The 55416-nt window shown below is 71.5% G+C and carries 55 protein-coding genes (1 of these 55 only partly in view); 18 read left to right on the top strand and 37 right to left on the bottom strand.

Annotation, left to right across the window (positions count from 1 at the left end; all coding sequences use genetic code 11):
- The 7 genes from IE247_RS30645 to IE247_RS30615 all read right to left on the bottom strand — a co-directional run.
- Positions 1-1625, bottom strand: partial view of a proton-conducting transporter transmembrane domain-containing protein gene (locus tag IE247_RS30645; protein WP_190126591.1) — the 5' portion only. Its footprint begins 226 nt before the window's first position; only the first 1625 of its 1851 coding nucleotides appear in the window; it begins with the start codon at positions 1623-1625; the stop codon falls past the left edge of the window.
- Entirely contained in the window at positions 1622-1927 is a 306-nt protein-coding gene (locus tag IE247_RS30640) for an NADH-quinone oxidoreductase subunit NuoK (protein WP_190126590.1), read from the bottom strand. The genes IE247_RS30645 and IE247_RS30640 overlap by 4 nt, the downstream gene beginning before the upstream one ends.
- A complete protein-coding gene (locus IE247_RS30635) occupies positions 1924-2430 on the bottom strand; it encodes an NADH-quinone oxidoreductase subunit J (RefSeq protein WP_190126630.1) in 507 nt (168 codons plus the stop codon). The genes IE247_RS30640 and IE247_RS30635 overlap by 4 nt, the downstream gene beginning before the upstream one ends.
- Positions 2431-2480: 50 nt before the next feature.
- Positions 2481-3368, bottom strand: a complete 888-nt coding sequence (locus tag IE247_RS30630) for an NADH-quinone oxidoreductase subunit H (protein WP_190126589.1) — start codon at positions 3366-3368, stop codon at positions 2481-2483.
- Positions 3361-4557: a hypothetical protein gene (locus IE247_RS30625; RefSeq protein WP_190126588.1), complete on the bottom strand. Its 1197-nt coding sequence runs from the start codon at positions 4555-4557 to the stop codon at positions 3361-3363. The genes IE247_RS30630 and IE247_RS30625 overlap by 8 nt, the downstream gene beginning before the upstream one ends.
- Complete coding sequence (locus tag IE247_RS30620) at positions 4548-4904, bottom strand: NADH-quinone oxidoreductase subunit A (RefSeq protein ID WP_190126587.1); 357 nt, start codon at positions 4902-4904, stop codon at positions 4548-4550. Before IE247_RS30620 ends, IE247_RS30625 begins: the two co-directional genes overlap by 10 nt.
- A gap of 219 nt (positions 4905-5123) precedes the next feature.
- Positions 5124-5378, bottom strand: a complete 255-nt coding sequence (locus IE247_RS30615) for a hypothetical protein (protein ID WP_190126586.1) — start codon at positions 5376-5378, stop codon at positions 5124-5126.
- Between the two features lie 337 nt (positions 5379-5715).
- Here IE247_RS30615 and IE247_RS30610 point away from each other — a divergent pair, with 337 nt between their 5' ends.
- The 3 genes from IE247_RS30610 to IE247_RS30600 are packed head-to-tail and all read left to right on the top strand — an operon-like array spanning position 5716 to position 8460.
- A complete protein-coding gene (locus IE247_RS30610; protein WP_373305628.1) occupies positions 5716-6069 on the top strand; it encodes a hypothetical protein in 354 nt (117 codons plus the stop codon).
- Entirely contained in the window at positions 6066-7190 is a 1125-nt protein-coding gene (locus IE247_RS30605) for a polyprenyl synthetase family protein (protein WP_190126585.1), read from the top strand. Before IE247_RS30610 ends, IE247_RS30605 begins: the two co-directional genes overlap by 4 nt.
- Before the next feature lie 40 nt (positions 7191-7230).
- Positions 7231-8460 (top strand): oxygenase MpaB family protein, encoded by a 1230-nt coding sequence (locus tag IE247_RS30600; protein ID WP_190126584.1) that lies wholly within the window; start codon positions 7231-7233, stop codon positions 8458-8460.
- Here IE247_RS30600 and IE247_RS30595 read toward each other — a convergent pair.
- The 4 genes from IE247_RS30595 to IE247_RS30580 form a co-directional block, all read right to left on the bottom strand.
- Entirely contained in the window at positions 8446-8958 is a 513-nt protein-coding gene (locus IE247_RS30595; protein ID WP_190126583.1) for a P-loop nucleotide/nucleoside kinase family protein, read from the bottom strand. The genes IE247_RS30600 and IE247_RS30595 overlap by 15 nt on opposite strands.
- A gap of 72 nt (positions 8959-9030) precedes the next feature.
- On the bottom strand, positions 9031-9465 hold the full coding sequence (locus tag IE247_RS30590) for a carboxymuconolactone decarboxylase family protein (protein ID WP_229869455.1): 435 nt from the start codon (positions 9463-9465) through the stop codon (positions 9031-9033).
- 77 nt (positions 9466-9542) lie between these two features.
- A complete protein-coding gene (sigJ, locus tag IE247_RS30585; protein ID WP_190126581.1) occupies positions 9543-10508 on the bottom strand; it encodes an RNA polymerase sigma factor SigJ in 966 nt (321 codons plus the stop codon).
- 67 nt (positions 10509-10575) lie between these two features.
- Complete coding sequence (locus IE247_RS30580) at positions 10576-12120, bottom strand: MFS transporter (RefSeq protein WP_229869454.1); 1545 nt, start codon at positions 12118-12120, stop codon at positions 10576-10578.
- Between the two features lie 89 nt (positions 12121-12209).
- Between IE247_RS30580 and IE247_RS30575 the strand changes: the two genes are divergently transcribed.
- Positions 12210-12632 carry a winged helix-turn-helix transcriptional regulator gene (locus IE247_RS30575; RefSeq protein WP_190126580.1) on the top strand — a complete coding sequence of 141 codons (423 nt, stop codon included), beginning with the start codon at positions 12210-12212 and terminating at the stop codon, positions 12630-12632.
- Here the strand turns inward: IE247_RS30575 and IE247_RS30570 are convergent.
- The 6 genes from IE247_RS30570 to IE247_RS30545 all read right to left on the bottom strand — a co-directional run bounded on the left by IE247_RS30570 (position 12605) and on the right by IE247_RS30545 (position 17701).
- Positions 12605-13216, bottom strand: a complete 612-nt coding sequence (locus IE247_RS30570; protein ID WP_190126579.1) for a malonic semialdehyde reductase — start codon at positions 13214-13216, stop codon at positions 12605-12607. The two genes, IE247_RS30575 and IE247_RS30570, sit on opposite strands and share 28 nt — an antisense overlap.
- Before the next feature lie 86 nt (positions 13217-13302).
- Complete coding sequence (locus IE247_RS30565) at positions 13303-14616, bottom strand: NtaA/DmoA family FMN-dependent monooxygenase (protein WP_229869453.1); 1314 nt, start codon at positions 14614-14616, stop codon at positions 13303-13305.
- On the bottom strand, positions 14613-15467 hold the full coding sequence (locus IE247_RS30560) for a creatininase family protein (RefSeq protein WP_190126578.1): 855 nt from the start codon (positions 15465-15467) through the stop codon (positions 14613-14615). Before IE247_RS30560 ends, IE247_RS30565 begins: the two co-directional genes overlap by 4 nt.
- Positions 15464-16327: a beta/alpha barrel domain-containing protein gene (locus IE247_RS30555; RefSeq protein WP_190126577.1), complete on the bottom strand. Its 864-nt coding sequence runs from the start codon at positions 16325-16327 to the stop codon at positions 15464-15466. Before IE247_RS30555 ends, IE247_RS30560 begins: the two co-directional genes overlap by 4 nt.
- A gap of 54 nt (positions 16328-16381) precedes the next feature.
- Complete coding sequence (locus IE247_RS30550; RefSeq protein ID WP_190126576.1) at positions 16382-16927, bottom strand: nucleoside 2-deoxyribosyltransferase; 546 nt, start codon at positions 16925-16927, stop codon at positions 16382-16384.
- Positions 16928-17188: 261 nt separating this feature from the next.
- Positions 17189-17701 (bottom strand): flavin reductase family protein, encoded by a 513-nt coding sequence (locus IE247_RS30545; protein ID WP_190126575.1) that lies wholly within the window; start codon positions 17699-17701, stop codon positions 17189-17191.
- A gap of 760 nt (positions 17702-18461) precedes the next feature.
- On the opposite strand from IE247_RS30545, the gene pyrG reads away from it, so the two are divergent.
- On the top strand, positions 18462-20168 hold the full coding sequence (pyrG, locus tag IE247_RS30540; protein WP_190126574.1) for a CTP synthase: 1707 nt from the start codon (positions 18462-18464) through the stop codon (positions 20166-20168).
- Between the two features lie 31 nt (positions 20169-20199).
- Here pyrG and IE247_RS30535 read toward each other — a convergent pair whose 3' ends face one another.
- The 4 genes from IE247_RS30535 to IE247_RS30520 form a co-directional block, all read right to left on the bottom strand.
- Entirely contained in the window at positions 20200-20808 is a 609-nt protein-coding gene (locus IE247_RS30535) for a GNAT family N-acetyltransferase (RefSeq protein ID WP_190126573.1), read from the bottom strand.
- Positions 20801-21421, bottom strand: a complete 621-nt coding sequence (locus tag IE247_RS30530) for a hypothetical protein (RefSeq protein WP_190126572.1) — start codon at positions 21419-21421, stop codon at positions 20801-20803. Before IE247_RS30530 ends, IE247_RS30535 begins: the two co-directional genes overlap by 8 nt.
- On the bottom strand, positions 21411-22052 hold the full coding sequence (locus IE247_RS30525) for a TetR/AcrR family transcriptional regulator (protein WP_190126571.1): 642 nt from the start codon (positions 22050-22052) through the stop codon (positions 21411-21413). The genes IE247_RS30530 and IE247_RS30525 overlap by 11 nt, the downstream gene beginning before the upstream one ends.
- Before the next feature lie 91 nt (positions 22053-22143).
- Complete coding sequence (locus IE247_RS30520; protein WP_190126570.1) at positions 22144-22413, bottom strand: hypothetical protein; 270 nt, start codon at positions 22411-22413, stop codon at positions 22144-22146.
- Positions 22414-22573: 160 nt separating this feature from the next.
- Between IE247_RS30520 and IE247_RS30515 the strand changes: the two genes are divergently transcribed.
- A complete protein-coding gene (locus IE247_RS30515; protein ID WP_190126569.1) occupies positions 22574-23257 on the top strand; it encodes a hypothetical protein in 684 nt (227 codons plus the stop codon).
- 60 nt (positions 23258-23317) lie between these two features.
- On the opposite strand, the gene IE247_RS30510 is transcribed toward IE247_RS30515, so the two are convergent.
- From IE247_RS30510 to IE247_RS34845, 3 genes are all read right to left on the bottom strand, one after another.
- Positions 23318-23806: a beta-class carbonic anhydrase gene (locus tag IE247_RS30510; protein ID WP_190126568.1), complete on the bottom strand. Its 489-nt coding sequence runs from the start codon at positions 23804-23806 to the stop codon at positions 23318-23320.
- Between the two features lie 210 nt (positions 23807-24016).
- Positions 24017-25156 (bottom strand): hypothetical protein, encoded by a 1140-nt coding sequence (locus IE247_RS30505; RefSeq protein ID WP_229869452.1) that lies wholly within the window; start codon positions 25154-25156, stop codon positions 24017-24019.
- Between the two features lie 85 nt (positions 25157-25241).
- A complete protein-coding gene (locus IE247_RS34845) occupies positions 25242-26219 on the bottom strand; it encodes a GbsR/MarR family transcriptional regulator (protein WP_190126567.1) in 978 nt (325 codons plus the stop codon).
- A gap of 219 nt (positions 26220-26438) precedes the next feature.
- On the opposite strand from IE247_RS34845, the gene IE247_RS30495 reads away from it, so the two are divergent.
- The 7 genes from IE247_RS30495 (at position 26439) to IE247_RS30465 (ending at position 32560) form a co-directional block, all read left to right on the top strand.
- Positions 26439-27353 (top strand): ABC transporter ATP-binding protein, encoded by a 915-nt coding sequence (locus IE247_RS30495; RefSeq protein ID WP_190126566.1) that lies wholly within the window; start codon positions 26439-26441, stop codon positions 27351-27353.
- The gene (locus IE247_RS30490) at positions 27350-28222 is read left to right on the top strand and encodes an ABC transporter permease (protein WP_229869451.1); all 873 of its coding nucleotides are present in this window, start codon (positions 27350-27352) and stop codon (positions 28220-28222) included. The genes IE247_RS30495 and IE247_RS30490 overlap by 4 nt, the downstream gene beginning before the upstream one ends.
- A gap of 152 nt (positions 28223-28374) precedes the next feature.
- The gene (locus tag IE247_RS30485) at positions 28375-29550 is read left to right on the top strand and encodes a DUF418 domain-containing protein (RefSeq protein WP_190126565.1); all 1176 of its coding nucleotides are present in this window, start codon (positions 28375-28377) and stop codon (positions 29548-29550) included.
- 112 nt (positions 29551-29662) lie between these two features.
- The gene (locus IE247_RS30480) at positions 29663-30859 is read left to right on the top strand and encodes a cytochrome P450 (RefSeq protein WP_190126564.1); all 1197 of its coding nucleotides are present in this window, start codon (positions 29663-29665) and stop codon (positions 30857-30859) included.
- Positions 30860-30925: 66 nt separating this feature from the next.
- Positions 30926-31135, top strand: coding sequence for a ferredoxin (locus tag IE247_RS30475; RefSeq protein ID WP_190126563.1), 210 nt, complete (start codon positions 30926-30928; stop codon positions 31133-31135).
- Positions 31136-31258: 123 nt separating this feature from the next.
- A complete protein-coding gene (locus IE247_RS30470) occupies positions 31259-31735 on the top strand; it encodes a MarR family winged helix-turn-helix transcriptional regulator (RefSeq protein WP_229869450.1) in 477 nt (158 codons plus the stop codon).
- Between the two features lie 162 nt (positions 31736-31897).
- On the top strand, positions 31898-32560 hold the full coding sequence (locus IE247_RS30465; protein ID WP_190126562.1) for an isochorismatase family protein: 663 nt from the start codon (positions 31898-31900) through the stop codon (positions 32558-32560).
- A gap of 119 nt (positions 32561-32679) precedes the next feature.
- On the opposite strand, the gene IE247_RS30460 is transcribed toward IE247_RS30465, so the two are convergent.
- The 5 genes from IE247_RS30460 to IE247_RS30440 all read right to left on the bottom strand — a co-directional run bounded on the left by IE247_RS30460 (position 32680) and on the right by IE247_RS30440 (position 36469).
- Positions 32680-33132, bottom strand: a complete 453-nt coding sequence (locus IE247_RS30460) for an ASCH domain-containing protein (RefSeq protein ID WP_190126561.1) — start codon at positions 33130-33132, stop codon at positions 32680-32682.
- Positions 33133-33176: 44 nt separating this feature from the next.
- Positions 33177-34175, bottom strand: coding sequence for a DUF1109 domain-containing protein (locus IE247_RS30455; RefSeq protein WP_190126560.1), 999 nt, complete (start codon positions 34173-34175; stop codon positions 33177-33179).
- The gene (locus tag IE247_RS30450) at positions 34168-34449 is read right to left on the bottom strand and encodes a hypothetical protein (RefSeq protein WP_190126559.1); all 282 of its coding nucleotides are present in this window, start codon (positions 34447-34449) and stop codon (positions 34168-34170) included. The genes IE247_RS30455 and IE247_RS30450 overlap by 8 nt, the downstream gene beginning before the upstream one ends.
- Positions 34450-34663: 214 nt before the next feature.
- Positions 34664-35434: an SAM-dependent methyltransferase gene (locus tag IE247_RS30445; RefSeq protein ID WP_190126623.1), complete on the bottom strand. Its 771-nt coding sequence runs from the start codon at positions 35432-35434 to the stop codon at positions 34664-34666.
- Between the two features lie 99 nt (positions 35435-35533).
- The gene (locus IE247_RS30440; RefSeq protein WP_190126558.1) at positions 35534-36469 is read right to left on the bottom strand and encodes an NAD(P)-dependent oxidoreductase; all 936 of its coding nucleotides are present in this window, start codon (positions 36467-36469) and stop codon (positions 35534-35536) included.
- Positions 36470-36611: 142 nt separating this feature from the next.
- Here IE247_RS30440 and IE247_RS30435 point away from each other — a divergent pair, with 142 nt between their 5' ends.
- Positions 36612-37631 carry a GlxA family transcriptional regulator gene (locus IE247_RS30435; protein ID WP_190126557.1) on the top strand — a complete coding sequence of 340 codons (1020 nt, stop codon included), beginning with the start codon at positions 36612-36614 and terminating at the stop codon, positions 37629-37631.
- A 49-nt stretch (positions 37632-37680) separates the two neighbouring features.
- Here IE247_RS30435 and IE247_RS30430 read toward each other — a convergent pair whose 3' ends face one another.
- Genes IE247_RS30430 through IE247_RS30420 form a run of 3 tightly spaced genes read right to left on the bottom strand, consistent with a single transcriptional unit; the run spans position 37681 to position 40988 of the window.
- Positions 37681-40089: an ATP-binding cassette domain-containing protein gene (locus IE247_RS30430; RefSeq protein WP_190126556.1), complete on the bottom strand. Its 2409-nt coding sequence runs from the start codon at positions 40087-40089 to the stop codon at positions 37681-37683.
- A gap of 52 nt (positions 40090-40141) precedes the next feature.
- Positions 40142-40558 (bottom strand): VOC family protein, encoded by a 417-nt coding sequence (locus IE247_RS30425; protein WP_190126555.1) that lies wholly within the window; start codon positions 40556-40558, stop codon positions 40142-40144.
- 10 nt (positions 40559-40568) lie between these two features.
- Positions 40569-40988 carry a helix-turn-helix domain-containing protein gene (locus tag IE247_RS30420; RefSeq protein WP_190126554.1) on the bottom strand — a complete coding sequence of 140 codons (420 nt, stop codon included), beginning with the start codon at positions 40986-40988 and terminating at the stop codon, positions 40569-40571.
- A gap of 132 nt (positions 40989-41120) precedes the next feature.
- On the opposite strand from IE247_RS30420, the gene IE247_RS30415 reads away from it, so the two are divergent.
- Positions 41121-41618 (top strand): hypothetical protein, encoded by a 498-nt coding sequence (locus IE247_RS30415; protein WP_190126553.1) that lies wholly within the window; start codon positions 41121-41123, stop codon positions 41616-41618.
- Positions 41619-41640: 22 nt separating this feature from the next.
- Here the strand turns inward: IE247_RS30415 and IE247_RS30410 are convergent, their stop codons facing one another.
- On the bottom strand, positions 41641-42810 hold the full coding sequence (locus IE247_RS30410; protein ID WP_190126552.1) for an acyl-CoA dehydrogenase family protein: 1170 nt from the start codon (positions 42808-42810) through the stop codon (positions 41641-41643).
- 157 nt (positions 42811-42967) lie between these two features.
- On the opposite strand from IE247_RS30410, the gene IE247_RS30405 reads away from it, so the two are divergent.
- On the top strand, positions 42968-43750 hold the full coding sequence (locus IE247_RS30405) for a GntR family transcriptional regulator (RefSeq protein WP_190126551.1): 783 nt from the start codon (positions 42968-42970) through the stop codon (positions 43748-43750).
- 26 nt (positions 43751-43776) lie between these two features.
- On the opposite strand, the gene IE247_RS30400 is transcribed toward IE247_RS30405, so the two are convergent.
- Entirely contained in the window at positions 43777-45297 is a 1521-nt protein-coding gene (locus tag IE247_RS30400; RefSeq protein WP_190126550.1) for a C1 family peptidase, read from the bottom strand.
- 591 nt (positions 45298-45888) lie between these two features.
- Here IE247_RS30400 and IE247_RS30395 point away from each other — a divergent pair.
- Positions 45889-48225: a chitinase C-terminal domain-containing protein gene (locus IE247_RS30395; RefSeq protein ID WP_190126549.1), complete on the top strand. Its 2337-nt coding sequence runs from the start codon at positions 45889-45891 to the stop codon at positions 48223-48225.
- Positions 48226-48365: 140 nt separating this feature from the next.
- Here the strand turns inward: IE247_RS30395 and IE247_RS30390 are convergent, their stop codons facing one another.
- The 3 genes from IE247_RS30390 to IE247_RS30380 form a co-directional block, all read right to left on the bottom strand.
- Positions 48366-50849 carry a penicillin acylase family protein gene (locus IE247_RS30390; protein WP_190126548.1) on the bottom strand — a complete coding sequence of 828 codons (2484 nt, stop codon included), beginning with the start codon at positions 50847-50849 and terminating at the stop codon, positions 48366-48368.
- A 261-nt stretch (positions 50850-51110) separates the two neighbouring features.
- Positions 51111-52058 carry a GNAT family N-acetyltransferase gene (locus IE247_RS30385; protein WP_190126547.1) on the bottom strand — a complete coding sequence of 316 codons (948 nt, stop codon included), beginning with the start codon at positions 52056-52058 and terminating at the stop codon, positions 51111-51113.
- Positions 52059-52158: 100 nt separating this feature from the next.
- Positions 52159-53328, bottom strand: coding sequence for an alpha/beta hydrolase family protein (locus IE247_RS30380; RefSeq protein ID WP_190126546.1), 1170 nt, complete (start codon positions 53326-53328; stop codon positions 52159-52161).
- Between the two features lie 297 nt (positions 53329-53625).
- On the opposite strand from IE247_RS30380, the gene IE247_RS30375 reads away from it, so the two are divergent.
- Entirely contained in the window at positions 53626-55302 is a 1677-nt protein-coding gene (locus tag IE247_RS30375; protein ID WP_229869449.1) for an ATP-binding cassette domain-containing protein, read from the top strand.
- Positions 55303-55416 lie beyond the last annotated feature (114 nt).

The raw sequence follows: 55416 nt of genomic DNA, 5'->3' as shown, positions 1-55416 counted from the left end.
AGGACCCGGTCGTCGAACGCGGCGGCGGCGCGGGCCGCCGCCAGGGTCGGGGAGACGAGGAGGGTGTGGGCGGCGTGTTCGAGGCCCAGCCACTGGCGGGCCAGCCGTTCGGCCCGGGGCGGCAGGGGTGGCGGGCGGTCGCCCCGGGTCCAGGCCGCCGCGGCGGCGAGCAGGGCGAGAGTGCCGGAGAGGGTGAACTCCCATGCGTGCGGTACGGGTTGGGCTTCGGCGCCGAGATATCGGGTGAGCGCGTCGCGGGCGGGCGGGAAGGCCATGGGTGTCAGCGCGACGCACGCGGCGGCGAGGAGGGCGAGCGGGATCACGGCTCTGCCCGGAATCCGCCGGCCTGCCGTCCCGGCACGCGGCTCGGGGCGGCCCCACACGAACCGGAGGATCTTGACGCTGTAGACCGCGGAGAGCACGGCGGCGGCGAGCCCGGTCGCGTACAGCCACGGGCTGCCCTCCAGCGCCCCGGCGAGCAGTACGTCCTTCGCCGCCCACAGGGAGAGCGGTGGCAGCCCGGCCAGTGACAGGGCGCCCACCGTGCACAGCGCGCCGAGGACCCGGTCGGTACGGGCGGCTCCGCGCAGTGCGGGGAGCCGCTGGGTTCCCCAGGCGGTGAGCCAGGCGCCCGCCACGAGGAACAGCAGGCTCTTCGCGGCGGCGTGCGCCGTCAGTTGCAGGACTCCGCCGGTGGCCGCTCCCGTGCCGGCGGCGAGCACCATGAACCCGATCTGGGCGCAGGTCGAGGCGGCGAGCAGCTGTTTGAAGTCGCTCTGTGCCACCGCGACCAGCCCGAGGGCGAGGGCGGTCGCCGCGCCCGCCCACGCGGTGGCTTCCGCGCCCCAGCCGGAGGCGTCCAGCAGTGGTCCGGTCCGCAGCAGGAGATACGCGCCCGCGACCACCATCGCCGCCGAGTGCAGCAGTGCCGACACCGGGCTCGGTCCCCGCATGGCCCGTGACAGCCAGAAGCTGAAGGGGAGCTGCGCGGATTTGCCGAGCGCCGCGACCAGGACGCCCGCCGTGACGAGCGACAGCCACGGTTCGTCGGCCCGCGCGAGCCCGTCGAGGGCGAGCGGTCCGGGTCCCGCCGCGAGGGCGGCGCCCGCGGCGAGGTAGAGGCCGAGGTCGGCGGCGCGGGTCGTCAGAAAGGCGGTGCCGGCGGCGGCGGTGCGTTCCGGTTCTCGCCACCGGTATCCGATGAGCGCCCAGGAGGCGGCTCCCATGACCTCCCAGCCCATGAGGAGCGTCGGCAGGGTGGTGGCGGTGACGGTGACGAGCATGCTTCCTTCGAAGAGGAGCATCAGGCCGAAGAATCGGGCCCGTGCCTCTTCCTCGCCGGGCCGCGCCGCGCTGTACAGAAGGACGGCGAGGGTGACGGCGGCGACGGTCACGACGAGGACCCCGGAGAGGCCGTCCACCGCGAGCCGGAGAGGAAGTCCTTCCAGCAGGGGTGCCTCTACGGCGGGATGGCGCAGTGCGGCGGCGACGGCCAGTCCCAGGACCAGTGCCGAGACCGCTGTCGCGAGCGGTGGCGCCCCTCGGTCCGCCCGCCGTCCCGCCGGGGCGAGCAGCGTCCCGGCGGCGAGGGGCAGGCCGATCAGCGACCACAGTGCGGGGCTCATTCCCGCAGCTCCGCCGCCATGTCGGTCGTGTCGACCTCGCGGGACCGGAACAGGGCCGTCACGACGGCGAATCCGATCGCCATCTCCACCGCCATGGCCGTGATGGCGACCACGATCAGGACCTGCCCGTCGGCGGCGGCCGGGGCGATGTGGTGCCAGGCAGCGCCGGCGGCGAGGATCACCCCGCCCAGCATCAGCTCCAGGCCCATCATCAGCATGACGATCGACTGCTGGGTCAGCGCGCCGTACAGTCCGACGCAGAACAGCGCGGCGGCGGTGATCAGGAACAGTTCCAGGTTCATCGGCCCACGCCGCCGCGGACCGGGTCGTCGGGCCGGGCCGCCCGGAGGTCGTCGCCGTACCGGTCGTACCGGCCGCGCCGGGTGGCGAGCACGACGGTCGCGACGATCGTCGCGAACAGTGCCATGCCCAGGGTCATCATGGTGAGCATCTGCGGTCCCATCAGGGACATGCCGAGGTCCATGGTCGGGTCGGCCGGGGCTCGGCCGACCCGGCGCGGCCAGGGTACGAGGAGGATGCCGACGACGAGCGACGTGAACGAACCGGCGCAGATCAGGGCCGCTCCCCGCCGGTTGTGGAGCATCGTCATGGGCATGAGCCCGGCCGGGTTCATCATGAACATGATCATGAAGACGGCCATGATGGCCATCTCGATCGTCATCATCAGCACGGTGACGACGCCGAGGTAGTCGAGCCCGAGCACGATCAGCTCCCCGCCCACGCACAGCAGAGCGGTGAGCAGCGAGAAGGTCGCGCGCGCCATCGAGTCGAAGCGGAAGACCATGATGCCGCTCGCCACCGCGAGGACGGCCAGTGCCCAGAACGCCGCTGTGCTCACTTTTTGAGCACCACCACGGCCACGACCAGCGCCTGTGCCACCGCCAGAGGCGTCAGAACCACCCAGGACAGCTCCATGTACCGCTCCGTTCGTACGGTCGGCACCCGGCGGCGCACCCACAGCAGGAGGCCGAGCACCGCGGCCGTCTTGATCAGCGTCCACGCCCAGCCGGGCAGGAGCGGGCCGTGTCCGCCGCCCAGGAACAGCGGTACGGAGAAGGCGGCGGCGACCACGAGCAGGAGCCGTCGCCCGCCGAGGAACACCAGCCGGTCCACCCCGGACAGTTCGGCCGCCGCGCCGCCCGCCGTATCCCTCCCGACCGGCTGGTCGAACGGGCCCCAGAAGGCCATGGCGAGGGCGCTCAGCAGATAGATCCCGAACGCCGCCGGCATCCACACCGCGAACCAGAGCCCGGCCTGCGCGTCCGCCACCGCGCCCACCCGCAACGACTGGGCGCCGAGCGCCGCCGTCGTGATCGCGAGCATGTGCGGCAGTTCGTACGCCAGCCCCTGCGCGAGGAAGCGGTACCCGCCGATCAGCGACAGGGTCGAGTTCGGCCCCCAGCCCGCCAGCCACACGGCCGCCCAGGCCAGTGCCTCCATGGCGTTGAACCACACGATCCCGTCGGGCAGATCGGACACCGGCCGGAAGCCGAGGGGAAGGACGGCGGCGGCGAGCACCGCGGCGACCGGGAGCAGCGTCGTCGCCAGCCGTACGAGAGGGACGTCGGCCGCCCTGGTGATCCGCCGCTGCTGCACCAGCAGCCGCAGCACCTCGCGGCCCGGCCCGGTGGACCTCGCGTCGGCGGTCGCCAGGGCCGTCGCGACCAGCGCCAGCGCGAGGGGCAGGACGAGTGCCGCCCACGGCGGAGCAGGTTCAGCCATGGGTGCGGCCGTCCGGTGCGCGCCGTGCGGCCAGTTCGTCGAGATCGGGGTCGAGGCTCGCGACGACGAGTCGGGCGCAGGCGAACTCGGCGCCCGCGAGGAGGGCGGGGAGGGCGGCGAGCAGCGTCCGGGACGCCGGGGCCTCCGTGTCGTCGACGCGGCCCCGGGGTCCGATCAGGGGGTGGTCGGCGAGCGGGGTGCGGTCGCCGATCGCGTCGAGGGCGTACTCGATACCGTCGAGCCAGCCGATGAGTCTGCTGTGGGCGTCTCCCGCGACCGGTCCTCCGGGCAGTTCGCCAACGCCCGCCGTCAGCCAGCGCAGGGTCCGCGATTTCCGTACGCGCCGGACCAGAGGGTGTACGAGGGGCCGCAGCTCCTCGCCGTGCGCGTCACCGAGGGTCCGGTCGCGCGCCCGGCGCGCCCTGGTCGCCGCGTCGCTCCAGCCGGCCACGCCGAGGAATCTGCCGAGGCTGTCGAGATGGGCCGCGCACCGCCGCCGGGCGGCCTCGCCGGACGTCCCCGGCTCACCGGCCAGGGCTTTGAGCCACGGTTCGCTCCAGAAGGCGGGCCGGGAGGCGGCGGGTGTGGGCATCGGGTCGACCTCGGCCCGGCGCACCACGTCTCCCTGGAGTTCCAGGCGCAGCACGAGTCCGGCAGGCCAGTCCGGCAGCGCGGGTCCGAGCGGCACATGCAGCCGGTCGAGTCTCAGACCGTCCCGGTCCTCGGCTCTTTCCGCCAGGGGGAGACCGGCCACGGTCCCCGGGGGGCGGCCGTGGTGGGCGTGGTCCATGCCGCCGTGGGAGCCCTGGGAGTCGTGGGGGCCGTGATCGGGCGCGGCGGCCGTCGCCGTCTCGTGACGCTCGGCGGGGTGTGCGGCCGGCGTGAGGAGTGTGCGGTGCCCGTGGTCCAGCGTGTGCGCGGCGTGCTCGGCGTCCGTGACGGTCACTCGCGCCTTCGGGGCGGGTACTGCCGTCCATACGCGTTCCGCCCAGTCGTCGTCCCGCAGGGGAAGGGGGACGCCCGCGAAGACGAGCAGGTCCGCCGAGGCGGGCCCGGCGGCCGACGGCCAGCCCCTGCGTCCGAGTTCGGCCTCGACGGCCAGCCGCTCACGCGTCGCGCCGGGACTGGTGGCGAGCAGAACGGCGGGGCGGGCCAGCGCCGCCCTGGTGAGGCGTGCCCTCAGGTCCATCGGAACGCCCCCTCGCGCCAGGCGTAACCGACGCCGGCGAGCAGAACGCCGAGGAAGAGGAACATCTCGACGACCGCGGGGACGCCGACCTCCGGGACGACTCTCGCCCACGGGTACATGAAGAGCATTTCCATGTCGAACGCGAGGAAGACCATCGTGACCGGATACCAGCGCGCATGGAACCGGGAGACCGGGTGTTCCCTCGGCTCCAGCCCGCCGCTGAACGGCCCTGTGCTCAGGGGCTCCCGGACGGTGCGGGCGGCGGCCCCGAGGAGGTGGAGCAGGAGGACGCCCGCCACGACGGACGCGAGGAGGAGGGCGACCGGCTCCCAGGCCGCGGCTTCCACACAGTCCCCTTCCCGGCAGTGCCCTTTCCGGCGGGCCGGGCGCTCCCGGTCGGCATCGGCAGGCAGTCTCTCAGCGGTCGCACCGTAAGAGGGGTGCAACACGGGATGGAAGGTGACTTTCTTCGCCGTACTGGCCGCCGGACGCCCCGCCTCAAGAAGGTATGAAAAAACGCTGAAGCAGATTATCTTTAAAAGAGAAATTAAATCAGCAAATTCAGACTACTTATTCATCTCCCGAATCTCACGGCTCGGCGCTTCAATGTGAATTTTGAAATAATCGCCATCGATATACAAGGGCGCATCATTCTGCACCTTGACGCCACCAACAACACCGACAATCAAAATCAGCGCGATGAAAATCCATCTGAATTCTCTCAGCATTCCGCGCATCCCGTGGGCGGCGGAGGCCACATCGCGCGCCGCACCACCGCGCCGCCTGCCTCCAGCTCGCCGAGAAGCGCCTCTGACCTGCATGTTTCTACCGTTGCGCACCCTTCTCGCCCTACTTCTCACAGTCAACACATCTCCCATCTCTCAGTTGTTTTGGGTAAACGAGAGCCCGGTTCGAGGCCCCTCGGCTCGTTCCGGGCTGAATCGCATAAAAAATGGGCGCCTGCGGCACCCGTTCATCTCTCAATCGATATAAATATCATACACCACCAACCATGATCAACTCAATAGGGAGCGCTGGGGCCGTCACCCGCCTGCCTTTACCAGGAAGCCGGATCTCCTCACCGTACTTCGGTGTCCACGGTACCCGACCGGATGAATCCAGGTATGACGGTGACCGCGCCCGGGAAGTTCCGTTGTCATGCAGTCGACCGAGGGGCGGGGCATGGCGGAGGAACACACCGCGGGAGAGGTCGGGGGGCGGCGGGCCGATGAGGCGGTGCTGCTCGCCGCGGGGGTGGCGGATCTGGTGCTGGAGCAGGCGGAGGGCGCGCTGCGGAGGGTGCGGGGGCTGCTGGGGCGCTCCGATCTGTCGGAGCTGGCGGCGGACGCTCGGCGGGATCTGGTCGCGCGGGGGCGCAACAGCGGCCTGGACACCTCGGCGTTCGCGCTGTCGGAGGCGCATCTGGAGCTGCTGGCGCGGCGGGCGCAGGCCCGCGTCCGCCGGGAGGGCGCGCGGACGGGTGACGCCGAGCCGGGTCGCGATGCGGGATGACGGCGGTCACCGTGGGGCAGGGTCGCCCGTACCGGGAAGCCGATGGCGGGTACGGGTCACTCGCCGTGCTCAAGGAGCGGGTCGATCACGAGCTGGGGGTGTTCGCGCGGACCGAGACAGCGCTGCTGGAGGCGGTGGATCCGGAGCTGAAGCCCGTGGCGGAGCAGTTGCGGGCGGCGATCGCGGTGGGGAAGCGGTTGCGGGCGGCGTTCTGCTACTGGGGCTGGCTGGCGGCCGGGCGTGAGGACAGCGACGACATGGTGCGGGCGGCCGCCTCGATGGAACTCGTCCACGCGGCCGCCGTCGTCCATGACGACGTCATAGACCAGAGCGGTCTGCGGCACGGCAGACCCACCGCGCACCGGGCGCTGATCCCGCGCGGCCGCCGGGGCGGGGAGGACGCCGAGTCGACCGGGCGGGCGCTGGCCATCCTCCTGGGTGATCTGCTGATCTCCTGGGCGGGGCAGTTGTTCAGCGGCTGCGGGCTGCCGGGGGCGTACCTCAACCGTGCCCGTCCGCTGTGGGCGAGGCTCGCCCGCGAACTGGTCGCCGGGGAGTGCCTGGAGGTGCTGCGCACCGGCGCGAGCGGGCGCGATCCGGTGGGCGCGGACAGCTCTCTGAAGATCATCCGCTATAAGACGGCCAAGTACACCGTCGAGCATCCTCTGCACATCGGGGCGCTGCTGGGCGGTGCGCCACCCGCTCTGCTGGAGGTCTTCAGCGCGTACGGCGTGCCGCTCGGGGAGGCGTTCCAGCTGCGGGACGACCTGCTCGGGGTGTTCGGCGCGCCGGATGTCACCGGCAAGTCGAATCTCGACGACATCGCCGGGGCCAGGCCGACGGTGCTGCTCGCGCTGGCCCGGCAGCGGGCCGGTGCGGCGGAGCGGTGTGAGCTGCGGGCCCTGCTGGAGTGTCCGGAGCCGGGGCGGGAGCAGCTCGACCGGTTCCGGGAGATCGCCGAGCGCACGGGGGCGCGCCGCCGGGTGGAGGAGCTGATCGCCGTGCGCGGGGACGCGGCCGCGGCGGCCGTGGAGGCGGGGCTGCTCGGCGGGCTGCTGTCGGCGGACGCCGCCGACGCGCTGCACGCGCTCGCGCGTACCGCGCTGGCCCGCGCGCTCTGATCCGCCGCCGTACTGAACGCCATTCCGAGAGGGGCACCGTATGCACAGCAGTGGAGCCGATGCGAGTCCGGCCGGGTCCGGGCCTCGTTCACCGGCGTACACCGAGTCGTCTCTCGACGCCTTGCGCGAGGCCGGGGACGAGTTGGCGGACGCCACGGTCGCGGAGTTGTTCGCGCGGGGCGAGATGGGCGAGTTCAACACTCTGATGCGCTGGTTCTCCACCGCCGGCCAGGAGTTGCCCAAGGGGCTGCCCGAGGTGGCCCGCGCGTATCTGGAGGCGACGGCGATGCCGCCCTCCTGGGTGGACTGGGGGGAGATGGAGAAGGCGCGGCTCTTCTTCATCGACAACAATGTGCATATCTCGACGGCTCTGTCCTTCGCCTCGATGCCGGCCTGCTATGTGGTGCCGCATGTGGCGAAGCTGCTCAGTGCGACCCATTCGCTGGAGTACCCCTCCCGGCGGATGGCGGAGACCGGCCAGTTCACCCTGTATCTCATGCGGCCCGACGCCTTCGAGGCGGGCAGCCGTTTCATCCCGGCCGCGCAGAAGGTCCGTCTGCTGCACGCGTCGATCCGGTACCACCTGCGGCAGGAGGGGCGCTGGGACGTCGGACGCCTGGGCACGCCGATCTGTCAGGAGGACATGATCGGCGGCCAGATGATGTTCTCCATCCAGGTGCTGGACGCCCTGCACCGGCTCGGCGTCCACATCTCCAACGAGGGGGCGGACGCCTACTTCTACGCCTGGCGGGTGGTCGGGGCGATGCTCGGCATCGATCTGGCGGCCATGCCGAGGGATCTGGACGAGGCCCGTCTCTTCTCCGACCTCTATATGAGCCGTCACATGGGGCCGTCGGAGGAGGGGGTGCGGCTGACCCGGCAGCTGATCGATCTGTACGAGGAGGTCGTCCCCGGGACGGTCCTGGACCCGGTCGTCTCGGCCATGATCCGCCATCTCGTCGGCGACACCGCCGCCGACTGGCTGGACGTTCCCCGCTCGTCGCTCTGGGACTCCGCGATCCGCGCCGCCCCCGCGCTCCTCGGCGTACTGGAGAGCATCGAGGACCGCTCCCCCCTCGCTGCCTGGGCGCTCGATCGCGTCGGGCACTTCACCAGCGTCCTCGAACTCAGTTCGCTGACCCGGGGGCGTGTGATGCAGTACGCCGTTCCCGAGCGGCTCAAGAAGGAGTACGGCATCACCTCGGCCGGGCCCCGGCTGAACCGCTGGATCCCGCCGACGCTCACCCCCGATCCCTCAGCGGCTCCCTGAAGGGCCCCGGCCGGCGGGCGGATCGAACAGTTCGTGTTCGGACTCGGCGGGGGCCTCGAACTCCGCCTCGTACGCGGACAGCAGCTCGGGGGTGATGACCGCCTCCCCCGGGCGGCTGTTCCGCAGGGCTGTGCGGCGGCGCAGTTCCTCCATGGGGACGGCGAGATGGCGCAGTTCCACGGCCGCGCCGAGTTCACGGGCGCGGAGGCGCTTCTCGTCCCGCTCCGCGCGGTCCCAGAACCCGTTCTCCAGAATCACCACCGCGCCCGCGGCGAGAAGGTCCTGGGCATGGGCCCAGAGGCGGCGCTCGACCCGGTCCCGGGCCGGGGCGTCGAAGAGGTCGAAGCCCAGGCCGGTGAGCCATTCGTCGGGGCAGAGGCGTACGGCGGGCAGGGTCTCGGCGAGCTGCCGGGCCAGGGTGGTCTTGCCCGACCCGGGCAGACCGCACAGCAGGATCAGCCTGGGGCCGGGGGCGCGCAGGTGTCTCTCTTCTCTCATGGGGTCCATGGTGCGGTCCCGTCCGGCCCGGCCGCCGCGCGGGGCGGCCGGGCCGGGCGGGTGCGTAAGGGTTCAGCCCCGGCGGGCGGCGGGCCTCATCTCCAGGGGCACTCCGAGCCGGTTGAGGGCGTTGATCAGGGCGACCTGGAGCACCAGGTGCCCGCGCTCGGCCTCGTCGGGGAAGTGCTCGCACACCTCGTGCCACAGCCGGTCGTCGACCGGGGTGAGGCGGGTGACGGTGTGGGTGTAGGCGAGGGCGGCGCGCTCCCTGCCGTCGAACAGCTCCGATTCCTCCCACACCGGAAGCTGGTCCAGCCTGTTCTGGCTCTCGCCCAGCTCGCGCGCCTCGCGCGAGTGCTTGTCCACGCAGTACACGCATCCGTTGAGCTGCGAGGCGCGGATCTTCACCAGCTCGCGCACCGTCGCGTCGAGCGGTCCCCCGCGGATCGCGCCGTCGGTCTGGATGAGCGCCTTGTACGGGTCGGGGGCCGCGGTGCTGAGATCCATGCGTGCCATCGGTACTCCTCGTTCGATCAGGTGGTGCGGAGCCGCGGGTCCTCGGTCTTTGTGCGGCTCCTCGGTTCTCACCAGGTGGACGAGACAGCCCACCCCGGTGTGACAGCCGCGCGCTGTCGGACATGGGTGAGTTTCGAGGGGGTGAGCTGCCGCCAGTACGCGACGATCAGGCCGTCCCGGACCAGCATGGTGTCGACGGAGTGCGTGACGCCGTCGGCACGGCGGCGCAGCAGCGCGGGTTCGCCGCCGACCTCCACCGGGACGAGGGTCGTCTCCGACCTCCGTTTGCGGGCCACGCGGAGGAGGACCTCGGCGACGCGGCGGCCGCCCGTGATCGGTTTGCGGGCCGCGAAGACCTCGCCGCCGCCGTCGGTGAGCAGGACCGCGTCCGGGTGGAGGAGGCGCACCAGCGCCTTGAGGTCGCCGGCCTCGTACGCCGCGCGGAAGGCCAGCAGGACCCGCTCGCGCTCGGCGCGCGAGGCCCCGGGGCTCTCGTCGTCTGCCGCGCCGGCCGCGCCTGCTCTGGCGATCGCGCGCCGGGCGCGGGAGGCGAGCTGGCGGGTGGCGGCGGGAGAGCGGTCCAGCACGGTGGCGATCACCGCCGTCTCCAGCCGGAACACGTCCCGCAGGACGAAGGCGACCCGCTCCGGCGGGCTCAGCTCCTCCATCACCAGCATCATGGCCGCGCCGACGGACTCGTCGACGAGTACCGGTTCCGAGGCGTCGGGGCCGGTCAGCAGCGGTTCGGGCAGCCAGGGCCCCACGTACTCCTCGCGGCGCACGCGGGCCGATCTGAGGATGTCGTACGCGCGGCGCGCCGCGACGGTCACCAGCCAGGCGCGGTGGTCGGCGATGTCCTCCGACCGGGTGCGCGTGGTGCGCAGCCAGACGTCCTGGACCACGTCCTCGGCGTCCGCGACGCTGCCCAGCAGCCGGTACGCCACGCCGAAGACGGCGGGCCGGTGCTTCTGCCACTCGCTGCCGGACATGCCGGTCCGGGGGTTCGCGCCGGTAATCCTCTGTTCGTCGGTCATCACGGCAGTCTCCCCGACGCGGGCGGTCCGTCCCGCGGGGGGACGCGGGACGGACCGGGAGGTATGGTCAGCCGTCGGCGGGGCGCGGGCGCAGCAGTACGGCGGCGATGACCGCGGTGCCGGTCAGTCCGATCGCTGCGAACACGGCGACCGTGGTGAAGCCCTGGTCGTAGGCGACCCTGGCCGCGTCGACGACCTGGGCGACGGCCTGCGGTTCGAGCTTCTCGGCGAGTTCCTCGGCCGAGGAGAAGGATTCCTTGACCACATCGCGGTCCGACTCGCTCAGGCCCGGGGTGTCCGGCATCGCGAGCCGGTAACTCGCGGTCAGCGTGGTGCCGAGGACGGCGACGCCGAGACCGGCTCCCAGCTCGAAGGAGGTCTCCTGGATGGCGGCGGCCTCGCCCGAGCGGTCCGGGTCGGCGGCGGACATGATGGAGTCCGCGCCCAGCGTCATCACGATGCCTGCCCCGTACCCGGCGACCACGAGGGGCGCGATGAGCAGGGGGTACGCTCCGGTGTCGCCGACCAGCGCCATGAACAGCATGGCGAGGGCGAAGACGCCGAGGGCCGCGGTGAGCACCCAGCGGTTGCCCCAGCGGGCCGAGAGCCAGGGCGCGGTGGTCGCGCCGACGGCGTTGGCGGCGGCGAGCGGCATCAGTGCGAGGCCGGCGGCGACCGGGGAGAATCCGCCGACGTTCTGGAGCCACTGGGTGAGGAAGAACAGCAGCGCGACATAGCTGCCGAAGCATCCGATGACGCACAGTGTGGCGGCGGCGAAGCGGCGGTCGGAGAAGAGTCCGAAGTCCAGGAGGGGTTCGGTGAGCCTGCGCTGTCGGCGGACGAAGACATAGAGCAGGGCCGCGCCGCCGACCGCCGTGAGGACGATCACCGTGTCGACGCCGGCGTGCTCGCCTCCCTGCTTGAGGGCGTACACCACACCGGCCAGACCGGTGACGGAGAGGGCCACGCTGGCGAGGTCCCACTGCCGGGGCCGGGGGTTGCGGGACTCGGGGATGACATAGGCGCCGACGACGAGGATTATCAGGGCGATCGGCACATTGACCAGGAAGGCGGCCCCCCATCCCCACTGCTCGGTGAGGAGTCCGCCCACCAGCGGGCCGAGGGTCGCGCCCACGCTGTGGGCGGCCGTCCAGACGCCGATGGCGAGGGCGCGCTCGCGGTCGTCGGTGAAGACGACCCGGATGATCGCGACGGTGGACGCCATGATCATCGCCGCGCCGACGCCGAGGAGCACCCGCGAGGCGATCAGCTGTGAGGTGGTGGAGGAGAGGCCGGCGGCGGCGGAGGCCAGTCCGAACAGCGCGAAGCCGCTCAGCACCATCCGCTTGCGTCCGATCCGGTCCCCCAGCGTCCCGAAGGTCACCAGGAGCGCGGCGAGGGTGAGCGAGTAGATGTCGACGATCCACAGCAGTTCGCTGCTGCTCGGGTGCAGCTCGGTGCTCATGCTCGGCACCGCCGCGTGGAGCACGGTCAGGTCGATCCCGCACAGCAGGAGGCTGGTGGAGACCACGGCCAGCACCAGCCAGCGCTGTTTCGCGGTCCTCTCGGCAGGCGGTGGGGAGGAGCGTAACGATGCTGTGCTGTTGGTCATGGCAGCACTATCGTGCGCTGGCTATCGCCTTGGCAAGTACGGTCATTCATGTGCCATAGTGCCAATCTGTATACCGAGGGGAGGCGTTGATGCGGAGCACTGTCGACGACACGCCGGACTACTGTGCGATCGAGATCGCGATGGAGGTGCTCGGCGGCCGCTGGAAGCTGGCGATCCTCAAGCAGCTGCTGTGCGGCACACAGCGGTTCAGCGAGCTGAAGCGCGGCATGCCGCGCATCACCGCGCGGATGCTCACCCGCCAGCTGCGCGAGATGGAGGCCGACGGGCTGGTCGAGCGCACGGTCTACCGCGAGGTGCCGCCACGGGTGGAGTACGCGCTGACCGAGACCGGCCGGGGCCTCGACTCCATAGCGGGCATGCTGGACTCCTGGGGCCGCTGGTATCTGGACGCCCACGGGAGGCCGCCGAGCGCGCTGCGGCCGCCTGTCGGGCAGGGCTCCGACCAGCCGGCGGAGAAGACCGGTCATCTGGTGGAGAAGACCGTCTCATAACCCAGCCTCGGCCCGCGCGAGGGCGCGCCGCCCTCGGCCGGGAGACCGATGTTGACGACCGCGAGCACGGTGTGGCCGCCGCCGGGGAAGAATTCCTTCGTCACGCCCTCGGCGTCGTACCCGGTCATCGGTCCGGCGGCGAGTCCGGCCGCCCGGACCCCGATGAGGAAGTACGCCGCTTGCAGCGCTCCGTTGAACACGGCGGAGCGCTCCCGTACGGCGGGATCCCCGTAGAAGCGTGTCGCGGCCTCGGGGAAGGCCGGGAACTGCTCGGGGAGTTCGGTGTGGAAGTCGTGGTCGGCGCCCAGGACCGCGATGAGCGGGGCGGTCTCGGACTGGGCGCGGTTGCCCCGCGACAGATGGCCGAGCAGCCGCTCCCGCGCCTCGTCCGAGCGTACGAGAACGACGCGCAGCGGCTGCTGGTTGAAGGCCGTCGGACCGTACTTGACCAGGTCGTGGACGGCCTGGATCGTCTCTTCGGGGACGGGGTCCTGGGCGAAGGCCTTGGTCGTGTACGCCTCTTTGAAGAGCAGGTTCTGGGCGGCGGCGTCCAGGGCGAGCCCGGTGGCGGGGGCGTGCGTCATCTCTGTTCCTCCGTGGTGGACGGGGTGGGGGCGGGAGGCGGTCGCCGGCTCTCCGCGGCGGCGAGGGGCCTCCCGCCCGCGAGCGGTCAGAACTCCCTGAGGTTCTCCCGCAGGGTCGCGCCGGGCGTGTACACCGAGCGGGTCAGGCCACGGCGCTGGAGAGCGGGTACGAGACCGTCCGCGACCTCCGTGATGTAGCGCCGGTTGAGCCGGAGCAGCGGCGTGGTGATCATGAAGCCGTCGCCGCCGACCTCCTCCATGATCTCGCCCATCCGTTCGGCGACCTGGTCCGGAGTGCCGATCAGCTCGACCGAGGAGACCAGGCCGCCCGCTCCGTCCACCGCCAGCTGACGCAGGGTCTTGCCGCTGCCCCACTGCTGGAACTTGTCCAGCGATCCCTGCTCGCCGTTGGTGGTGAGCTTGTGCGGCAGCGGCTCGTCCAGCTCGAACCGCATGAAGTCGATCTCCGTCAGGGAGGAGATCTGGGCCAGGATGTTCTGGGTGAACCTCGGTGACGCGACCATCCGGGCCTGCTTGGCCTCGGCCTCCTCCAGGGTCTCCCCCAGGGTGGGCGTGACGCAGAAGAGCACCTTGATCTCGTCGGGGTCCCGGCCGGCCTCGGCCGCGTACCGGCGGACGTTCTCGCGGAACTCCCGCATGCTCTCGACCCCGCTGCCGATCGCGATGATCGAGTCGGCGTTGCGGGCGGCGAACCGCTGGCCGCGCGGTGACGCGCCCGCCTGGACGAACGCGGGGCGGTGCTGCGGCGAGGGCACGGTGTTCAGCGGGCCGCGCACCGAGAAGTGCTTGCCCTTGAAGTGGACCGGGCGGACCTTGGTGTGGTCGGCGTAGACGCCCTTCTCCCGGTCGATGACGACCGCGTCCTTGTCCCAGGAGTCGAAGAGCTGCTTGACCACGTCCACGTACTCGTCGGCCATCTCGTACCGCACATCGCGCGGCGGCAGCACGTCCATGCCGAAGTTCTGCGCGGCCAGGTCCTCGGCGCTGGTGACGATGTTCCAGCCGAACCGCCCGCCCAGCATGCTGTCCATGGTGGAGGAGAGCCTCGCGGTCATGAAGGGCGGATAGGCCATCGTGGACAGGGTGGCGACGATGCCGAGATGCTGTGTCGCCAGCCCCATCGCGACCGCCAGCGGCACCGGGTCGTGCTTGGGCGCGACCATGGCCTGCTTGAGCACGGCCTCGGCGGAGCCGCCGTAGCTCTCCGGCACCATCAGCTTGTCCTCGATGATGACGTAGTCGAAGCAGGCGCGTTCCAGTGCCTGGGCGACCTCGGTGTGGAACTTCCCGTCCCACGGCGTGCCCCCCGAACCGAAGGGGCCCTGCCAGTCGTCCGGGGTGAAGTTGAAGATGAAAGCGAGGTGGAACGGGCGGCTCATGATGTCTCTGACCCCTCGGTCCTGGCGGTGGTGGACGGTACGGCGCCGGGGGCTTCTGCCCGATGGTCCGGCCGGTCGCGGGTGAGCAGCCCCTCGCCGCCCCGGACCAGGGCGGCGGCCTCGGCGACCACATGGCGGAAGAGTTTCTCGCCGAGAGCCGCGCTGGAGCCGCTCGTGGAGGACAGCACGCCCTCGTTGGTGGTCCGGGCGACGTCGATCGGGTGCAGATAGACGCCGTTGCGCGGCGGTCTGTCATGGCCCGGCCTGGCCTCCCGTACCAGATCGGGCCGGAGGTACAGCATCAGACTGGTCTCGGTGACCCCCGCGTGCTCGGCGTGCCAGCCGGGGAATTCGGGCAGTTCGGCCCGCAGCCAGGATTCCTGGACCAGGCTCCACCAGCTGAAGGCGAGCACCTCCTTGCCCTCGAACCCGCCCTGCTGACGCACCTGGTCCAGCGCTTCAAAGATGAACGGCTCGTTCTCGAAGTGGCCGTTGACCACCAGCAGCCGCGAGAAGGGCAGACCGGTGAGCGAGAGGAGGGCCTCGCGCAGGAACCGGACGAGGGTGTCGCCGTTGACGTGCAGTGTGCCGGGGAAGGACAGCCCTCCGCCGCTCTGGGGCAGCGAGCGGGCCGCCACCGGCTGCACGGGGAGGACGAAGCCGTCCAGCTCCCCGGCGATCGCGCGGGCGAACTCCTCGGCGAGCACGGAGTCGACGGAGAGCGGCAGATGCGGCCCGTGCTGTTCGGTGGCTCCGACCGGCCACAGGACGGTCTGACCGCCCAGAGCGCCGGGCGTCTCGGCGCTGGTCAGGTCCGCGTAGAAGCGGGGGCCTTGGCGCGGGCCGGTCATACCGGCGCCTCCTGCGGCACCGCGGTGATCGCCGCGGCCTCGGTGACGATCCGGTCCAAGGTGGTGTACATGTCGGTGTGCAGGGCGGTGTACACCTGGGTCACGTCCGCGCCGACCTGGAGATAGTCGGCGACGTCGCGGCCGGAGGCGATACCGCCGACCCCCATGATCGGGAGGGTGAACCGGCGGCGGCGCAGCCGCCAGATCGCCGCGAGCACCAGTGGTTTGATCCCGGGCCCCGAGTAGCCGTACACCCCGCCGAGTTCCAGCTCGCCGCTCTCCGGGGCCACCGCGGCCCCGGAGATGGTGTCGCTGAGGGTGACGGCGTCCGCGCCGCCGGCGATGGCGGCCCGTACCCGGTCCTCCAGACCCTCCCCGATGGCGAGTTTGACCGAGACGGGCAGCGAGGTGCGGGTCCGGACCTCGGAGGTGTACGAGTACACCCGGTCCGCGTTGTCGTCCGGGAGCCCGGACTCCTCGTTGAGGCAGGAGATGCCGAGTTCGAGCGCGCGGCAGCCGGTGCTCTGCACCTCGGCGGCGAGGACGGCGAGTTCGGCCGGGCTGTCGGCGTGGATCGAGGCGATCACCGGCAGCCCGTCGTCCGCGAACGAGCGCAGCACTCCCAGCCAGTGGGCGACCGAGCGCTTGGAGTAGGTGGTGCTGTTGAGCATCCCGACCGGGAGCCGGAGGATGCGTTCGTCCAGTCCGGCGGGCGGGCTCGGATGGATGGTCTTGGTGACGACGGCTCCCGCGCCCGTCTCGATCAGTTTGCGGATATTGCGCTCCTGATCGGTCAGAAGCCCGGAACCGACGATCACAGGATTGGCTATGGGTATGCCCAATATGGACAGGTCGGACACACGGTCCTCCGGTGGGGGTGGGCGATCGATGGGCCGGGAGTTCTCCGGGGAAGGTCAGGCGACGAAGCCGGCGTTGACGGCTTCGCGCTGCCGCTCGGTGGCGGCGAGGATGGCCTCGGTCAGCAGGCTGGGCTTGTCGAGGAACTCGTCGAAGTCGATGGTCCGTACGGAGCCGACCCGGTGCAGGCCCTTGAGGAGGTGGCTCGCGGACTCGACGAACGGCTGCTTGGTGATCATCACGATCGGGCGGCCGAGGGCGGTCGCCCACCCCAGCTCCACATGGGTGCCGTCGGTGCGGCGCAGCGTCAGATCCTCCAGGACGGGCAGGACCGGGACAAAGACATCGCACTTGCGCATCCAGCGGAAGTCCCGGACGGAGACCTGCTCGGGGGTGAAGGCGGCGGTCTGCGCGCCGAACTCCTCCACGCGGTGGGCGGAGAAGGTGGTGGCGCCGTTCTCCTCGGCGACGGAGATCGCCGTCTGGATGGCGTCCTGGAGCTGGTGGACGAATCCATTGGGGAGGATGGCGTGCTGGATCGGGCCCCCGACGAAGACGTCGAGGCCGGTGAGCAGTCCGGACGGAAGGGCGGTGGTCGACATATGAACTCTCCTCAGTGTTCCGCGACGCGCCACGGCGGCGTGCGGCACGGCTCGTTCGCCTCGGGGAAAGCGCCGTGAGGGCGCTCGGAGGCGACGAGATGGCTGATCGATTGCCTGGTACGGGGCGGACGGCCGGACGGGCCGGCGCCGGTGAAGGGGGAGACGGCCCGCGCGGGGCGGGCGACGGGTGATCGGGATCGCTCGGGGCCGGTCGGGCCGATGGCGGGACCGGGCGGTGGCGGGGGGGGGAGGGAGGAGCGGTCAGCCGGTGGCGCGAAGACCGGCGTAGCGGCCCCGGTGATACAGCAGCGGCCGTTCGGACAGACCCGCGCGCAGCCAGCGGACGTCCCCGACCACGATCACATGGTCACCGCCGGGGTACTCGGCGTTCAGCTCGCACTCGATCCACGCGGACGCGCCGGCGAGCAGCGGGGATCCGCCCGGCGAGCGGTCCCAGGGGACGCCGTCGAACTTGTCCCCTCCGGAGCGCGCGAACCCCTCGCTCAGCCGCCGCTGATCCTCCGCGAGGATGTTGACGCCGAAGTGCCGGAGCTCGCTGATCACCGGCCAGGTGGTCGAGGTGCGGCTGACGCCCAGCATGACCCGCGGCGGGTCCAGAGAGAGCGACGAGAATGCCTGACAAGTAAATCCAACCGGCCCATCGGGGCTTTGGGCGGTGACAACCGTGACACCGGAACAGAAGTTCCCGAGCACGGACCGGAAGGGCGCTGAGGCCTGCTCTCCTAAGACCTTTGGCGCGTTGTCCGTAGGCATTTTCTCCCCACTCATCGAGCACGCGCCACTGCTCCGACAGACAGTGGCACCAGAGGATTCCCTTGTACTGAAAAGGTGATGCGACAGGCGCTGAGAACAGGAAAGAGCAACTGACCCCCTGGCCTTCCAAGGGGTCTGCCTCCATCCACCCGGAGGACCCCTCCGGACGACAACAAGCATGCACGGTCGGAACAGATATGCCAATAGATCATTTTCCGATGGCGAGAATCTCGCGGAAGGATCCCGCCATGGGACACCGGTTCCCGCACGCGGACACAGGAGAGATCGCATGGTCGCCGCCGGCCGGAACACCGGCTCTCAGCTCGCCGTTCTCATCCGGGCGAGTGCTGCGGAATGACACACCCCGCTTCCCTTCGGCGAAAATCGAGCCAGCCATCGTCCAGCGCGATCCAGCCACTCCGCAGATTCCGAAGTCTCCGAGAATTAAGATTCCGTGAACGGAAAGCAGCCGAATCCCCTGCCAGGAAGGAGTGGATCACGCCGCCGAACCCGTAAACGGCTCGTTTTCCCCGTGGCGTCCCCGAATCGCCGGGTAGCCTCTCTGCGCGAACGCCTACGTTCTCCGCCCGGGCCGACCGACGAACCCGCCGCCCGGGCAGGCCTCTTCGCCTTATGCGCACCTGCCGCAGGACCGAATACCGACCCGCGCCCCGGACCGAAGTCCACTCCAGAAGCACGCCATCGCGCCGCGCGTCGGGACCGGGGCCGCCACCACCGTTCCCACAGGAGCTGACCAGACATGGGCCGTACCGAACCGACCAAGCACATCTTCGTCACCGGAGGTGTCGCCTCCTCCTTGGGCAAGGGCCTCACCGCCTCCAGCCTGGGAGTCCTGCTCAAGGCGCGGGGGCTGCGGGTGACGATGCAGAAGCTGGACCCTTATCTGAATGTCGATCCGGGCACGATGAACCCGTTCCAGCACGGGGAGGTGTTCGTCACGAACGACGGTGCCGAGACGGATCTGGACATCGGGCACTACGAGCGTTTCCTCGACGAGGATCTGGACGCCTCGGCGAACGTCACCACGGGCCAGGTGTACTCGACGGTGATCGCCGAGGAACGGCGCGGGGCGTATCTGGGCGACACCGTGCAGGTCATTCCCCACATCACCAATGAGATCAAGAGCCGGATCCGGCGGCTGGCCACCGACGACATCGACGTGGTGATCACCGAAGTCGGAGGCACCGTCGGCGACATCGAGTCCCTGCCCTTCCTGGAGGCGATCCGGCAGGTCCGCCGTGAGGTCGGCCGGGAGAATGTCTTCGTCGTGCACATCTCCCTGCTCCCGTACATCGGTCCGTCGGGCGAGCTGAAGACCAAACCCACCCAGCATTCGGTCGCCGCGCTGCGCAACATCGGCATCCAGCCGGACGCGATCGTGCTCAGGGCGGACCGGGAGGTGCCGATCGCGGTGAAACGAAAGGTCTCGTCGATGTGCGACGTCGACCAGGCCGCGGTGGTCGCCGCGATCGACGCGAAGTCGATCTACGACATTCCCAAGGTGCTGCACTCGGAGGGCCTGGACGCCTATGTGGTCCGCAAGCTGGACCTGCCGTTCCGGGACGTGGACTGGCGTCAGTGGGACGATCTGCTGCGCCGGGTGCACCGGCCGGACCACGAGGTCACGGTGGCGCTGGTCGGCAAGTACATCGACCTGCCGGACGCCTATCTCTCGGTGACCGAGGCCATTCGCGCCGGCGGCTTCGCCAACAGCGCGCGGACCCGGATCAAGTGGGTGGCCTCCGAGGAGTGCGAGACTCCGGAGGGCGCCGCCCGGGAGCTGGGCGATGTGGACGCGGTGGTGATACCCGGAGGGTTCGGGGAGCGGGGGGTCGACGGCAAGATCGGCGCCATCACCCACGCCCGTGAGAACCTCATTCCGCTTCTCGGCCTCTGCCTGGGACTCCAGTGCATCGTGATCGAGGCCGCCCGGAACCTGGCCGGGATCGAGAAGGCGAACTCCACCGAGTTCGACGCGGGGGCGGCGGAGCCGGTGATCTCCACCATGGCCGAGCAGTCGGACATCGTGGCGGGGGACGGCGACCTGGGCGGCACCATGCGGCTCGGGCTGTACCCGGCCACGCTCGCCGCGGGTTCGATCGTACGGTCCGTCCACGGCGACCGGCCCTGTGTGGAGGAACGGCACCGGCATCGGTACGAGGTCAACAACTCCTACCGCGGCGAGCTGGAGAGGAAGGCCGGTCTGGTGTTCTCCGGCACCTCGCCGGACAACACGCTCGTGGAGTACGTGGAGTATCCGCGCGAGGCCCACCCCTATCTGGTCGGAACCCAGGCCCACCCCGAACTCCGCTCCCGTCCCACTCGGCCCCATCCTCTCTTCACGGGGCTGATCCAGGCGGTCCTGGCACTCCGTGAGACGGCGGACCGGCCCGAGGAGGGTGGGGCTCCGGCACCGGGTCCGGGGCCGGTGGCGAACCCGGTGTGAGCCGGCCGGCCGCTCGCCGCGCCGCGCCGGGTCACCGCCCGGCGGCGGGCGGCCGGTACATGGCGACGACACCCAGGGGTCCCAGGGGGACGCGCCGCAGGACGGTGAACCCGAAGCGCCGGTAGAGCGGCACATTCCCCGGGTCGGCCGTGCTGAGGAAGACGCCGTCCGCGGCGGGCGTGTCGGCGAGGAGACGGTCCAGCAGCCGCCTTCCGGCTCCGAGACCCCGGGCGGCGGGGACGACTCCGAGGAACTCCAGCGTCCAGGCCCCCTCCGGCGTCCGGGCCTCGGCCGCGCGGAGATAGCGCAGGGTTCGCGCACAGGCCCCCGGTCCGCAGTGGGCGAGGGTGCCGACCGCCCACCGGGCCTGTGCGAGGGGCGAGGGCGCGGAGGCGGGCGGGGTGAGGACGGCGGCCCCGAGGGGCCGTTCGCCGGGCCCGGCCAGGGTGTAGCGGCGGGCCCCGGGAAGAGCCGCCTGGGTGCGCAGGGTGGCGGCGAACCAGTGCCGCCGTACGGCCCCGGACTCGCCGCAGATCCAGGAGGCGGCCGGTTCACGGGCGAAGGCGTCGGTCAGCACCCGCGCGCAGGCCTCGGAATCGGGCCGGTCGTCGATCTCCCACAGGTCGATAGCGTCAGGCACGGTGACTCCGCCGCTTCAGGGGTGCTTCGGGGACGAGGTGGCAGACGAGGAGTTTCAGGAAGAACAGGGGGGCGAACCAGGCGAGCGCCACGGGTGTCTCCAGCCAGAACAGATTGACCAGGACGGCGGTCATGAGGACGGCCATCGCCAGCGGGCGTTTGAGATGCAGGGCGGTGAACTCCACGGCGACCGCGCCGGCGAGCAGGAGCGCGGAGTTGGCGAGGGTCCAGGTCCAGTCCCGGGGGAGGACGATCAGCCCCATGGCCCCCAGATGCAGCAGATGCGCGCCGACGAAGGTGAGCCGGGCGCGTCTGGTCCCGGGGTCCTGACGGTGGTACCAGCGCTTGGCGGCGTTGGTGGCGTTGGTGAGGACGCCGCCGATGAGATCGAGACCGGCCAGGACGACGATCGTCAGCTCCAGCGCGGACCAGTCGCGATGGGCCCCGCTCGACCAGATCCCGGCGGCCAGCACGGCGGCGCAGCCGATCAGACCCGCGTTCTCCACGGCGGACTCGGAGCGGGACTTGCCCGGCCCCATGAACCGCTCCAGCCGCCCCGGCCAGCCGGCCGGGGTCGGGGGTATCTCCCAGTCGACGTTCAGATCAGTGCGCAAGGTCCCCGCCCTTCCGGTCTCCGTCGTGTCCGCCGTCCGATTCCCGGCCGTCGGGCGTACTCCACAGCCCGCGCAGCAGGCTCCACAGCTGAAGGTCCGTCGGCTCGGCGTCGTCGGACGCGCGGAGGCGGGCCAGTGTCCGCGCGTCCGCGGCCTGGAAGACGGCGGCGGTCACCGCGACCAGCAGATCACGGTCGATGTCGGTGCGGATGACGCCCAGCCGCTGCCCGTTCGCCACCACGGCCGTGAACCAGGTGAGGTACTCCTCGTCGCCTCCCTTTCCGAGCGCCGCGACGGCGAGCGCCAGATCCTCCGGATGTGTGTGCAGATGCGAGATCAGCGCCCACGATCCCTGTTCGAGCCGGCTCCAGAACTCCTCGGCACGGCGGGCCTCCGTCCAGGGGCCCAGCGCGCCGGAGAGCCGCTCGCGCACCGCGTCGAGAACGGCCGACAGCAGATCGTCCCGGCCGTCGAAGTACTGGTAGGCGGCGGTCTTCGAGAAGCCCACCGCCTCAATGATCTTGTTGTAGGAAGCGGCTTCCGGTCCGTGTTCGGCGAAGTGGTGCCGCGCGACGTCCAGGATGTACATCTGGCGCTCGGGGGGCAGCCGGTGAAAGCGGGGAAGAGGCATGAATCAACAGTACAGACCATGAGGGTGTACTGCCAGTACACCCTCATGGTCTCTCCGGACCCGGCCGGGTGTGGGCAGGTGCGCGGCGGGGTCAGGGGGTGTCGTGCCGCCAGTCCCGCTTTCCGGGGGCAGAGGGTCTCGGGGCGTAGACCGAGCGGCCGCCGGGGCCGTAGCGGCCTATCTCCGTGGGAAGCGCGGTCTCCTCGGCCAGCCTGTGGGCCGTCCAGCCGGTCACATCCAGCAGCAGGCCGTCGAGCGGACCTCCCACCAGCTCCGCGTAGTCGCGGCCCGGCCGGGGGCCCGGGTCGGGGTCGTCGTGGTCGGAGCCGTAGACCCGGCCCCGCATCAACTGCTCGTCCATGTTCACCAGGATCGCAGCCGCCACTGACAGTCCACTCGGCGCGCGCTCCCCACTCCCCCGGCGGCGGGCGCGCTTCTCCGGGCAGAACCCGTGACGCCGGTGCAACCGCGAGGGCGGACAGATCGTCCGTATGACCGAACGATCAAGCGCAGGGGGGAAGATGACGATCCGATTCCGCGTACGGCACACGGCGGTCGCGATGTCGCTCGCGGCGGCGTCGCTGCTGCTGACGGGCTGCGGCGAGGGCGGCGACAGTACGGGGAAGGAGCGCGGCGCACCGGCCGAGGGTGAGCGGGCACCGGCCGCCGCGCTCACTCCGGCGGAGGTCAAGGCCGTACTGCCCCGGGCGGGAGACCTTCCCCGGTGGAAGGCCGTCAGCTCGGCGGTCCTGGATCTGAGCGAGGGCCATACCGAGCGGGCGTGTCCGGGCGGCACGGCCAAGGAGTGCATGGCGGCGCGGCACGTCGGAACAGCCGTTCTGGAGAAGGACGGTGAGGGGCGGGTCGAGTTCAAGGTCTTCGCCCACAAGGACACCGACGCCGCGTCGGACGCGTACCCCTTCCTCTGGAAGGACGCCTCCAAGGGCTGGCTGTCCCCGGCGGAGAAGGCCTCGATCGGCACCCCGGGGGACCGGCGCGACGCGCTGCGCGGCGAGCACGAGACCGGTTACGGCTCGAACATCCAGATCCGGGTCGGCCCCACCCTGCTCTCGATCAGGGCGGACACCGGCGCCGACCGGCCGCGCCGTACCGACGCGGAGCTGACGGCACTGGCGAAGATGTTCGCGGAACGGGCGCGGCAGGCCCACGAGGGAGAGCTTCCCTCAGCCGTTCTCAGGCCCTGAAGGAGCACGCCCGGCCCGCGCACCGGCGGCGCGGGTCACGGGCGGCGGACGGAGAAGGGGTCAGGTCACTTCACCGAGCAGGCCGGTGGCCACGTCGAAGACGAAGCCGCGCACCGAGTCGGTGTGCGGCACGAAGGCGCTCGTCCTGATGCGCCGGAGCGACTCGCGCACATCGTCGTGGAGTTCGGGGAACGCCTCGGCCGCCCAGGGCGGCCTGACACCGGTCTCCTCCTCGATCTGCTGGGCGAACGCCTCGTCGGTGAACGTCAGCATTCCGCAGTCGGTGTGGTGGATGAGGATGATCTCGCGGGTGCCGAGCAGACGCTGGCTGATCGCGAGCGACCTGATCTCGTCGTCGGTGATCACCCCGCCGGCGTTGCGGATGACATGCGCCTCACCGTCCTGGAGACCGAGGATGCCGTAGACGTTGAGCCGGGCGTCCATGCAGGCGACCACGGCGACCCGGGAGGACGGCGGGAGGGGCAGCGGTCCCTCGAAGGTCGTCGCGTACTTCTTGTTGTTGGCGAGGTACTGGTCGGTTACGGACATGCCGGTCTCGCTTTCTGTCGGTGACGAGGCCAACGTAGTGACGTCCGGTACGCCCCGCTCCGCCCCGCTCCGGCCCGCCCCAGGACCCCAATATTCCAGCAATACCCCGACAATGAGGCCGGGTGGGGCCAGGCGGCCCGTCCGCCCCCCCCCCCCGGACCGGCCGAGCGGGCGGGCCCGGGGGCGCGGGGACGAACCGTCGCGGGGGAATCAGCCCCGCATCTCCGGGGGAAGCTCTTCGTCCGAGAACATCTTCTCCGGCGGACCGCCGAAGAAGCCCTCGATCAGCTCGTCCATCGTGACCTCGGAGGCACCGGCGGGGGCCTCGGGCTTGTCGCCCCCGCCCAGGCGCAGAACCAGCGCGATCTTTCCGGCGCTCTTCTTCTCCGCCAGCGCGGCCAGGTCGACGGAGACCTCGTTCAGCGAGCCGTTCTTGAGGGTGAAATCGGCCTTGGCCTTGCTGTTCGGCAGCTCCTTGAGGTCCTTGGCCGCCGGCAGGAGGTCCGCGCCCTGCGGCAGGTCCTTCACCAGCGGACGAAGGGTGTCGATCAGCTCGGTGACGAGAGACCGGAGCGAGGCGGTGGCCGTGATCCGCTCGGTGCCGTCCTTGCCCTCGGCGGTGCTGAACTCCGTCTCCCGGGCGATGGCCTTGCTCAGCGCGTCGACGACCTTCTTCTGCGTCGCGGCGTCGAGGCTGGGCTCCGCCGAGGGCTCGGCGCCGGCCTCGTCCAGACCCTTGCTCATCTCCTCGGCGGCCTGCCGGGCCTCCTTGGCCGAGAACTTCACCCAGTCGCCCGACAGCAGGCTCTTGAGCGGTCCGGCGCTCTCGGGCAGTTCGTCCTCGGCCGGCGCGGGCTGCCCCATCAGCCCGGCGACCACCTTCGCGTCGAGGCGGAAGTAGACGTGATCGCCGACGAGCCGGTACTCGGCGGCATCGCCCTCCGGAGTGCTGAACTTCATCGCCATACCGGTGAGGTCCTTCTCGCCCGAGTCGGCGAGCGGCTTCTTCGACTCGACGGAGAGGGAGATCTTTCCGCCGCTGAACGCCTCGGCGACCTCCTTGGGCATCTTCTCGCCGGGCCCGGAGCTCTCCGCGCCCAGGGCTGTGAGCGTCTGGGCGTCGGCGTCCAGATCGAGCTCCAGCGAGATCGACTTCTCCTTGCCGAGCTTCTCGAACGCCCGGTCCAGCTTCTGCCCGGCGGAGAGGTTCTCCACCGTTCCGCACGCGGCTGCGCCCGTCACGACCAGGGTGACGACAGCGGCGGCGGTCAGGGATTTACGTATGGCGGAAATGACGGTCTCCTCGTTGGTACGACCACGGAAGTGGTCGATGGGGAGACCGATCAGCACCTCACAAGGTTGTACGTGCACCGCGTGATAATTCCGCCCGCCCGGCGGAGCCTGGTGTTTGTCGTGTTTATCGTGTTTGTCAGGACTACTGGGACTCCTGGGACTCCTGGCGCGAGGACCGACAGCGGGACAGGGCCTCGCTCTGGACGGCGGTGAGGCGGCCGGGGGTCGCGGTGGCGGTGAGGGCGCCGGAGGCGGATCGCCGCAGGGTGACGGGGTCGGTGGCGTGCGGATCCCGCTCGGCCGCGTCCAGGGCCCGGCGGATCCGGGGAGCGGGCCAGTCCAGTGCGGTGGCGAGTTCTTCCGGGGAGAGGGGGACGCGCACCGTCACCAGCGCGGCGAGCACCGTCCGGGCGTCGTCGGCGGCGGCCGGGTCGGCCGGGCCGCCGGACATGTCGTCGCTGAGCCGGGCGAAGAATCCGCCCATCTCGGCCAGCCGGGCCCCGGCGGGGGTGGCGGCGTCGAGGAGGTCCGCGCCCCGCCGGGCGGCATCGGCCCACATCGCGTTCGTCCGGGCGCTGGTCAGCCAGGCCCGGAGCCAGACGCCGTCGTCGATGACATAGCGTTCGCGCCGCCGGCGGTTCTCGCGCTCGCGCCGGACCACTTCGAGGCCTTCGAGATATCCGACGGCCTTGGACACCGAGGCGGGGCTGACCTTCAGCCCGCGCACCAGCTCGGCGGCGGTCAGCACCCCCGAGTCCGTGGTGACGAGACGGGCGAGGACCCTGGCCGCCATGCGCGGCAGGCCGGTGGCGACCATCAGCGCGGCGAACTCCTCGGCGAAGTCCCGGACGGCGTCGGGGTCGCGGCCGTAGGAACCGGTCGGGGGCGGCGGGGCGGCGGCGGTCGCGGCACGGCTCCCGTGCCGCCGGGCGCGCCGCTTCGACGCCTCGTGCGCGTCGTCGGCCCGATAGCCCTCGGGTCCCCCGTTGCGGGCGACTTCGCGGGTCACGGTGGACGTCGGTCTCTCCAGCTCCCTGGCGATCTCCGCGTACCCCACTCCCCCGGCGAGTCCCGCGCGGATCCGCCGTCGGTCCTCATGCGTCAGCCTTCCGCCCGGCATTCGCGCCTCCCTCGACCCTCGGATCGGTCCAGTATATGCATTCACTCTCAGGCTATTGCAACGATCCGGTCAGGCGTCGTTGCATTTACCTACTATCTCATTGCAATTATCGCCACTAATATCCTTCTTTTTAAGGGCAATTGACTCAGTCAGCTTTGACGAATAATTGAATGCAACGTAGCTTTCGCGTCATCGTGAAGATGTTCCGAGGAAGGTGACATGACAGCGGACGAGGGAACAGTGCTCGACGTCGACGGTCTGCGGATGGGGTACGGCGCGAAGGAGGTGCTGCGCGATGTGTCGTTCCGGGCCGGACAGGGGGAGGTGATCGCCCTGCTGGGCCCCAACGGGGCGGGCAAGACCACCACGATCGAGATCCTGGAGGGCTTCCGGGTCCGGTCGGCGGGCCGGGTGAGCGTCCTCGGAACGGATCCGGCGCACGGCGACGAACGGTGGCGCGCACGGCTGGGAGTGGTGCTCCAGTCCTGGCGCGACCACGGCAAGTGGCGGGTGCGCGAGCTGCTCACACATCTCGGCACGTACTACGCCCCGTACTCCACCGACACGATCCGGCGGCCGTGGGACGCCGACGAACTCATCGAGGCGGTCGGCCTGACGGAGCAGGCGGGCAGCAGGGCGGGCACGCTCTCCGGCGGGCAGCGGCGCAGACTGGACGCGGCGATCGGTCTCGTGGGCCGCCCCGAGCTGCTGTTCCTGGACGAACCGACCACGGGCTTCGACCCCGAGGCCCGGTACGCGTTCCACGACCTCGTCCGCCGGATCGCCCGCGACCACTCGACGACGGTCCTGCTCACCACCCACGATCTGGCGGAGGCGGGCAAACTCGCCGACCGGATACTGATCCTGGCCCGGGGACGGATCGTCGCGGACGGGTCCGCCGACGAACTGGCCCGGCGGATCACGGGCGAGGACGAGGTCCGCTGGACCCGCGACGGCCGGAGCTTCGCCGTGTCGACACCCGACGCGACCGCGTTCGCACGCGGCCTCTTCCAGCGGTACGGCGAGGCGATCGGCGAACTGGAGGTCCGCCGGGCCACCTTGGAGGACACCTATCTGGCCTGGTCCCGCCGGCACGAGGCGGACACCCACGAGACGGCGGAGGCGAACCGGTGAGCCCCACGACCCCCGCGACCACTGCGGTGCGCGCGACCACGGCGGTACGCCCCGGTCTGGCCCGGGGCCTGATCGAGCTGCGGCAGTCCTTCACCAACGGCGGGGACCTGCTGTCCCATCTGCTCTGGCCGGTGCTCATGCTCGCGGTCCTGTACGCCGTGCGGAACAGGGAGTTCGGCGGTGACGGACTGCTGCTGGGCACACTGGCCCTGCCGAGCGTCCTGGGCATGAACGCCGCGCTCGGCATGGTCAGCATGAGCCAGCATCTGACCGCCGACCGCGAGGACGGCACCCTGCTGCGCGCCAAGGCCGTCCCCGACGGCGTACGGGGCTACCTCATCGGCAAGGTCGTCACCGTGGGCGGCGGTCTCCTCGCCGACCTGGCCATCTTCCTGGTGCCCGCCCTGTTCATCGTCGACGGCCTGGCCGTCGGCCCCGGCTCCTGGCCCACACTGGTCTGGGTGCTGGTGCTGGGCATGGCCGCCACCCTGCCGATCGGCGCGATCCTCGGATCGGTGTTCTCCGGAGCCCGCGCCCAGGGGCTGATCCAGCTGCCGGTCCTGGGCATGATCGCCGTCTCCGGCATCTTCTACCCGGTCACCGCCCTGCCGGACTGGCTCCAGGTGGTGGCACAGCTGACACCGGTCTACTGGCTCGGTCTGGGCATGCGGTCCGCCCTGCTCCCCGACGCGGCGGCGGCCGTCGAGATCGGCGCGTCCTGGCGGCACCTGGAGACCGCCGGGGTACTGGGCGTCTGGGCCGTACTGGGGCTGGCGATCGCGCCGGTCGTGCTGCGCCGGATGGCGCGGCGGGAGTCCGGATCGGGCCTGGCCGCACGGCGCGAGAAGGCCCTGCGGCGCGCCGCCTAGCCGGGCCGACGGCCCCGGACTCCGGGACTCCGGGACTCCGGGACTCCGGCCACAGGCCGACCCCCTCCCCGAGCAGCTACATCTTTCGGTGTAGTCGCTGTTCATCTGCGGTCATGAGGTCTTCGGGCGAACCCGCCGAGACGATGAGAGACATGACCGAGACCCTGGCCTCACCACCGGCGACGACCGCACCGTCCGCCCGTCTGCCGCTCCTCGACGTACTGCGCGGGGCGGCGATCCTCGGCACCCTGATGACCAACGTCTGGATATTCACCAGCCCCGGCGCGGAGTGGGGCGCGCTCTCCAGCGGCATGTCCGAGACATGGCTGGCCTCGTTCCCGGACGCGGTCGAGAGTCTGCTGCGGCTGCTGGCGAACGGGAAGTTCCTGTCGCTGCTGACGATCCTGTTCGGCGTCGGCCTGGCGATCCAGTACGGATCGGCGGCGCGCCGGGGCGAGTCCTGGCCGGGCCGCTACCCCCGGCGCGCCCTGTTCCTGTTCGCCGAGGGGACGGTGCACTTCGTCCTGGTCTTCGCCTGGGACGTGCTGATGGGGTACGCCGTCACCGCGTTGTTCGTGGCCTGGCTGCTGGCCCGCTCGGCCACAATCCAGCGCCGGGTGATGTGGTCGGCGGCGGGGGTGCATCTGGTGTTGATGGGGCTGCTCACAGTGGTCCTGGTGACGGAGGGGGGACTCTCGGCGGCTCCCGTCTCCCAGAAGGCTCGGGATCTGTACGCGCACGGCGGCTACGGGGAGCAGATCGCGTTCCGGCTGGAGAACGCATTGGCCCTCCGGATGGAGCCGGTGCTGACGATCTTCCTGCTCGTCTTCCTCTTCCTGCTGGGCGTACGGCTCTTCCGGGCGGGCGCGTTCGGTGACGACGCCACCGGGCGGCGCATCCGCTCCCGGCTGCTGGTCTGGGGACTGGGTCTCGGACTCCCGATCAGCCTGGTCTCCTCGCTGGCGGGTGCGGATCTGTTCCTTCTGGACCGCTACATCGGCGGCCCGCTCACCGCGCTCGGCTATCTGGGGCTGATCGGCGCGCTGGTCGACCGGGTGCGTCGGCCGGGACCGCTGACGCACGGTCTGACCAGCGTCGGCAGGACCGCTCTTTCGGGGTACGTGCTGCAGAACGTGCTGTGTGTGCTCGTCTCGTACGGAATCGGCCTGGGGCTGGCGCACCGGCTCGACGACTCCTGGCGGCCGTGGTGGGTGCTGGGTCTGTGGGCCGTGGTGTGCGCCGTGCTGATGGCCGGTTCGACGCTGTGGCTGCGGCGCTTCCGGGCGGGACCGCTCGAATCCTTCCAGCGGTGGGCGCTGCGCCGCTGAAGCAGGCGGAATTCGGCCGACCGCGTGTGGACGCCGTGGTGACGCGAAGCCGGAAGCGGTAAACGGTACAAAGGACTCCCCTTCGAGGACTCCCTTCTCTGTGAGGACCACGATGAAGGAAACCATTGCCTTCCCCCAGAGCCGCTCCTGTCCCTACGCGCCGCCCGCCGAGTACTCGGCGCTCCGCGAGGCGGGCCCGCTCACCCGGGTCTCGCTGTACGACGGGCGGGCGGTGTGGGCCGTCACCGGGCACGCGCTCGCCCGGCGGCTGCTGGCCGACCCCCGGCTGTCCACCAATCGGGACAACCAGGCGTTTCCCGTGACCAGTGCCCGTTTCACCCCCATGCCCGGCAGACGGCGGGTCGCGCTGCTGGGTTTCGACGATCCCGAGCACAACGCCCAGCGCCGGATGCTGATCCCCGGCTTCACCCTCAAGCGGGTGGCCGGGCTCCGGCCGTCGATCGGGCGGACGGTGGACAGGCTGCTCGACTCGCTGGTGGCGCAGGGTCCGCCCGCCGAGCTGGTCAGCGCCTTCGCGCTGCCGGTGCCGTCCATGGTGATCTGCGATCTGCTCGGGGTGCCCTACGCCGACCACGACTTCTTCCAGACGCAGTCGCGGGTGCTGCTGCGCGGCCCCTCGCCCGAGGACGTCGTCCGGGCGCGGGCGCTGCTGGAGGAGTACCTCGGCGGGCTGATCGACGAGCGGTTCGCGGGGGCGGCCGACGGCGACGAACTCCTGGACGAGCTGGTGCGGCGGCAGCGGGCGGAGGGCAGGCGGGACCGCGAGGAGCTGGTCGGCATGGCTCTGATCCTGCTCGTCGCGGGGCACGAGACCACCGCGAACATGATCTCGCTGGGGGTCTTCACCCTGTTGCGGCATCCGGAGCGGCTGGCCGAGCTGCGGGCGGACGAGTCGCTGATGCCCGCGGCCGTCGACGAGCTGATGCGCTTCCTCTCGATCGTCGACGGCATGCTCCGGGTGGCGGTGGCGGACATCGAGGTGGCGGGCGAGACGATCCGGGCGCACGACGGAGTGGTCTTCACGACCTCGCTGATCAACCGTGACTCGGACGCCTTTCCCGCGCCGGACGCCCTGGACTGGCACCGGGCGGCCCGTCACCATGTCGGTTTCGGTTACGGGGTGCATCAGTGCCTGGGACAGAATCTGGCGCGGGCGGAGATGGAGATCGCGCTGCGGTCGCTCTTCGTCCGGCTGCCGGGGCTGCGGCTGACCGTGCCGGCCGAGCGGGTGCCGTTCAAGCCGGGCGACACCCTTCAGGGAATGGTGGAGCTGCCCGTCGCCTGGTGACACCGGTGCGGCGGACGGCAGACGGCAGACGGCAGACGGCAGACGGCAGACGGGAGCCGAGGGGACATGCGGGTCGAGGTCGACAGGGATGTGTGCGTCGGGGCGGGTCTGTGCGTGCTGACCGCCCCGGAGGTGTTCGCCCAGGACGACGACGGGCTGAGCGGGCTGCTGCCGGGGGCCGGAGGGCGCTTCGGCGCGGAGGTGCGGGAGGCGGCGCGGCTCTGCCCGGTGCGGGCCATCAGCGCCGTCCGGGAGGAAGGGCCGGAGGGGCCCTGAGCGGGGTCCGGGGAGGGTGAGGTGACGACCGCCGCCTTCGCGTGCCGTCCGGCCGGGCGGGCGGGCGGCGATGGCGCTCCGCCTGCGAGAATGTTGCGTACGCACGCAAGGAGGAGGCGGACCATGCCACGGACAGATCCCGTCACCATGTCCCGGTCGTTCAAGGTCGGGGTGTGGCGCTCGCTCATGGAAGTCCACAACGCGGTGCTGGGAGAGATCGAGCACGAGCTCGCGGAGCGTCACCGTCTGTCGGTGAGCGAGTTCGACGCGCTGGTGAACATCCCCCTGGCCGGCACCCGGCTGAAGGACCTCAAGGAGCGGATCGTCCTCACCCAGAGCGCGGTCAGCAGGCTCTGCGACCGGCTGGCGCAGCGCGGTCTGGTCACCCGTACCCCGATCGAGGAGGATCAGCGGGGCGCGATGATCACTCTGACGGACTCGGGCCGGAAGCTGCTGCGCGAGGCGGTGCGGACCAATGCCGAGGTGGTGCAGCGGTCGTTCGCCGATCCCCTCTCGCGGGACGAGCTGCTGGCGCTGCATGAGGTCTTCGGGCGGCTGAAGGCCGGCGGGCAGCCGAGGGAGTGCGACGTCTCCGAGTGAGACAGCGGGCCCGGAACCCTTGTGGCACAAGGGTTCCGGGCTTTTCCGTGTGACCGGGAACAGATCCCGCAGAGGCTGGTTATGATGAATGCGCAAGCAACAAACTGCTCGCACAGGCTCTCGCCACGGCCGCCCCGGCGGCCCGACCTCAAGGAAGCGGACATGAGCGGCAACAGCTACCTCACCGACCGGCTGACCCCCGAGAACACCGGCATCCTGCTCGTCGACCACCAGAGCGGTCTGATACTGGGCGTCCAGGACCACGACCAGAACCAGGTCCGCCGCAACGCGCAGGCCCTGGCCCGTACCGCCAAGGTCTTCGGTCTCCCGATCGTGGCCACCACCTCGGCCCCTCAGGGGCCCAACGGCCCGCTCCTGCCGGAGCTGGTCGCGGAGCTTCCCCAGGGGACTCCGATCATCCACCGCAGCGGTGAGGTCGACGCCTTCGACGACCCGGCCTTCGACGAGGCGGTCCGCGCGATGAACCGGCCGAACCTGGTGATCGCGGGCGTCATCACCGACGTCTGCCTGATGTTCGCCTCCCTCTCCGCCCTCGGCCGCGGCTACAAGGTCCACTCGGTGCTCGACGCCTCCGGGACCACGAACACCCTGGCGCGGGAGACCTCCCTGTTCCGTCTGCAGAACGCGGGCGCCACGCTCAACAGCACCGTCGGAGTCATCTCCGAGCTGCTGCGCGACTGGAAGAACCCCGGCGGCCCCGGCACCGCCGACATCTTCGGCAACCTCGCGATGCCGTTCTACGGAGCGGTGAGCGCCAGCCACGCCTCCGCCTTTGCCGCCGGCTCCGGCGACAGCCGCGGCTGACCTCCGTACCCGTTGACAGCGCTCGGCGCGGTCCGCCCCACTTCCGGGGCGGGCCGCGCCGAGCCGCGTCATGGTGCCCGCCGTGAGCGCGGTGCGCGCCGCCTCCCGTCCGGCGGGCCTCAGGAAGCGGTGGCGGACACTCCGGCGACGACACGGAAGCGTTCAAGGACCACGGGAGTGGTGTCGTCGACGGTGAAGCCGGGATCGCCGAGCGCGGTACGCATCCCCTCGCTGTGCCAGAACGCCTCGTGGGCCCGCCGCCAGCCGGCCACCGTGGTGTCGCCCTCGGCCACCGCGTGCGCGAGGTCCACCTCGCTCAGCGGCACCACGCGTACGGCCGTCACCTCGATGACGGCGACCGGGCGCTCCGCCGAGTCCAGGACCACCGACCGGTCCCCGACCCGGGGCAGCGGCTCGCGCTCGCGCTCGTACTCGGTGAGCAGTGATGCCGTGGCCGTCTTCGATCCGTCGAGGACGGCGGCGACGAGCTTGTCGCGCAGCGGCCCGGGGAACCCGAACTCGGCCGGGGGCAGGGCGGTTGCGGCATCGGCGGGGATCGGGGCTGCGGTCATGCCGTCATCCTATGCGGGCGGGGAGAGCCACCCGCCGGGAGGACTCAGTGGAATCCGCCGCGCCGGAGCGGCTGCGGGCGGGGGAAGACTCCGTCCACGGGCGGTCTGCCGCGCGGGACGGCGGCGTCCTGTTCGACCGGCGGGGCGAGCGGGGCCTTGCCGGGGGGTTCGGTGGGCGGGCGCTGGTCGGAGGGCTGTCGGTGCTCGGCCGGGGGCGGCGGGGGCGGGGTGCGATGGCGGTGGCGCGCGGCGGCCTGACGAGGGGGCCGGAGCATGGTGATGAGACGGACGAGCTGCTGGAAGCAGGCCAGGGCGGCGAGGGACGGCAGGGCCGCGGCCGCCGCGTCGGTGAACGTCCGGGGCGCCTGGGCGACACAGAGCAGCGTGGCGAGGAGGGAGAAGGCGAGGACCACGGACCAGGAGTGCACCGCCCGCCGCCGGTGGAGCGAGGCGCGCAGGATGGACAGGGAGGCGACGGTCCAGGGGCCGTAGACCAGCAACGGCCACCAGCTGACGAGCCCCTGGGAGATGCGCGGGTCGGCGATGCTCCGCAGCGGATCCAGGGCGATCATGACGCCGAGGGCGCTCACCATGGAGACGATGACGGCGGCGACCGCCGCGATGAGGAAGCTGACGACCCGCATCAGCACCACCCGGGGACTCCGGGCGGGCTGCCTGCGACGACGGCGGTGGGGCGGGGGCGGCCCGAGCGGCACGGCGGCGGGCCCCGGCGGACCCTGGTGCGGAAGGTCGACCGGCGATTCGTGCCCGTGCCCGTGATCGTGGACATGGCCGTGAACATGGGCGGAAGCGTGGGCGGGAGCGAGATCGAATTCATGGGTGTCGGAGGTCTGGAGCAGCTGTTCCAGTTCCTCGTTGGGATCCCAGGTGGCGTCCAGCTGCTCCATTCCCACCGGAACGACCGGCTGATAGACGGTCATCGGATCGCCGGGCACCGGAATATAAGCGTCCTCCCAGGGGACGTATCCGCTCCGGTCGGGGTAGGGGGCGGCACCGCCGTAGGTGTCGTACTCGTCATACATGGACGACGCGCCCCGTCCAATCGTCACCGTGCCCGGCCGAGGACTCGTGCGGCATGCCGGACAGCCGGTGGAAGTCGGCCTGGATCTGGCCGATCGCCGCCAGCAGATCCCTGAGCACCGAGGAGGCGTACGTCAGCTCGATACGCCGGTCCTCCTGCTGAAGGATCGTCTCTCCGCCCGAGCCGGAGACAAATGCCCATGCGCCCATGGTGACCGCGGCGGGGCCGGCGGCACGTCCCGCGGTGACCGCGGATGGAGTCCTCGTTCTCGTCATATTCCGAATAACGACAGAATCAGCACACCTGATGTGTAGCAACCGGGCGATATCTTTAGGCCGCACGGGCGGTTTATCCGGCAATTACATCGCCTTTTACGACGAGAGTAGAAACAGTTCGTCGAAACTCCTTTCGAGCAAGGGCGAATCCGGCGCGGACGGAACGGACCGGCGGCCGGGGTACGGAGATCCCCCGGCCGCCGGTCCGTTCGGTTCAGCTCTTGCGGCCGACCCCGCCCAGGGCGATGGTGTCGCCCTCGGGCCCGGCGGCCGAAGGGTCCGGCCGCCACCGGGCCAGCGGCACGACCCCGGGCTCCAGCAGCTCCAGGCCGTCGAAGAACCCGGCGATCTCCTCGTGGCTCCGGAGGAAGTAGGGCGCGGCCCCGCTCTCGTTGTAGCGGCGGGTGGCCTCGGCGTTGGCCGGGTTGGTGTCGACGCTGTCGTTGAACACCAGATAGCTGCCGGACGGCAGGGCGGCCATCAGCCGGTCCACGATGGAGCGGGCCCGCCGGTACTCGGTGACATGGCCCACCACCTGCATCAGCGTGAGCGCCACCGGCCGGGTGAGGTCGAGCGACTGCGCCGCCTGCCGGATGATCGCCTCGGGGTCGTGGAGATCGGCGTCGATGTAGTCGGTGGCGCCCTCCGGGGTGCCGACCAACAGGGCCCGGGCATGGGCCAGTACCAGCGGGTCGTTGTCCACATAGACGACGCGCGAGGAGGGCGCGACCCGCTGGGCGATCTGATGGGTGTTGTTCGCGGTGGGCAGGCCGGTGCCTATGTCCAGGAACTGACGGATGCCCACCTCGCCGGCCAGATGCTCCACGGCCCGGCCGAGGAACGCCCGGGAGTCGCGGGCGAGGTCGACGACCCCGGGGAACTGCGCGCGGAACGCCTCGCCGACCTCCTGGTCGATGGCGTAATTGTCCTTCCCGCCCAGCCAGTAGTTCCAGATCCGGGCCGAGTGCGGCAACGAGGTGTCCATGGTCGTCCCCTGCCCCTTGGCCTGTGTGTCGGCGCTCACGCGGTGAACCTCCTGGTCGTGGTCGGTCGGCCCAGTATCCCCGTACCGAGCCCCCCGGCTTCACCGGCCCGGGGTGTGCCCGGCGTCCCGAGTGTCCACCGTATTCGCCCCGCCCGCCGGGCTCTTGGGGTTTCTCAGCACCTCGATCACGCTCGCGTAGCTGCTGGATCCGTGGCCCGCCGCGCTGGCCCGCTCCATGACGGCCCTGAGCAGTTCGGGCAGTCCGTTGTCGAGACCGCGCTCCCCCGCCGCGTGGATGAGGTGTCCGACCGTCGAGATCTGTACGTCGACGGTGGCGTCGTCGCCCGGGTAACTGCCCGCGTCCACCTGGGAGGCGTAGGTGGTGAGGAAATCGTTCACGGTGGCCAGCCAGCGGATCGCGATCGGGGTGAAGGCCGTGGCGCTCGTGCCTTCCGTGCCGACCAGGGCGGTGCCGTGCAGCCAGCCCGTCATGGTGGACCACATCAGCCCGAGGAGGGCGGCGTCGTAGAGGGAGGCGAGGCCCGGGGCCGGCCCGAGGTGGAGGGGGTCGCCGAGGGCCGCCAGGGTGGCCCGGTGGGTCTCGAAGACCTCCGGCGCGCCGCTGTACAGGAACATCCGCCCCGGGTCGCCGACCCCGGGCGGGGTGGTCATGATCGCGCCGTCGAGGTACTCGGCCCCGTGCGCCCCGGCCCACGCGGCGGCCTCCTCCGCCTGCTCCGGGGAGTTGGAGGTGAGATTGACCAGGGTCTTGCCGGCGAGGGACCCGGCGACGGGGTCGAGGACGCCGTGCACGGCGTCGTGGTCCAGTACGCAGACGACGACGAGGGAACCGGCGGCGACCGCCTCCCCGGGGGTGGCCGCGACCCGGGCTCCGCGCTCGGCCAGGGCCCGGGCCTTCTCGGGCGAACGGTTCCACACGGTGGTCGGGTGCCCCTGTTCGAGCAGAGCGGTGGCCAGTGCCGATCCCATCAGGCCCAGTCCGATGACGGTGACGGCGGGAAGGCCGGTGTTCATGTGGTGCTCCTTGCGGTTCTCACGGTTCCTGTTATTCGAGCACGCGTTCGATCGCGTATGGACAACGTTCTCAGCGCGCGCCCGCCCGGGACAGTGACGGGAGTGACAGGCGGCACCAGATTCCTGCCATACGCTTCGGGGCATGAGCGCTGGTTCCGTCGCCCTGGTCGTACCTCCCGGTATCGGGGTCCCCTCGTGGGACCTGTACGAACTGAGCATCCCCTGCACCGTCTTCGGGAAGCCGCAGCCCGATCTGGCCGACCACTGGTACGAACTGCGGCTCTGCGAGGTCGGGGGCTCGTGGGGCGGCGGCGGTACGGACGGGGCGGCCGGGCTGTCACTGCGGACGCCCTACGGGCCCGGGGACCTGGTCGGCGCGGACACGGTCATCGTGACGTCGGTGCCCGACGCCTGTGTGGACGAGGGCGCGCCGGTGCCGCCGGAGCTGGTGGAGGCGCTGCGGCTGGCCCATGACGCGGGCGCGCGGATGGTGTCGCTGTGCACCGGCGCGTTCGCGCTGGCGGAGGCGGGGCTGCTCGACGGCCGGCGGGCGACCGCCCACTGGATGCACACCGCTCAACTGGCCGAGCGCTACCCCGAGGTGGAGGTGGACGACTCGGTGCTCTATGTGGACGACGGCGATGTGCTCACCAGCGCGGGGCTGACCGCCGGACTCGACCTCTGTCTGCATCTGGTCCGGCGCGATCTGGGCGCGCGGGTCGCCAATCAGCTGGCGCGGCGGATGGTGGTGCCCGCGCACCGGGTGGGCGGGCAGGCCCAGTTCATCGAGTCGTCGGTGCCGGACACCGACGACGAGGGGCTGGGGCCGGTGCTGGAGTGGGCCCGTGAGCGGCTGTCCGATCCGCTGACCGTCGACGATCTGGCCCGGCGCGCCGCGATGAGCCCCCGGACGTTCTACCGGCGGCTGCACGCGGCGACCGGGACGACACCGCTGCGCTGGCTGCTCCAGCAGCGGCTGGGGCAGGCCCAGGCGCTGCTGGAGTCCACCGGGCTGCCGGTCGAGAAGGTGGCGGAGCTGAGCGGGCTCGGCACGGCCAACAATCTCCGGCACCACTTCGTCAAACATGTCGGGGTGTCGCCCGGCGCGTACCGGCGGGCCTTCCCCCGGGCGGTGAACGGCCCGCCCTCCGCCGCCCGGTGAGCACGGGTCACCGGGCGGGGAAGGGCGGGCCGGGCGGCGAAAGGGCCGGTCAGCCGCCGATGTAGGCCGCGAGATGCTCGCCGGTGAGGGTGGAGCGGTCGGCGACGAGGTCGGCGGGGGTTCCCTCGAAGACGATCCGGCCGCCGTCGTGGCCCGCGCCGGGGCCGAGATCGATGATCCAGTCGGCGTGGGCCATGACCGCCTGGTGGTGCTCGATGACGATGACCGACTTGCCGGAGTCGACCAGCCGGTCGAGCAGGCCGAGCAGCTGCTCGACATCGGCGAGGTGAAGACCGGCGGTCGGCTCGTCGAGTACGTAGACCCCGCCCTTCTCCGCCATGTGGGTGGCCAGCTTGAGCCGCTGCCGCTCGCCGCCGGAGAGCGTGGTGAGCGGCTGACCGAGGCTGAGGTAGCCGAGTCCGACGTCGGCGAGGCGGACGAGGATGGCGTGCGCGGCGGGAGTGCGCGCCTCGCCCGAGCCGAAGAACTCCTCGGCCTCGGTCACCGACATCGCGAGCACCTCGCTGATGTCACGGCCGCCGAGGCGGTATTCGAGCACCGCCGCCTGGAACCGCTTCCCCTCGCACTCCTCGCAGGTGGTGGCCACCCCGGCCATCATCGCCAGGTCGGTGTAGACGACCCCGGCGCCCTTGCAGTTGGGGCAGGCCCCCTCGGAGTTGGCGCTGAACAGCGCGGGCTTCGCGCCGGTGGCCTTCGCGAACGCCTTGCGGATCGGGTCGAGGAGTCCGGTGTACGTGGCGGGGTTGCTCCGCCGTGAGCCGCGGATCGCCTCCTGGCCGATCGAGACCACATTCGCGCCGGCCTCCCCCGACCGGTGCGGCAGCGACCCGTGCACGAGGGAGCTCTTGCCCGAGCCGGCGACGCCGGTGACGACGGCGAGCACCCCGAGCGGGATGTCGACGTCGATGTCGCGGAGGTTGTGCTTGCTCGCGCCGCGGATCTCCAGCTTGCCGGTGGGCTCCCGTACCGCCTTCTTGAGGGTGGCCCGGTCGTCGAAGTGGCGGCCGGTGACGGTGGCGCCCGCCCGCAGCCCGTCGACGGTGCCCTCGAAGCAGACCTGGCCGCCCGCCGGGCCCGCGCCGGGGCCGAGGTCGACGATGTGGTCGGCGATCGCGATCGTCTCCGGCTTGTGCTCCACGACGAGGACCGTGTTGCCCTTGTCCCGCAGTCGCAGCAGCAGGTTGTTCATCCGCTGGATGTCGTGGGGGTGCAGCCCGGTGGTCGGCTCGTCGAAGACATAGGTGGTGTCGGTGAGCGAGGAGCCGAGGTGGCGGATCATCTTGACGCGCTGCGCCTCGCCGCCCGACAGCGTTCCCGAGGACCGGTCGAGCGAGAGATAGCCGAGTCCGATCTCCACGAAGGAGTCGAGGGTCTGCCCCAGTGTGGCGAGCAGCGGTGCCACCGAGGGTTCGTCGAGGCCCCGGACCCAGTCGGCGAGGTCGCTGATCTGCATCGCGCAGGCGTCGGCGATGCTGATCCCGCCGATCCGGGAGGAGCGGGCGCCCTCGCTGAGCCGGGTGCCCTCGCACTCGGGGCAGGAGGTGAAGGTGACCGCCCGGTCGACGAAGGCCCGGATGTGCGGCTGCATCGCCTCCCGGTCCTTGGCGAGGAACGACTTCTGGATCTTGGGGATCAGTCCCTCGTAGGTGAGGTTGGCGCCCTCGACCTTCACCTTGGTCGGCTCGCGGTAGAGGAAGTCCTGCATCTCCTTCTTGGTGTACTTGCGAATCGGCTTGTCCGGGTCGAGGAAGCCCGACTCGGCGTAGAGCCGCACGGTCCACCAGCTGTCCGACTTCCAGCCGGGGATGGTGAACGCGCCCTCCGCGATGGATTTTGAATCGTCGTAGAGCTGGGTGAGGTCGATGTCGGAGACCGCGCCCCGGCCTTCGCAGTTGGGGCACATGCCGCCGGTGCGGGTGAAGGTCTGCTTCACGGTCTTGCTGCCTGCCCCGCGTTCGACCGTGATCGCGCCGCTCGCCCGGACGGAGGGGACGTTGAAGGAGAAGGCGTTGGGCGAGCCGATGTGGGGCCGCCCGAGCCGGCTGAAGAGGATGCGCAGCATCGCGTTGGCGTCGGTGGCGGTGCCGACGGTGGAGCGGGGGTCGGCGCCCATCCGCTGCTGGTCGACGACGATCGCGGTCGTCAGTCCTTCGAGCACATCGACCTCGGGCCGTGCCAGCGACGGCATGAAGCCCTGGAGGAAGGCGCTGTAGGTCTCGTTGATCAGCCGCTGCGACTCCGCCGCGATCGTGCCGAACACCAGGGAACTCTTGCCCGAGCCGGAGACGCCGGTGAACACCGTCAGCCGGCGCTTCGGTATCTCGACGCTGACGTCCTTGAGGTTGTTCACGCGCGCGCCGTGCACACGGATCAGATCGTGGCTGTCGGCGGTGTGCGACGCGGGCGGCCGCGTGTCCGTCCTCTTGGCCTTGCTCATCGTCTCTCCATCGTGTTCGAGACCGCCCTCGCGGTCTCTTTCGGGGCGGTCCTCAGCGCTGGTGGGGCTGGGTGAAGCGGAGCATATTGCCGGCCGGGTCCCGGAAGGCGCAGTCGCGGACGCCGTAGGGCTGGTCGATCGGCTCCTGGAGCACCTCGCCGCCCGCGGCCCGGACGCGTTCGAAGGTGGCGTCGCAGTCGTCGGTGGAGAAGATCACTCCGCGCAGTACGCCCTTGGCCAGCAACTCCGCCATCACCTGCTTGTCGGCCGGCGAGGCGGTGGGGTCGGCGAGCGGCGGTTCGAGGACGATCTCCACATCGGGCTGCCGGGGTGAGCCCACGGTCACCCAGCGCATCCCCTCGAAGGAGACGTCGTTCCGTACCTCAAGGCCGAGGGCGTCGCGGTAGAAGGCGAGCGCCTTGTCGTGGTCGTCGACCGCGATGAAACACTGTGAGAGCTTGATGTTCATGCCTTCGAACCTACGAGGCGGCGGCGGATTTCGCTTCTCCGATCCTGACCGGTCTCGTACGGATCTTGGCGACGCACGCCGGGATCGCGGCTCCGGCCTCGTGGCGGCGGGCCCGGTAGGCGCTGGGGGTCTCTCCGACCAGCTCGGTGAAGCGCGAGCTGAAGGATCCCAGCGAGGTGCTCCCGACCGCGAGGCAGACCTCGGTGACATTCATGTCGCCGCGCCGCAGCAGGGCCTTCGCGCGCTCGACACGGCGGGTCATCAGATAGTTGTAGGGCGTCTCCCCGAAGGCGGCCCGGAAGCTGCGGGAGAAGTGCCCGGGCGACATGAGGGCGACTCTCGCCAGCGCGGGCACATCCAGCGGCCGCGCGTAGTCGCGGTCCATCACATCCCGCGCGCGGCGCAGCCGTACCAGGTCTTCCAGGGTCATGCCCACCAGCATCGCACGGCGGTGCCGGGCTTGTGGGGGTGTCGGTGCGGTACGGGGACGGCACGGCCGTGGGACGCTCGGTCCGCGCGCCCGCGAAGCCGCGGCGGGCACGGAGGCGGCGCAGGAGGCCCGGTGGATGTCAGCACGTTCTACGCACTCTTCTCGGCCACCTGTTTCACCCTGGTCGGACTCTGGTGGAACGTGGTGCAGAGCCATCCCGACTGGATGCGGGTCCCGGCGATGCGCCGGATCGTGGGCGGGATCTATCTCTCCTTTCTGCTGCCGGCTCTGATGGGGCTGTTCGCGCAGGTGGGAGGTACTGGTACGCCGGGGATCTGGCGGGCCAGCTTTGTGGTCGTCTCGGTGGTCGGCTGTCTGTCGACGCTGCGTCTGCTGGCCCAGGGCTCCCGGGACGACTCCTCCGCCTCCCTGGTGCTGCCCCAGCTGGGGGCGGCGGCCGTCTATCTGCTGATCGCGGTCGTGGGGCTGGCCCCGGAGCTGGCGGACCCGCTCGGTCTCCGGCCGATCCAGGCGGAGGCGATTCTGCTGAGCCTGCTGATCCTCCTCGGCCACGGTCTGGTGTGGCGGTTCATGGTCGGCTCGGGGCGGCCCGCCGGGGCGTCCGGCTAGGGAGTGTCCACCCGGGGGGGGCTCAGGTCAGGGAGGGCGGTCCCCAGCGGGTGAGGTCGAAGGTGGGGTGCTGCGCCGCCGCGTTGGCGTCGCGCCAGATCCGCTGGAGCGGGTCGGTGTCGTAGATCGCGCCGGAGCCGGCCGCCTCGAAGACGGTGTTGACGATCCGCCGGCAGTCGGTCCCGGCCCAGGCGATGTCACGGCGTACGGCGGCCCGCTCCCGCGCGGTGCCGCCGGGCGTCGCGGAGGCGGCGAGCCGGGCGAGACCGGTCAGCAGCAGCGCCTCGGCGGCATCGGTGCGGGCGAGGAGCGCGGGTGCGTCCGCGCCCGCCGCGACGCGTCCGCGCTCCAGCAGGGCGTCGACGGCGGCCCGGGCCGTGCCGAGGAGTACGCCGGCGAGGGGGAGCGTCCCGACGGTGGTGAACGCCATGCGGTAGGCGGGGGTCGGGGGCCGGTCGTACGGGGTGGGCAGGGCCGGGTCGAGCCCGCTGAGCGGGAGGGCCCGGTGTGCGGGGACGACGGTCTCGGACAGGGTGAAGGAGCGGCTGCCGGTGGCGCGCAGTCCGCTGGTGCGCCAGTCGTCCACGGGCTCGGTGTCGTCCACCGGGATCAGCATGACGTGGGGTTCCGGTTCCGCCCCGGCCGTGCGCGGGGCCGGGATTCCGGCGAGGACCCACCGCGCGTGGTCGATCCCGCTGCAGAACCGGCCGCGCAGATCGCGCAGGAGGTAGCCCTCGGCCACCTTCCGCGCGGGCGGTCCGGCGATCCGCAGCTGGAGGGCGACCCGGTTGTCCGGGGCGGCGAAGACCTCGCGGCGGGCCCGTTCCGGCAGCTGGGCGACGGCCCAGGTGTTGCCGCCGAGGACGGCGCGCAGCCAGCCGGTCGAGGCGCAGCCCCTGGCGAGCGCGGCGGTGGTGAGAAGGGCGGTGTCGAAGCCGAGGCCGAGGCCGCCCCACTCGCGGGGGGTGAGGACATGGAGGAGTCCGGCGGCGTCGAGCCGTCGGACGGTGTCGTGGGGGACGGCGCGGCGCGCCTCCGCCTCGGCGGCCCGTTCGGCGAACAGGGGGGCCAGGGCGTGCGCGGCGGCGAGGGCCTCGTCATGGCCGCGCGGGGCCCCGGGCGCTCCGGTGTCCTGAGACGCCGGTGCGGCGGATGCGGCGGATGCGGTGGGCGGCGGGGCGGTGTGCGTCATCGGCGGCCCGGCTCCGTTCTGGCCTGGTCTGGTCTGGCCTGGTCTGCGGTCTCGTGGCGGTGGGCGGCTCTTCGATCGAAGTTAGGGTGCCCATAGTTAGATTGGATCCGATTCAGAGGCCATCGTCAAGCGCGGCCGGTGGCGGATACTGATGCCCATGCCGTCCCGCACCCCTTCCCCGTCCGGCAAGAACCCCACGGTCGAGCGGAGGGTCTTCGATCTGCTCAACGCGGAGATCCTCGATCTGCGTCTGGAGCCGGGGGCCCATATCGTCACCGAGACCGTGGCGGAGAGCCTGGGCGTCTCCCGGCTGCCGGTGCGCGAGGCGCTGCGCGCGCTGGCGGGGCGGGGGCTGGTGGAGGTCCATCCGCACCGGGGGGCCTTCATCCCCCGGCTGGGCCCGGAGGATCTGGACCGGATCGTCGAGACCGTCGAGGCACGGGCGAGGCTGGAGCCCTGGGCGGCGGAGCTGGCGGCCGGGCGGCACCGCGCGGATCAGCTCGCCGAGCTGGACGCGGCGCTCGCCCTCGGGCTGGAGGCGCTGCGGAACGGGAACCGTCCGGCGGCCAACCGCGCGCACCGCGCGTTTCTGCGGCTGCTGACCCTGATGTCCGGGCACACGACGCTCATCGAGACGCTGGAGCCCCTCCAGTACCGCACCATGCTGGCCTTCGTGTCGGTCGTGATGACCGCGGAGCCCCAGGGGTGGGAGTCCCACCGGCTGGTGCGGGACGCCGTGGCCGACCGGGACGGGGCCGCCGCGAGCACGGCGATGAGGCGTCATCTGGACGAGGTGCTGGAGGCGCTGCGGCTGCCGGGGAACGTCGTGGCGGCGACCGTGGGCCGGGGCGCCCGGACCGGCGGCCGCAAGCCGGGCGGGCGGCGGCTCGCGGCGCTGCGGCTGGAGACCGGGCCCGCGGCGGAGCCCTCGGCACAGTGATGCCGGGGCCCAGGGCTCCCCCGCGCTCAGAGGCGGTGGCCCCGGACCCCGAGGTCGAGGCCGCCCGCCGAGGTGTGGCCGGAGAAGACGCCCTTGGCCCAGGTGTGCGCGAGCAGCCGGAATCGCCGGCCGCCGCCGGGCAGCGGGACGGCGAGGTCGAGGATGTGCGGCCGGCTGCCGTGGGGGCCGCCCGAGGCGCGGAGGGCCTGTCCGTCCCCCGTCGTGTAGACGGCGGCGAAGGGGTGGGCCGACACGATGTCCAGTCTGCCGCGCACCCCGTCGTGGTTCATCTCCCAGACCCCCGTCCAGTCGGGGGCGGTGAAGCCCTGGGCGGGTGCGCCGGGAAGCTCGGCGCGGCCGAGGCTCAGCCCGAACGGGGTGCCGTTCCAGGTGGTCCAGCCCGCCGCGCTGTCGGGGTCGCCGCCGAAGACGTACGCCCGGAACTCCTGTCCGGCGGGTGTTCCCGGGCGGAGACGGCCGGGGAGGTCGGCGACCCAGAAGTGCAGTCCCTGGCCGTTCTGGGTGGTGACGCCGTTGACGTCGTAGGCCTGCCCGTTGCGGTAGTAGTCGCCCAGTTTGGTCGGGGCGTGCGGGTCGCTCCGGTAGTCCGTGGTCCGGCGGATCACGAGATCGCCGCGCCAGCCGTCGTGGTCCATCCGCCAGCGGCCGATCCAGAAGGCGTCCCACTGCGGGGCGGCGTCGGGGGCCTGGACGGCGGTGACATAGCGGCCTCCGATGACCGGCCAGTCGGCGGAGTCGTAGGACAGCTCCAGGAACTCGCCCTCGCCCCAGGAGTTCTTGACCGTGTAGACGCGCCGGGCCCGGTCGTACCCCACCAGCAGCAGACAGTGCCCGGGGAGGTCCGCGACGACTTCGTGGCCCTCGGCGAGCACGGCTTCCACCTGGGCGGGCGAGGGCGAGTCCGGCAGGGCCGCGAATCCGGTCACCCGGAAGCGGGCCGAGCGGCGGGCGCGGGTGGGCACATGGGCCTCCAGATATTCAAACGCGTCCACCTCCTCCTGGACGCACCCCGGGCCGAGGGATCCGCTCGCCGGGGTGGCGTGCCGGAGCAGGTCCATCGCCCAGCCGTCGAGATAGGGGGCGAGCGACTCCTCGGGGAGAGCGGTCCGGGCGAGCTTGTCGACGATGTCGGAGCCGCCCTGGAAGTCCCAGTAGGAGCTGTTGTTCTCGGGGTGTGTGCCGGTGCTCGCGTAGTCGGGGCGGAGTTCGCCCGCCTTGTGCACATGGAAGGCGAACTGCTCCGAGAGGTCGATCTCGATGCCGTGGGCGCGTTTGTACGCGGCCTCGACGGCGGCGCAGGCCGCGAAGGCGCAGCAGGTGCCGCGGCTGCCCTGGTCCCGGAATCCGGTCTGATGGCGGGTCAGGGAGACGGCCTCACGGGCCGGGGCGGCGGGCGGGACGCGCACCAGTCCGTTGAGAAGGGCGGCGTCGTTGGCGCGGCGCACGGCGCGCCGGTGTGCGGCGGGGTCGTCGAGCAGATGCCGCTTGGCCTCGGCGATGTCTTCGAAGCGCAGGGGTCGTGGCATGCGCCGTCCTCCGGTCTGTGGGTTCGGCCGGTCGGGCCGGTGCGTGCGCTCGCGAGACGCGGGGCGGGGCGGGGAAAGCAGGGGGAAGTGGGAATCAGCATGAAGATTAGTCGTCACCATGAGCGACCAAACGATTCTTCACGGTCACTGGAAAGCGTGGTTTACCAACGGCTTCACGGGATTGTTCCGGCGCGTCCCATCGGCGGGAATCACGGGGTGAACGGCGGCCGCGGTCACCGCCGATCGGATTTCGACAGCGGCCATTCGAATATCATCCTTTGTTACTTACCGCTGGTCGTACCGTCTCTCCGGGGGCTCCGGGCGGCCCGCGCGCGATGCGCGGCGCGAGGCGCAAGGCATGGCTCGGACCGATATCGACGCAGGCCAACGGCCTCTCTCACGAAGGTAAATGGTCCAGACCTATTGACGTATTGGTCCAGTCCTTCCTAATCTCTGCGTCACCCTCTGTTGATTCCGGTTCGGGCGAACGCCCATCGGAGTCCAACGCACTTCACCCCCACACATGTTGAGCAAGGCCGATCACCCCGCGCCCCCCACGGGCGCCGGGCCCCCCACCAGGAGGATCCGACCGTGCTGTCCCCCACCCGTACACGGGCAACGCTGCTCTCGGCAGGCGCGGCCGTCGCCGCGCTGCTGGCCGGCGCGCTGTCGCCCGGCGTCGCACAGGCGGCCCCCGCGGCGCCGGTGGCGCCGCCCACGACTCCCCACGAGTCGTGTCGCCCCGACGGTCTGTACAAGACGCCCGGCGTCGACGTCCCGTACTGCTCGGTCTACGACACCGAGGGCCGCGAGAAGATGGGCGCGGACCATCAGCGCCGCATCATCGGCTACTTCGCCAACTGGCGCACCGGCAAGGACGGCAGGCCCGCCTACCTCGCCTCCGACATTCCGTGGGACAAGATCACCCACATCAACTACGCCTTCGCGGCGGTCGACTCCGCGAACAGGATCACCGTCGGCACGGACGGACCGAACAACCCCAACACCGGGATCACCTTCCCCGGCGTCCCGGGCGCGGAGATGGACCCGTCGCTGGCGTACAAGGGCCACTTCAACCAGCTGACGAAGTTCAAGAAGCAGCACCCCGACGTCAAGACCCTGATCTCGGTCGGCGGCTGGTCGGACACCGGCGGCTACAACGACGACAACGGCAATCGGGTCAACTCCGGCGGCTTCTACTCGATGACCACCAACGCCGACGGTTCGGTGAACCAGGCGGGCATCAACACCTTCGCCGACTCGGCCGTGGCCTTCATCAAGAAGTACGGCTTCAACGGCGTCGACGTGGACTACGAGTACCCGACGACGATGAAGGACGCGGGCAACCCGCTGGACTGGCAGCTCGCCAACGGGCGGCGCGCCGGTCTCGTCAAGAGCTACTCCGTCCTGATGAAGACCCTCCGCGAGAAGCTGGACCGGGCCGGCGCGGCCGACGGCAAGCACTACCTGCTGACCGTCGCCGCCCCCTCCTCGGGCTATCTGCTGCGCGGGATGGAGACGTTCCAGGTCCAGCAGTACCTGGACTACGTCAACATCATGTCGTACGACCTGCACGGCACCTGGAACGAGCACGTCGGTCCCCAGGCCTCGCTCTTCGACGACGGCAAGGACTCGGAGCTGGCGGGGGCGAACGTCTACTCCACCGCCCAGTACGGCGGCATCGGGTACCTCAACACCGACTGGGCCTACCACTACTTCCGCGGTTCGATGCCCTCCGGCCGCATCAACGTGGGCCTGCCGTACTACTCGCGCGGCTGGAAGAACGTCCAGGGCGGCACCGACGGTCTGTGGGGCAAGGCCGCCTCGACCACCTGCCCGGCCGGACAGAATCTGACCAAGTGCGGTGACGGCGCGGTCGGCATCGACAACATCTGGCACGAGACGGACACCGCGGGCAAGGAGGCCCCCGCCGGCTTCAACCCGATGTGGCACGCCAAGAACCTGGAGAAGGGGATCGTCGGCGACTACGTCACCAAGTTCGGTCTCCCCGCCGACACCAAGCTGACCGGCACCTACGTCCGCAAGTACGACTCGACGCTGGTCGCGCCGTGGCTGTGGAACGCGCAGAAGAAGGTCTTCATCTCCACCGAGGACGAGCAGTCCATCGCCACGAAGGCCGACTACGTGGTCGACAAGGGCATCGGCGGCACGATGATCTGGGAGCTGGCGGGCGACTACCGCTGGAACGCCGCCAAGGGCCAGTACGAGCCCGGTGACACCCTCACCAACCTGATGTACCAGAAGTACAAGACCGCCACCCCGTACGGCAACAAGAAGACGAACATCGCGCTGCCGGCCGAGGCGGTCAAGGTGGACGTGGAGCTGGGCCAGTTCGCGCTGGGCGACTCCAACTACCCGATCAGCCCCAAGATGAAGATCACCAACAACACCACCAAGCCGCTGCCCGGCGGCACGGAGTTCCAGTTCGACTACGCGACCTCCGCGCCCGGCAACGCCAAGGACCAGTCCGGCTTCGGTGCGACGGTCATCCGCAGCGACCACACGGGCAACAACAACATCGGCGGCCTGAAGGGCGACTTCCACCGCGTCTCGCTGAAGCTGCCGGCCTGGCAGTCGGTGGCCCCCGGTGCCTCGGTCGAGCTGGACTTCGTCTACTACTCGCCGACCTCCACCCCGTCCAACTGGACGGTCGCCTTCGGCGGCAAGACGTACTCCCTCGCCGGTGACCTGGCGCGCGGTGTCACGATCGTCGAGCCGACCGACGGCTCGGGCCCCGGCGGCCCCGGCGGCACCTGCACCAACCCGGCCTGGGCCGTGACTGGCGAGTACCCCGCCAACACGACCGTCTCCCACAAGTCCCGCAACTACAAGGCCAAGTGGTGGACGAAGGGCGATGAGCCCGGCGCCAGCCAGTGGGGCGCCTGGCAGGACCTGGGCGCCTGCTGATCCCCTCCTGATCCCGAAGGCCCCCGGCGGCGGTGTCCCTGGCCTTGCCGCCCCCGGGGGCCTTCGCCATGTCCCGGACACGACGGAGCCCGTCGTGCGCCGATTCGGCGGACGACGGGGCTCCTGGCCGCTGTCGGGGATCAGGCGCGCTCGCGCACCGTGACGACCCTCAGCTCCGGCGAGGCGAGGATGTCCTTCTCGCAGAAGCGGGGGGTCACCCACTTCTTCTCGGCCATCAGCCGGGTCTGGTCGCTGGAGTGCGGGGAGAGCGGGTTGGAGGACTGCCCGTACGTCAGCAGGGTCCGGGCCACCGGGCACCGGGAGCCGTCCCAGGTCACCGCCTGGATATGGCTGGTGCCGTGGACCATCTCCGTGTAACCGCCGACCGCCGGGTCCCAGACGCCGATCATCATGTTCCACACACCGAGCTCGTGCGGGCCGCCGTGCACGGGGATCCGCGATCCGCCGCGCTCGACGAAGTGGTGCTCGCCCCAGGGGGCGTCCAGTGCGGTGTTGACGGAGCGCAGCTCCTGCACGGTGTCCGCCAGGGCCCGCGCCACGGCGGGCTCGTCCGTGGCGAGGGTGTGCGGGGTGCGCACCGGGTCGGCCGCCGAGAACGGCGTCCTCCAGAGCCGCTCCTCGGGCAGCGCCCCGGTCAGCCGGTTCCAGAAGCGCTGGAAGAGCAGCGCGCCCCGGCTGTCGGCGTCGGTCGTGCGGTCCCACCGCTCCAGCACTCCGCAGGCCGCCGACACATCGACGACGGCCCCGTCCGTGGCGGTCGCGCTCCCGCCGGGCAGTGCGGCGCAGGCGCGTGCCGTGTCGGCGGCGGCCATGTCTCCGGCCGGTGTCCGGTTGGCGAACTGGAGCCGCTGGGCGTCCTCGACGGTGAGCCCGCCGCGCCGTGTCATCGCCGCGAGGTCCTCGATGCCGCCGCGGGTGCGCAGCGAGCGGGAGGTGTCGAGGTCGCCGAAGACCCGCTCGTACCCCCGGATCGGGCGGTCGGCGTTGGCGAGCCAGGCGCTGTCGTTGGAATTGGCGGCGTACGGCGCGTCCTTCAGCGTCGGCATCTTCCCCGGGCCGAAGGTGCCGGGCTGGACGGCGTCCTTGTCCGTGCCGGGCGCGCAGGAGGCGCGCGAGCCGTCGAGGACGGCGAGGCCGGCGGCCGGGTAGACGGCGCGGCCCAGGGCGGTGGAGCAGCGTTCGGCCAGGGCGTCGGTGATTCTGGGGAGCACCTGGGACTGGGTGTAGAGGGTGCCGCCGCGCGAGTCGGCCGCGACGGTGTTCACCCACGGCAGGCCCTGGGTGCGGTTCAGCCCCTTCAGCATTCCGCCGGTGCTGCGCGCCTTGCCGAGGGCGAGTCCGGTGTCGAAGAACCGCATGTGGCTCGCGTTGGGGTCGCCGACGGCGTAGGCGCGGTCGGCGGTCCAGGGCAGCGGCAGCTCGCGGCCGAGCCCGTTGACGACGGGGCCGTACCGGGTCCACCACTGGGTACGGGTGACCGGGGCGCCGTCCTTCACCTCGACGGTGACGGTGCGCTTCCGCATCCGTTCCCGCTCGCCGTCGACCAGATAGACCGTCGGGTCCTTCGGGTCGAGCGTCAGCTCGTGCAGATTCATCGGGGTGCCGGTGGAGACGGTGTGGCTCCAGGCGACATGCCGGTTGTAGCCGATGTTGACGACCGGCGAGCCGAGCAGTGAGCCGCCTGCCACGTTCAGCTCGCCGGGGATGGTCTGGTGGGACTGCCAGAAGCGGCGGCCGCCCTGCCAGGGGTAGTGCGGATTGCCCAGCAGCAGGCCCCGGCCGTTCGCGGTGGTGTCGCCGTGGAAGGCGACGGCGTTGGATCCCATGCTCCGGCGGGCGTGGTCGAAGAGCTCCCGTGCTCCCCTGACGGCCCGGTCGGGGTCGACGGCCGCGTCGCTCGCCGCCCGGGCGGCCCCCGTGGCCGGCGGGGTGGCGGCGACGATGCCCTCGGTGGCCATGACCTGTCCGGCGGTCGCGGTCATCGCGTGGGAGAGCAGCGCGAGATCGTTGACGTCGACCGGGCGCACCCAGGAGCGGCCCCGGCAGGCCGGGTCGTCTGTCTCGTTCTGGGCGAGCCAGGCGTTGTAGCCCCTGGCCCAGCCGCGCAGCAGATCCTTGACCTGGCGGCTGGGCCCCTGGGGCGCGGGCCGGGCCAGAAGTCTCCCGGCCGTGCGGGTGTCCCGCAGCCCCTGGAAGTAGAGGTCGCTGCTGAGGTTGGTGCGCCCTCCCGACAGGGCGTTCTCGGGTTTCGCGGCCGCGCCGAAGTGGCGGGAGCGCTCGGCGCGGAGGGTGACGAAGCCGTCGGCGAGGACGCACACCTGGTCGGCGGCCTGGGCCCAGCCCGAGCCGAAGCCGAGCCGGGTGTAGTCGCTCGCGGTGATGTGCGGGATGCCGTATTCGGTGTAGCGGATGGTGGCCGAGAGGGACCCGGCCTTCACTCGGGACACCCGGTCGCCGGCCGGGCCGTCGGCGGTGGCGGCGGCCGTGGGCACAAGGGTCGTCGCGGTGGTCGCCAGCGCGATCGCGGCTATGGCGAGAGTACGGATTCGGCCGCCCCCGCGCGATCTTCCCGAAGGGGGTGCGGAAGAAGTACGGAAGAACAAAAGGTCTCCCAACCAGGGCTCTGACAAAGGTTGTTGTGGGCACCATGGACCGGTTGCCCACGCCAACCCATCAGGAGTCAATTCCCTTTGTCAAGGACGGAACTTCACCGCTGGAATCTGCGTCTTCACCGTGGTTCCGCGTGTGTTCCGGAGCCGATTCAGAACCGCTTCGGGGCCCATTCGGGGTCTATTCGGGGCCGAATTCCGGACAGGTAAAGGGCTCTCGAACCAGCCGTTCGAGAGCCCTCCGCGCACCTGGGGTCAGACGGGCCGGTGCTCCCAGCCGCGCGCCGTACGGGTCAGTTCGCGGAAGCCGTGCCGGGTCAGTTGGGCGATCTCCTCGGCCTCGTCGTCGGTGGCGTACGCCAGGATCCGGTCGCAGCCGCTCAGAGTCAGCCACTGGCGGGCCTCGGCGAGGAGCCGGCCGAGGAGTTCGGGGTGCGGGTCCTCGGGGAGTTCGAGATCGGCGATGTCGGCGAGGCCCCCGGAGCGCGCGTGCCGCTCCGGGCGTTCGAGGTTGGTGTCGAGTTCGATGTGGGCGACGGGCTCGCCGCCGCGCCGGGCGGTGAGCCGGGTGCCGAGTTCGCCGAGGGTGCGGTGGAAGGAGAGTCCCGGCAGCGGCGGCTCTCCGGGGGCGGGGAGCGCGGGAAGCTCATGGAGGGAGGCGATGAGCACCGTCTCGGTGTGGCCGGTGTGGACGAATCCGGCCCGCTCCAGGGTCGCTCGCACATGGGGCCACTGCTCGGGTACGCCGTAGACGCCGGGGGCGGGCAGCTGCCCGTCGGCGAGGCGGGCGCGGACGTGCCAGCGGGTGAGCTGGGCCAGGCAGGCGGACATCAGCTGCTCGGCGGGGTGCTCGGCCCAGCTCTCCGCGTCGGCGTCGGCGTCGGCGTCCGGCTCCGGGAAGTGGACGAACCAGGCGATGTGGCCGGTGTCCCGGTAGTCCTCGCCGACGTCCGGGTCGTTGCGGTAGCGCAGCAGATGGGCGGCTGCGGTGATCTGCCGCTCGCGCTCGGCGACGAGCGTGGTGCGCTCGGCGACCCAGGGGTCGGTGACGTACTCCTCCGGGCAGCGCTCAAGGCTGCTCAGGACGGTGTTGACCGAGACGGTCGCGCCGGGGACGACGGCGGCGGCGTGCGCGTTGACGAGGGTGGTGAGCTGGTCGCGGTCCTCGCGACGGAAAACGCGCACATGGGACATCGCAGGCATGAAAGGGCCTCCGTGGAGTAACGGTTGGGGGAGGCCGCCATGAGGTGCGGTACGCGAACGACCATAGCACCACGCCTTCGGAGGCACGCGGGCCGGGCGGTCAGCGGCCCCGGCTCCAGCGGAACTCGATCTCCGGGAAGCGGGCCGAGGGGCCGCGCAGCAGCGGGGCCGGGCGGTGGGCGAGGAACCGGCCGAAGAAGGCGACGGTGAACGCGCGCACGGCCGCGGTGGCCCGGTCCGGTGCGACGGTGCCCAGGAGCTCTCCCCAGAGCGGCTCGGGCCATCTCTCGCGCAGGCCGATGGCCTCGGCGTACCCGGGGAGATCGGTCGCGCTGAGGTGCCCGCCGCCGGCCAGGTGCAGATGGCGGCCCCAGCCCTGCTGGGCGGCCCGCCAGCGGGCCCAGGTCTCGTGGTCGGGTGAGGAGGTGAGCAGCAGGAAGGGGCGGTCCAGGCCCCGGTCGGCGACGGCGGTGCCGAACAGGCCGCCGTCGAGGTCCATGCCCGCGGCGAAACGGGGGTCCTGGCGCATCGCCTCGGCGGCCGCCGCGCCGCCCATCGAGTGGCCGAGGAGGCCGATGCGCCGGGGCGCGAGGCGGCGGGCGGTCAGCTCGTCGGCGACGAATCGCAGATCGGCGGCGCGCACGAAGGTCTCAAGACGGTCCTGGGCGTCCCAGTCCTCGGGCGCGGACGGCAGACTGCCGCGGATGAGCCGCCCGTCGGGGAAGTGGACGGCGGCGGCGTCATGGGTGTGGTCCACGGCCGCCACCAGATGTCCGTGCGAGGCGAGTTCGGCGGCGAGCGAGGTGGTCAGGGCGCGGACGGAGCCACGGCCGTGGCTGAGCAGGATCAGGGTGGGGCGGTCGGGGACCCGCCGCGCCTGCCGGACCCCGGTGCGCACCCGGGCGAGGGAGCCGGCCGCCACTCCCCACCCGGCCTCCAGCACCGCCGCGGTGGGCGCGTCCGTGTACCCGGCGTGGCCCTGGTCGGCAGGGCCCCGGCCGGCGGGGCCCTGTCCCGCGTGGCGCGCGGTGGGGAACCAGAGCTGCACCATCAGTTCGCGCGGCCCGGGACGGGACGCGAAGGGATCGGTGCGGCTGTGGTCGGTCGCCGGGAGGGAGCGGGTGCCGACGGGGTGCGCGCCGGTGGGCCGGGGCAGCGGCAGCGGGCCCGCGGCGGTGGCGGCGACGGCGGTGTGCGCGGCGGTGACGGGGAGCGCGGCCGCGGTGGCGGCCACCGCGGCTCCGAGCAGCAGGGAACGACGAGCGGGCACCGGCACCTCCGGGAGTCCCGGGTGCGGGGTGCGCCCGGATCACCGCACACCATAATTGGTCCGGACCATTTGGCGGGAGGGTCGGCGGAGGGACATGTCGATTCGTCAACTTCCGTGGTGAGTCGCCCCCTTGATGCCGTCACCACAACGCCGGAATCACCCCGCGCGGGTGAATTCGCCGTCGGCGGGCCGCCGCCAGGTGTGTCCGGTCCGGCATCGGGGCAGGGCTCGGGCAGCCGCCCCCGGTCCCCGTGCACGGTGCCGGGGTGGAGGGCGGCCGGGACGGTGAGTGCACGGGTGACGGAGACCGGACAGAAGGCTGCCGAGGGGGCGCGGATCCACGCGGCCGGGGCGGGACTGCGGCTGCGCGGCGGCAGGGACGTGCTGCGCGGGGTCACCCTCGAAGCGCCGCCGGGGCGGATCACCGCGATCGCCGGCGGCAGCGGCGCGGGCAAGACCCTGCTCCTGGAGACCCTCGCCGGGCTGCGGCGGCCGAGCAGCGGGCTGGTCGGCCACGACGGGGCCGACCCCGCCGAAGCCGCCGTGCCCTTCGGGTTCGTACCGCAGGAGGACATCCTGCACCGGGGGCTCGGGCTGCGGCAGAGCCTTCGGTACGCGGCCCGGCTGCGCGGCGCGGACGGCGAGGACGTCGACCGGGTGCTGCGGGAGCTGGGGCTGTGGGGATGCGCCGGGCAGAGCGTGGGAAGCCTCAGCGGCGGGGAGCGCAAACGGGCCGGGATCGCAGTGGAGCTGCTGACCCGGCCCCGGGCGCTCTTCCTGGACGAGCCGACCTCGGGGCTCGACCCGGCGACCGGCGCACGGCTGATGGACCTTCTCGGCCGACTCGCCGCCTCCGGCGTCACCGTGGTGCTGACCACCCACTCCCCCGCCGATCTGGCCCGCTGCGACCGGCTCCTCTTCCTCGCCCCCGACGGCTCCCCCGCCCGCGAGGGAACGCCCGGCGAGGTGCTCGGGCACTACGGGGCGGCCGACTTCACCGAGGTGTACACGGCGGTCGCCGAGGCCCCGGCGATCCGCCCGGCCCCGGAGCCCGCCGACCCGCCCGCGCCGCTCCCGGCCCGCCCAGCCCGCCGACCCGGGCCCCGGCCGGGGCCCGGGGCCCTCGCCCAGTGGCTGCTGCTCACCCGGCGCGGCGGCGAGCTGCTGCGCCGCGACCGGCTGTCCGCCGCGATCATGGTGGGTTCGCCGCTGATGATCGTGGCGATGTTCGCGCTGCTGTTTCGGCCGGGGGTCTTCGACCCGGCGCGGCCGGTCCCCTCCTCCACGGCGATGGTGCTGTTCTGGATCGCGTTCGGGGCGTTCTTCTTCGGGCTGGCCTACGGCCTCCTCCAGATCTGCGCCGAACTCGCGGTGGTGCGCCGGGAGCGGCTCACCGCCCTGCGCCTCGGCCCCTATCTCGCCGCCAAGGTCACCCTCCTGCTGCCCGTCCTCGCGATCGCGGACGCCCTGCTGCTGGTGGTGCTGCGGGCCGGGGACCGGCTGCCCGACGCGGGGGCCGGGGTGTACGGATCGCTCTTCGCCACCAGCGCCCTGGCGTCGGCGGCCGGGCTGGCGCTGGGGCTGCTCGTCTCGGCCGCCGTCTCGGACCCGGGGCAGGCCGCGCTGGCCCTGCCGCTGCTGTGCTTCCCGCAGGTGCTGTTCTCCGGCGCGTTCGTCCCGGTGCCGCTGATGGCGGCGGCCGGGCAGTGGATCGGCGCGGCGATGACCAACCGGTGGGCGTTCGAGGCGCTGGGCTCCGCCGCCGGTCTGGAGGAGCTGTGGACGCACGGGGCCTCGCCGCTGGGACCGCCGCTGCTCGCCTCGTACGGGGACAGCTTCGCGCACGCCCCCTGGTCGCGCTGGCTGATCCTGGCCGGCTTCACCGTGCTCTTCCTGAGCGCGGCCGGGTGGATGCTCCACCGCCGGTGCCCCACCCGGTCCCGGCCGCTCACCGGGGGCACGGGCCGCCGCTGAGCACGGGCCGCCGGACCGGCCGCCCAGGCCGGCCCGGCGGCCCGCCCTAGAGAGTGTCTTCAAAGTAGCGTCGTCCTCCCGTAGGGAGGGTCTGGCGGGGTCTGGTGCGTGCGA

Source organism: Streptomyces inusitatus, assembly GCF_014651115.1.
Classification (GTDB): domain Bacteria; phylum Actinomycetota; class Actinomycetes; order Streptomycetales; family Streptomycetaceae; genus Streptomyces; species Streptomyces amakusaensis.
This window is presented reverse-complemented; position numbering and strand designations above follow the sequence as displayed.

Excerpts from the sequence above, each read along its gene's own strand:
- IE247_RS30640 (WP_190126590.1), bottom strand. The coding sequence starts at position 1,927 with ATGAACCTGGAACTGTTCCTGATCACCGCCGCCGCGCTGTTCTGCGTC.
- IE247_RS30635 (WP_190126630.1), bottom strand. The coding sequence starts at position 2,430 with ATGGTCTTCCGCTTCGACTCGATGGCGCGCGCGACCTTCTCGCTGCTC.
- IE247_RS30630 (WP_190126589.1), bottom strand. The coding sequence starts at position 3,368 with ATGGCTGAACCTGCTCCGCCGTGGGCGGCACTCGTCCTGCCCCTCGCG.
- IE247_RS30625 (WP_190126588.1), bottom strand. The coding sequence starts at position 4,557 with ATGGACCTGAGGGCACGCCTCACCAGGGCGGCGCTGGCCCGCCCCGCC.
- IE247_RS30615 (WP_190126586.1), bottom strand. The coding sequence starts at position 5,378 with ATGCAGGTCAGAGGCGCTTCTCGGCGAGCTGGAGGCAGGCGGCGCGGT.
- IE247_RS30610 (WP_373305628.1), top strand. The coding sequence starts at position 5,716 with ATGCAGTCGACCGAGGGGCGGGGCATGGCGGAGGAACACACCGCGGGA.
- IE247_RS30605 (WP_190126585.1), top strand. The coding sequence starts at position 6,066 with ATGACGGCGGTCACCGTGGGGCAGGGTCGCCCGTACCGGGAAGCCGAT.
- IE247_RS30600 (WP_190126584.1), top strand. The coding sequence starts at position 7,231 with ATGCACAGCAGTGGAGCCGATGCGAGTCCGGCCGGGTCCGGGCCTCGT.
- IE247_RS30595 (WP_190126583.1), bottom strand. The coding sequence starts at position 8,958 with ATGAGAGAAGAGAGACACCTGCGCGCCCCCGGCCCCAGGCTGATCCTG.
- IE247_RS30590 (WP_229869455.1), bottom strand. The coding sequence starts at position 9,465 with ATGGATCTCAGCACCGCGGCCCCCGACCCGTACAAGGCGCTCATCCAG.
- sigJ (WP_190126581.1), bottom strand. The coding sequence starts at position 10,508 with ATGACCGACGAACAGAGGATTACCGGCGCGAACCCCCGGACCGGCATG.
- IE247_RS30580 (WP_229869454.1), bottom strand. The coding sequence starts at position 12,120 with ATGACCAACAGCACAGCATCGTTACGCTCCTCCCCACCGCCTGCCGAG.
- IE247_RS30575 (WP_190126580.1), top strand. The coding sequence starts at position 12,210 with ATGCGGAGCACTGTCGACGACACGCCGGACTACTGTGCGATCGAGATC.
- IE247_RS30570 (WP_190126579.1), bottom strand. The coding sequence starts at position 13,216 with ATGACGCACGCCCCCGCCACCGGGCTCGCCCTGGACGCCGCCGCCCAG.
- IE247_RS30565 (WP_229869453.1), bottom strand. The coding sequence starts at position 14,616 with ATGAGCCGCCCGTTCCACCTCGCTTTCATCTTCAACTTCACCCCGGAC.
- IE247_RS30560 (WP_190126578.1), bottom strand. The coding sequence starts at position 15,467 with ATGACCGGCCCGCGCCAAGGCCCCCGCTTCTACGCGGACCTGACCAGC.
- IE247_RS30550 (WP_190126576.1), bottom strand. The coding sequence starts at position 16,927 with ATGTCGACCACCGCCCTTCCGTCCGGACTGCTCACCGGCCTCGACGTC.
- IE247_RS30545 (WP_190126575.1), bottom strand. The coding sequence starts at position 17,701 with ATGCCTACGGACAACGCGCCAAAGGTCTTAGGAGAGCAGGCCTCAGCG.
- pyrG (WP_190126574.1), top strand. The coding sequence starts at position 18,462 with ATGGGCCGTACCGAACCGACCAAGCACATCTTCGTCACCGGAGGTGTC.
- IE247_RS30525 (WP_190126571.1), bottom strand. The coding sequence starts at position 22,052 with ATGCCTCTTCCCCGCTTTCACCGGCTGCCCCCCGAGCGCCAGATGTAC.
- IE247_RS30520 (WP_190126570.1), bottom strand. The coding sequence starts at position 22,413 with ATGGACGAGCAGTTGATGCGGGGCCGGGTCTACGGCTCCGACCACGAC.
- IE247_RS30515 (WP_190126569.1), top strand. The coding sequence starts at position 22,574 with ATGACGATCCGATTCCGCGTACGGCACACGGCGGTCGCGATGTCGCTC.
- IE247_RS30510 (WP_190126568.1), bottom strand. The coding sequence starts at position 23,806 with ATGTCCGTAACCGACCAGTACCTCGCCAACAACAAGAAGTACGCGACG.
- IE247_RS34845 (WP_190126567.1), bottom strand. The coding sequence starts at position 26,219 with ATGCCGGGCGGAAGGCTGACGCATGAGGACCGACGGCGGATCCGCGCG.
- IE247_RS30495 (WP_190126566.1), top strand. The coding sequence starts at position 26,439 with ATGACAGCGGACGAGGGAACAGTGCTCGACGTCGACGGTCTGCGGATG.
- IE247_RS30485 (WP_190126565.1), top strand. The coding sequence starts at position 28,375 with ATGACCGAGACCCTGGCCTCACCACCGGCGACGACCGCACCGTCCGCC.
- IE247_RS30480 (WP_190126564.1), top strand. The coding sequence starts at position 29,663 with ATGAAGGAAACCATTGCCTTCCCCCAGAGCCGCTCCTGTCCCTACGCG.
- IE247_RS30475 (WP_190126563.1), top strand. The coding sequence starts at position 30,926 with ATGCGGGTCGAGGTCGACAGGGATGTGTGCGTCGGGGCGGGTCTGTGC.
- IE247_RS30470 (WP_229869450.1), top strand. The coding sequence starts at position 31,259 with ATGCCACGGACAGATCCCGTCACCATGTCCCGGTCGTTCAAGGTCGGG.
- IE247_RS30465 (WP_190126562.1), top strand. The coding sequence starts at position 31,898 with ATGAGCGGCAACAGCTACCTCACCGACCGGCTGACCCCCGAGAACACC.
- IE247_RS30460 (WP_190126561.1), bottom strand. The coding sequence starts at position 33,132 with ATGACCGCAGCCCCGATCCCCGCCGATGCCGCAACCGCCCTGCCCCCG.
- IE247_RS30455 (WP_190126560.1), bottom strand. The coding sequence starts at position 34,175 with ATGTATGACGAGTACGACACCTACGGCGGTGCCGCCCCCTACCCCGAC.
- IE247_RS30450 (WP_190126559.1), bottom strand. The coding sequence starts at position 34,449 with ATGACGAGAACGAGGACTCCATCCGCGGTCACCGCGGGACGTGCCGCC.
- IE247_RS30445 (WP_190126623.1), bottom strand. The coding sequence starts at position 35,434 with ATGGACACCTCGTTGCCGCACTCGGCCCGGATCTGGAACTACTGGCTG.
- IE247_RS30440 (WP_190126558.1), bottom strand. The coding sequence starts at position 36,469 with ATGAACACCGGCCTTCCCGCCGTCACCGTCATCGGACTGGGCCTGATG.
- IE247_RS30435 (WP_190126557.1), top strand. The coding sequence starts at position 36,612 with ATGAGCGCTGGTTCCGTCGCCCTGGTCGTACCTCCCGGTATCGGGGTC.
- IE247_RS30430 (WP_190126556.1), bottom strand. The coding sequence starts at position 40,089 with ATGAGCAAGGCCAAGAGGACGGACACGCGGCCGCCCGCGTCGCACACC.
- IE247_RS30425 (WP_190126555.1), bottom strand. The coding sequence starts at position 40,558 with ATGAACATCAAGCTCTCACAGTGTTTCATCGCGGTCGACGACCACGAC.
- IE247_RS30420 (WP_190126554.1), bottom strand. The coding sequence starts at position 40,988 with ATGACCCTGGAAGACCTGGTACGGCTGCGCCGCGCGCGGGATGTGATG.
- IE247_RS30410 (WP_190126552.1), bottom strand. The coding sequence starts at position 42,810 with ATGACGCACACCGCCCCGCCGCCCACCGCATCCGCCGCATCCGCCGCA.
- IE247_RS30405 (WP_190126551.1), top strand. The coding sequence starts at position 42,968 with ATGCCGTCCCGCACCCCTTCCCCGTCCGGCAAGAACCCCACGGTCGAG.
- IE247_RS30400 (WP_190126550.1), bottom strand. The coding sequence starts at position 45,297 with ATGCCACGACCCCTGCGCTTCGAAGACATCGCCGAGGCCAAGCGGCAT.
- IE247_RS30385 (WP_190126547.1), bottom strand. The coding sequence starts at position 52,058 with ATGCCTGCGATGTCCCATGTGCGCGTTTTCCGTCGCGAGGACCGCGAC.